Annotated in this window: 47 protein-coding genes and 4 tRNA genes (1 of these 51 running past the window's edge); 33 read left to right on the top strand and 18 right to left on the bottom strand. The window is 70.8% G+C overall.

Annotated features, from left to right (window positions below):
- Both D8M39_RS05170 and D8M39_RS05165 read right to left on the bottom strand, forming a co-directional pair.
- On the bottom strand, nt 1-476 hold the 5' portion of the coding sequence (locus D8M39_RS05170) for a PKD domain-containing protein (RefSeq protein WP_055084882.1). 304 nt of this gene lie to the left of the window's left edge; the window shows 476 of its 780 coding nt (coding positions 1-476); its start codon is at nt 474-476; the stop codon falls past the left edge of the window.
- A 302-nt stretch (nt 477-778) separates the two neighbouring features.
- Nucleotides 779-1558: a DUF6318 family protein gene (locus D8M39_RS05165; RefSeq protein ID WP_094394220.1), complete on the bottom strand. Its 780-nt coding sequence runs from the start codon at nt 1556-1558 to the stop codon at nt 779-781.
- A 300-nt stretch (nt 1559-1858) separates the two neighbouring features.
- Here D8M39_RS05165 and D8M39_RS05160 point away from each other — a divergent pair, with 300 nt between their 5' ends.
- Genes D8M39_RS05160 through D8M39_RS05150 form a run of 3 tightly spaced genes read left to right on the top strand, consistent with a single transcriptional unit; the run spans nt 1859 to nt 7611 of the window.
- Nucleotides 1859-3100 (top strand): exonuclease SbcCD subunit D, encoded by a 1242-nt coding sequence (locus tag D8M39_RS05160; RefSeq protein ID WP_055083357.1) that lies wholly within the window; start codon nt 1859-1861, stop codon nt 3098-3100.
- Nucleotides 3097-6312, top strand: coding sequence for an AAA family ATPase (locus tag D8M39_RS05155; RefSeq protein ID WP_238693963.1), 3216 nt, complete (start codon nt 3097-3099; stop codon nt 6310-6312). Before D8M39_RS05160 ends, D8M39_RS05155 begins: the two co-directional genes overlap by 4 nt.
- Before the next feature lie 9 nt (nt 6313-6321).
- Nucleotides 6322-7611: a hypothetical protein gene (locus D8M39_RS05150; protein ID WP_055083361.1), complete on the top strand. Its 1290-nt coding sequence runs from the start codon at nt 6322-6324 to the stop codon at nt 7609-7611.
- 104 nt (nt 7612-7715) lie between these two features.
- Here D8M39_RS05150 and D8M39_RS05145 read toward each other — a convergent pair whose 3' ends face one another.
- From D8M39_RS05145 to bcp, 8 genes are all read right to left on the bottom strand, one after another.
- A complete protein-coding gene (locus D8M39_RS05145; RefSeq protein WP_094394218.1) occupies nt 7716-8399 on the bottom strand; it encodes an MBL fold metallo-hydrolase in 684 nt (227 codons plus the stop codon).
- On the bottom strand, nt 8396-9493 hold the full coding sequence (locus D8M39_RS05140) for an S-(hydroxymethyl)mycothiol dehydrogenase (RefSeq protein ID WP_126874565.1): 1098 nt from the start codon (nt 9491-9493) through the stop codon (nt 8396-8398). The genes D8M39_RS05145 and D8M39_RS05140 overlap by 4 nt, the downstream gene beginning before the upstream one ends.
- Nucleotides 9494-9716: 223 nt before the next feature.
- A complete protein-coding gene (locus D8M39_RS05135) occupies nt 9717-10796 on the bottom strand; it encodes a YihY/virulence factor BrkB family protein (RefSeq protein WP_126874564.1) in 1080 nt (359 codons plus the stop codon).
- A gap of 299 nt (nt 10797-11095) precedes the next feature.
- A complete protein-coding gene (locus D8M39_RS05130) occupies nt 11096-11506 on the bottom strand; it encodes a MarR family winged helix-turn-helix transcriptional regulator (protein WP_232300230.1) in 411 nt (136 codons plus the stop codon).
- 236 nt (nt 11507-11742) lie between these two features.
- A complete protein-coding gene (locus tag D8M39_RS05125) occupies nt 11743-13227 on the bottom strand; it encodes a malate:quinone oxidoreductase (protein WP_094394212.1) in 1485 nt (494 codons plus the stop codon).
- A gap of 101 nt (nt 13228-13328) precedes the next feature.
- Nucleotides 13329-14936 carry an ABC transporter substrate-binding protein gene (locus D8M39_RS05120; protein ID WP_055083372.1) on the bottom strand — a complete coding sequence of 536 codons (1608 nt, stop codon included), beginning with the start codon at nt 14934-14936 and terminating at the stop codon, nt 13329-13331.
- Between the two features lie 50 nt (nt 14937-14986).
- A tRNA-Leu gene (locus D8M39_RS05115) sits at nt 14987-15071 on the bottom strand.
- Between the two features lie 297 nt (nt 15072-15368).
- Nucleotides 15369-15842, bottom strand: a complete 474-nt coding sequence (gene bcp / locus D8M39_RS05110; RefSeq protein ID WP_126874563.1) for a thioredoxin-dependent thiol peroxidase — start codon at nt 15840-15842, stop codon at nt 15369-15371.
- Between the two features lie 281 nt (nt 15843-16123).
- Between bcp and D8M39_RS05105 the strand changes: the two genes are divergently transcribed.
- On the top strand, nt 16124-16675 hold the full coding sequence (locus D8M39_RS05105; protein WP_055083376.1) for a MarR family winged helix-turn-helix transcriptional regulator: 552 nt from the start codon (nt 16124-16126) through the stop codon (nt 16673-16675).
- Between the two features lie 106 nt (nt 16676-16781).
- On the opposite strand, the gene D8M39_RS05100 is transcribed toward D8M39_RS05105, so the two are convergent.
- Nucleotides 16782-17210 carry an MmcQ/YjbR family DNA-binding protein gene (locus D8M39_RS05100; protein ID WP_055083378.1) on the bottom strand — a complete coding sequence of 143 codons (429 nt, stop codon included), beginning with the start codon at nt 17208-17210 and terminating at the stop codon, nt 16782-16784.
- An 83-nt stretch (nt 17211-17293) separates the two neighbouring features.
- Nucleotides 17294-17369 (bottom strand) — tRNA-Lys (locus D8M39_RS05095).
- Between the two features lie 163 nt (nt 17370-17532).
- Between D8M39_RS05095 and D8M39_RS05090 the strand changes: the two genes are divergently transcribed.
- The 13 genes from D8M39_RS05090 (at nt 17533) to D8M39_RS05030 (ending at nt 33038) form a co-directional block, all read left to right on the top strand.
- A complete protein-coding gene (locus D8M39_RS05090; RefSeq protein WP_094394208.1) occupies nt 17533-18567 on the top strand; it encodes an NAD(P)-dependent oxidoreductase in 1035 nt (344 codons plus the stop codon).
- 313 nt (nt 18568-18880) lie between these two features.
- Nucleotides 18881-20758, top strand: a complete 1878-nt coding sequence (locus D8M39_RS05085; RefSeq protein WP_094394206.1) for an acetolactate synthase large subunit — start codon at nt 18881-18883, stop codon at nt 20756-20758.
- Nucleotides 20759-20761: 3 nt separating this feature from the next.
- The gene (gene ilvN / locus D8M39_RS05080; RefSeq protein ID WP_055083383.1) at nt 20762-21271 is read left to right on the top strand and encodes an acetolactate synthase small subunit; all 510 of its coding nucleotides are present in this window, start codon (nt 20762-20764) and stop codon (nt 21269-21271) included.
- A gap of 109 nt (nt 21272-21380) precedes the next feature.
- Complete coding sequence (gene ilvC / locus D8M39_RS05075; protein WP_055083385.1) at nt 21381-22406, top strand: ketol-acid reductoisomerase; 1026 nt, start codon at nt 21381-21383, stop codon at nt 22404-22406.
- A gap of 123 nt (nt 22407-22529) precedes the next feature.
- The gene (gene metG, locus D8M39_RS05070) at nt 22530-24083 is read left to right on the top strand and encodes a methionine--tRNA ligase (protein WP_126874562.1); all 1554 of its coding nucleotides are present in this window, start codon (nt 22530-22532) and stop codon (nt 24081-24083) included.
- 132 nt (nt 24084-24215) lie between these two features.
- The gene (locus D8M39_RS05065) at nt 24216-25304 is read left to right on the top strand and encodes a 3-isopropylmalate dehydrogenase (protein WP_055083390.1); all 1089 of its coding nucleotides are present in this window, start codon (nt 24216-24218) and stop codon (nt 25302-25304) included.
- Nucleotides 25305-25443: 139 nt separating this feature from the next.
- On the top strand, nt 25444-26541 hold the full coding sequence (locus tag D8M39_RS05060; RefSeq protein ID WP_055083392.1) for a branched-chain amino acid aminotransferase: 1098 nt from the start codon (nt 25444-25446) through the stop codon (nt 26539-26541).
- Nucleotides 26542-26625: 84 nt separating this feature from the next.
- A complete protein-coding gene (locus tag D8M39_RS05055) occupies nt 26626-27399 on the top strand; it encodes a fumarylacetoacetate hydrolase family protein (protein ID WP_055083431.1) in 774 nt (257 codons plus the stop codon).
- A 112-nt stretch (nt 27400-27511) separates the two neighbouring features.
- Nucleotides 27512-29029 carry a glutamate--tRNA ligase gene (gltX, locus tag D8M39_RS05050; RefSeq protein WP_126874561.1) on the top strand — a complete coding sequence of 506 codons (1518 nt, stop codon included), beginning with the start codon at nt 27512-27514 and terminating at the stop codon, nt 29027-29029.
- A 200-nt stretch (nt 29030-29229) separates the two neighbouring features.
- A tRNA-Gln gene (locus D8M39_RS05045) sits at nt 29230-29301 on the top strand.
- A gap of 149 nt (nt 29302-29450) precedes the next feature.
- Nucleotides 29451-29523: transfer RNA gene (locus tag D8M39_RS05040), tRNA-Glu, on the top strand.
- Between the two features lie 120 nt (nt 29524-29643).
- On the top strand, nt 29644-31374 hold the full coding sequence (locus D8M39_RS05035; protein ID WP_055083433.1) for a dynamin family protein: 1731 nt from the start codon (nt 29644-29646) through the stop codon (nt 31372-31374).
- The gene (locus D8M39_RS05030) at nt 31371-33038 is read left to right on the top strand and encodes a GTPase (RefSeq protein WP_055083395.1); all 1668 of its coding nucleotides are present in this window, start codon (nt 31371-31373) and stop codon (nt 33036-33038) included. Before D8M39_RS05035 ends, D8M39_RS05030 begins: the two co-directional genes overlap by 4 nt.
- Here the strand turns inward: D8M39_RS05030 and D8M39_RS05025 are convergent.
- On the bottom strand, nt 33025-33837 hold the full coding sequence (locus tag D8M39_RS05025) for an IclR family transcriptional regulator (RefSeq protein WP_126874560.1): 813 nt from the start codon (nt 33835-33837) through the stop codon (nt 33025-33027). The two genes, D8M39_RS05030 and D8M39_RS05025, sit on opposite strands and share 14 nt — an antisense overlap.
- A 159-nt stretch (nt 33838-33996) precedes the next feature.
- Here D8M39_RS05025 and leuC point away from each other — a divergent pair, with 159 nt between their 5' ends.
- The 6 genes from leuC to D8M39_RS04995 all read left to right on the top strand — a co-directional run bounded on the left by leuC (nt 33997) and on the right by D8M39_RS04995 (nt 40822).
- Complete coding sequence (gene leuC / locus D8M39_RS05020) at nt 33997-35472, top strand: 3-isopropylmalate dehydratase large subunit (protein WP_055083397.1); 1476 nt, start codon at nt 33997-33999, stop codon at nt 35470-35472.
- Nucleotides 35473-35516: 44 nt separating this feature from the next.
- The gene (leuD, locus tag D8M39_RS05015) at nt 35517-36116 is read left to right on the top strand and encodes a 3-isopropylmalate dehydratase small subunit (RefSeq protein ID WP_055083399.1); all 600 of its coding nucleotides are present in this window, start codon (nt 35517-35519) and stop codon (nt 36114-36116) included.
- A 96-nt stretch (nt 36117-36212) separates the two neighbouring features.
- Nucleotides 36213-37532: a UDP-N-acetylglucosamine 1-carboxyvinyltransferase gene (gene murA / locus D8M39_RS05010; protein WP_055083402.1), complete on the top strand. Its 1320-nt coding sequence runs from the start codon at nt 36213-36215 to the stop codon at nt 37530-37532.
- A gap of 121 nt (nt 37533-37653) precedes the next feature.
- Nucleotides 37654-38562, top strand: coding sequence for a 1-acyl-sn-glycerol-3-phosphate acyltransferase (locus tag D8M39_RS05005; RefSeq protein ID WP_055083404.1), 909 nt, complete (start codon nt 37654-37656; stop codon nt 38560-38562).
- Between the two features lie 41 nt (nt 38563-38603).
- Nucleotides 38604-39674, top strand: coding sequence for an NAD(P)H-dependent glycerol-3-phosphate dehydrogenase (locus D8M39_RS05000; RefSeq protein WP_094394826.1), 1071 nt, complete (start codon nt 38604-38606; stop codon nt 39672-39674).
- Nucleotides 39671-40822 (top strand): D-alanine--D-alanine ligase family protein, encoded by a 1152-nt coding sequence (locus tag D8M39_RS04995; RefSeq protein WP_126874559.1) that lies wholly within the window; start codon nt 39671-39673, stop codon nt 40820-40822. Before D8M39_RS05000 ends, D8M39_RS04995 begins: the two co-directional genes overlap by 4 nt.
- A 117-nt stretch (nt 40823-40939) precedes the next feature.
- Here the strand turns inward: D8M39_RS04995 and D8M39_RS04990 are convergent, their stop codons facing one another.
- Nucleotides 40940-41638: a DUF3515 domain-containing protein gene (locus tag D8M39_RS04990; RefSeq protein WP_083482367.1), complete on the bottom strand. Its 699-nt coding sequence runs from the start codon at nt 41636-41638 to the stop codon at nt 40940-40942.
- Between the two features lie 67 nt (nt 41639-41705).
- Between D8M39_RS04990 and thiL the strand changes: the two genes are divergently transcribed.
- From thiL to rsmD, 4 genes are read left to right on the top strand one after another with little or no spacing between them, the layout of a single operon-like run.
- Nucleotides 41706-42821 carry a thiamine-phosphate kinase gene (thiL, locus tag D8M39_RS04985; protein WP_126874558.1) on the top strand — a complete coding sequence of 372 codons (1116 nt, stop codon included), beginning with the start codon at nt 41706-41708 and terminating at the stop codon, nt 42819-42821.
- A complete protein-coding gene (locus tag D8M39_RS04980) occupies nt 42811-43758 on the top strand; it encodes a DAK2 domain-containing protein (RefSeq protein ID WP_232300231.1) in 948 nt (315 codons plus the stop codon). Before thiL ends, D8M39_RS04980 begins: the two co-directional genes overlap by 11 nt.
- Nucleotides 43755-46028, top strand: a complete 2274-nt coding sequence (locus tag D8M39_RS04975; RefSeq protein ID WP_232300232.1) for an ATP-dependent DNA helicase RecG — start codon at nt 43755-43757, stop codon at nt 46026-46028. The genes D8M39_RS04980 and D8M39_RS04975 overlap by 4 nt, the downstream gene beginning before the upstream one ends.
- Nucleotides 46025-46624, top strand: a complete 600-nt coding sequence (gene rsmD / locus D8M39_RS04970) for a 16S rRNA (guanine(966)-N(2))-methyltransferase RsmD (protein WP_055083414.1) — start codon at nt 46025-46027, stop codon at nt 46622-46624. Before D8M39_RS04975 ends, rsmD begins: the two co-directional genes overlap by 4 nt.
- An 8-nt stretch (nt 46625-46632) precedes the next feature.
- Here rsmD and D8M39_RS04965 read toward each other — a convergent pair whose 3' ends face one another.
- Nucleotides 46633-47811, bottom strand: coding sequence for an aminotransferase class I/II-fold pyridoxal phosphate-dependent enzyme (locus D8M39_RS04965; protein ID WP_055083441.1), 1179 nt, complete (start codon nt 47809-47811; stop codon nt 46633-46635).
- Nucleotides 47812-48105: 294 nt separating this feature from the next.
- Between D8M39_RS04965 and coaD the strand changes: the two genes are divergently transcribed.
- From coaD to mutM, 5 genes are all read left to right on the top strand, one after another.
- A complete protein-coding gene (coaD, locus tag D8M39_RS04960) occupies nt 48106-48576 on the top strand; it encodes a pantetheine-phosphate adenylyltransferase (RefSeq protein WP_055083416.1) in 471 nt (156 codons plus the stop codon).
- 208 nt (nt 48577-48784) lie between these two features.
- Entirely contained in the window at nt 48785-49378 is a 594-nt protein-coding gene (locus D8M39_RS04955; protein ID WP_094394194.1) for a DUF177 domain-containing protein, read from the top strand.
- Between the two features lie 2 nt (nt 49379-49380).
- On the top strand, nt 49381-49584 hold the full coding sequence (gene rpmF / locus D8M39_RS04950) for a 50S ribosomal protein L32 (protein ID WP_094394193.1): 204 nt from the start codon (nt 49381-49383) through the stop codon (nt 49582-49584).
- A 1-nt stretch (nt 49585) separates the two neighbouring features.
- Nucleotides 49586-50290, top strand: a complete 705-nt coding sequence (gene rnc, locus D8M39_RS04945) for a ribonuclease III (protein WP_094394192.1) — start codon at nt 49586-49588, stop codon at nt 50288-50290.
- A 7-nt stretch (nt 50291-50297) separates the two neighbouring features.
- Nucleotides 50298-51227, top strand: a complete 930-nt coding sequence (gene mutM / locus D8M39_RS04940; RefSeq protein WP_126874557.1) for a bifunctional DNA-formamidopyrimidine glycosylase/DNA-(apurinic or apyrimidinic site) lyase — start codon at nt 50298-50300, stop codon at nt 51225-51227.
- 119 nt (nt 51228-51346) lie between these two features.
- Here the strand turns inward: mutM and D8M39_RS04935 are convergent, their stop codons facing one another.
- The 3 genes from D8M39_RS04935 to D8M39_RS04925 form a co-directional block, all read right to left on the bottom strand.
- Complete coding sequence (locus D8M39_RS04935; protein WP_256385977.1) at nt 51347-52510, bottom strand: NAD(P)-dependent oxidoreductase; 1164 nt, start codon at nt 52508-52510, stop codon at nt 51347-51349.
- Nucleotides 52511-52671: 161 nt separating this feature from the next.
- Nucleotides 52672-55413 carry an alpha/beta fold hydrolase gene (locus tag D8M39_RS04930; RefSeq protein ID WP_126874556.1) on the bottom strand — a complete coding sequence of 914 codons (2742 nt, stop codon included), beginning with the start codon at nt 55411-55413 and terminating at the stop codon, nt 52672-52674.
- A 26-nt stretch (nt 55414-55439) separates the two neighbouring features.
- On the bottom strand, nt 55440-56465 hold the full coding sequence (locus tag D8M39_RS04925) for a 3-oxoacyl-ACP synthase III (protein ID WP_126874555.1): 1026 nt from the start codon (nt 56463-56465) through the stop codon (nt 55440-55442).
- 398 nt (nt 56466-56863) lie between these two features.
- Between D8M39_RS04925 and D8M39_RS04920 the strand changes: the two genes are divergently transcribed.
- Nucleotides 56864-57671, top strand: an 808-nt coding sequence (locus tag D8M39_RS04920) for a chromosome segregation SMC family protein (RefSeq protein WP_148111756.1), incomplete at its 3' end; no start/stop codon positions are given.

The following is a 57671-nucleotide window of genomic DNA, read 5'->3' as shown; positions in this document are numbered from 1 at the left end:
TAGTTCCAGGTGTACTGCACGGGATAGGCGCGGACCGACACGGGATAGCCGCCCAGGGTGGTCTCAAAAGTTTGGGGCTGCGCCACCGCGTAGACGTTCGTGTTCATGTTCTTCAAGGTGTCCGGGGCTGGTTGGGCGTGGTTCTCCGCCGGTGCCACCGCGAGCTGCTGGAAATCCTGGAGCGTGAAGACGGGCAGGGGGACGTAGCCTTCATCGTCTGCACCCTCAGCCTGTCCCTGGGCCACGCACATCTGTGTCCCGCGAGCAGAACGCTGGCCGTCCCCAGTGCCACCCACCACGACGTCCATGTTCACACCCTTGGCTCCCGAGTCATCGGTGCACTCCTGCGACGTCCGGCAGCGAGTGAGCGCAGAGCCCTTGTCGTCGATGCAGGGATCCTGCAGACCGTAGGTCGTCCGGTTCTTGGCCGTGTCCATGAGCTGCGAGTTGAAGAAGATGGAGTCGTCGTTCGACATCAAGGCGTTGCGCAGAGCTTTCTGAAATGCGGCATCCTTGTCGGGATCCCAGGGTGCACCGTTGGCCGTTACCCCTAAGCCACCCGAAGATACCCCAGAAGTGGCGTTTGCGCCTGGAGCGTGATTTGCATCTAATTTGATAGTGATGGAACTGCCATTAGCACTCGCGGATGTATTGACGGAGCCATCTTCGCGCCCGTTGCCAAATCCCCCATAATTACTGCCATCGTCGCCCCTTGCTGGCGTCATAGTTAATGATAAACATATAACGGCAAGGATAGCCCACGTGCTAAAGGTTCGCATCACATCGATCCTCGCGGAGATGCGGTAACGTACAGCCAGGACCCCTCTTTGTACAATATGTAGACATCAAAGCGGTCTTTTAGGTCAAAGGGAATCTGTCGCTCTATAACCTTACCACCCCTGAAGGTAACCAGCCCGTAATTTACCGTTTCGACAGGTAGGTTGTACCCGCCGTCAGCACGCTTAATAAATGAATCAGGGATAATTTTTTGAATTTCCATTCCGCCACCGGACCAGTTTCCGTCGGAGTACACGCGATCGAACGAGTCGTATTGCTCAACACAATTCGCGCAGTCTGTAGAGGTGACTTGGCGTATTAACGAGGTATCGCCGGTTTGAATGGAGTACCACTGTGCATCGGCTCGGTAGTTGAGAAAAGCCTGCGCGCCGGCCTCCGTCTCCTGCTTGGCCTCCTCGGGCATGACGGGTTTCGGCACGTTCCTCGCGGGGTGCTCGAGGGTGGCGGGTTCGTAGTCGTCGGGAACCTTCTGGCCCGTGGCGAGCACGGTGGGTTCCTGGGGGCGCCAGTCGTCGGGCAGGGGGCTCTCCGAGCCGGAAGGTGCGGGCGTCGTCGTGCTGGTGTCCCCGGCCCCGGCGCTGGCGGTGGACTCAGCCGATGCGCTGGCGCGGGAGGATGACGAGGAGTCGGTCGACGCCGTGGCCGTCTCCTCGGGGGCGCCGCCACCACCCGTGCACCCCGTGAGCAGCACCGCCGCCAGGACCGCGGCGGAGACCCCCGCTGCACGTCGGCTCCTCGCGACGACATCGTGGATGCTCATGAATTCCCCCTGTCTCGCCACACCAGGTGTGACGTGTCCAACATCTCCCAGAGCATAGGGGTGCTTCCCGCCGGGAGCCACACCCGGTCGCGCACTGTGGAGAGCGTGGAATATGCGCATGCATGACCGCATGTCAGAGCCGTGTGAGGAGGCACAAAGCGGCGCAACAATCCCGCGATTTCGAGACATCGGGTCGGCCAGAGGGACGGCACGGCGTTCCGGCAGTCGACCTCGACCGGGGTCTCTCCTCACCGACGACCGTCGCTTATGCGTGTCTGTGCTCCGTCTTACAGTGGGCTCATGCTGATCCTGCACACCTCCGACTGGCACCTGGGGCGGACCTTCCACGGCGTCGACATCCTGGATGTCCAGGCGCGCGCCATGGGCGAGATCGTCGACTGGGTCCGCCGGTACGGGGTGGACGTGGTTCTGGTGTCCGGCGACGTCTACGACCGCGCTCAACCCCGCACCGAGGTGGTGGAGCTGCTGAACACGACCCTGGCCCAGATCCGGGAGGCGGGGGCCTACGTGGTGCTGACGAGTGGCAACCACGACTCCCCGGCGCGCCTGGGCTTCGGTTCCCGCATCATGGCCCATGGCGGAGTGTTCCTCCTGACCACTCTGGAGGGTTCCGCCCGGCCGGTTCTGTTTTCGGAGTCGTCCGTCGGAGGGGTCACAGCCACCCGGGTCGAGGTGGCCGGTGAAGAGACCGGCGGGCGAACGGCCCCGCAGCTTCCGTCCACGGGTGATGACGCCGCAGCCCTCGCGGTCTACGGCATTCCCTACCTGGATCCGCGGGCCACCGCGCCTCTGCTCGACTGCGCACTCACCCACCAGGCGGTGCTGGGCGCGGTCATACACCGTGTGAACGAGGACCGGGCCTCCCGAGGTTCACCCGCATCCGTGGTCATGGCGCACGCCTTCGTCACGGGGGCCGAGGCCACCGATTCCGAGCGCGTGGTGGACTCCGGAGGACTGGGGACGGTCTCGGCGCAGGTCTTCGCGGCGCACGACTACGCGGCCCTGGGCCACATCCACCGACGTCAGCGCATCACGGAGACGGCTCGCTACAGCGGATCACCCGTGGCCTACTCCTTTTCGGAGGCCACCCACGCCAAGGGCGCGTGGTTGGTGACGGTCGGTGAGAAGGGCGTGGACGACGTCGTCCCCCTGGACCACCGGGCCGGCCTGCGGCTGGCCCGGCTGCGGGGCCCGCTCGAGTCGCTGCTCTCCGACCCCGCGCTCGGCACGGAGGAGGAGGCCTGGTGCCAAGTGGTCCTCACGGACGAGGAACGCCCGGCCTCCGCGATGGAGCGGGTGCGCGCTCGCTTTCCCAAGACGGTGGAGCTGAGGTGGGAGCCCGACGGCGGTCGGGCCAGTACCGAGCGTGCCTACAGCGCACGCCTGGCGGAGGCCACGACCACAGAGGAACTGTGCGCCCAGTTCTACCAGCACGTCCGCTCGCGCGGACTCACGGCGGAGGAGTCGGCGGAGATCGCGGACGTCGTCTCCACCGTGCAGAGCAGGGGAGTGGAACAGTGAAACTGCACCGTCTGGAGATCACCGCCTTCGGGCCGTTCCCGCAGCACGAGACCGTGGACTTCGATGCGCTCAACGAAGCCGGGGTCTTCCTGCTCAACGGCGAGACCGGTGCCGGCAAGACGAGCGTGCTGGACGCCGTCTGCTTCGCCCTCTACGGCTCCGGACCCACCACCGTGGGCAAGGGCGGCCGCAAGGTCCAGCACAGCGACCACGCGGACCCCCACACCGGGCCGTGCGTGGAGGTGGAGTTCACGGCGTCCGGCCGACGGTGGTGCGTCACCCGGACCCCGGCGTGGCGGGAGCCCTCCACGCGGGCGGCCTCCGGATGGAGCGACCGCCACGCCACAGTGCTGCTGCGCGAGTACACGGAGGGGCAGTGGGTTGACCGGGGGTACCGCCCGGACGACGTGGGCCAGGCCATCCACCACGCGGTGGGCCTGGACCGGGAGCAGTTCACCCAGGTGATGATGCTGCCCCAGGGCAAGTTCGCCCAGTTCCTCCAGGCCGGATCCCGGGAGCGGGAGGAACTCCTGGAGACGCTGTTCGGCACGGACGTCTACGCGGACGTCCAGGAGGAGCTGAAGGCCCGGGCAGATGCCGCCAGGGCCGACACGGCGTCGGCTCAGCTCGAGTGGGAACGCTCCGAGGAACTCTTTCACCGCCTGGGGGAGCGCCTGTCGCAACTCAACGAGCAGGATCCGCGGAGCGGTCTGCCCGGAAGGGGACCCGTCCTGTCGCCGGCTGACGCAGCGGACGGAGTGCGCACGGCGAGCGAGGATAATTCCCCGGACGACGACGGCGGCGATGACGAGGACAGCGGCGGCGAAACCCCTCCTCAGGAGAAACCGGCTGGCCTCTCCGAGCGGTGGAGCGCCCTCGTGTCCGACTGCGAATTGGCGCTTGCTGGTGCCGGGGCCGCCCGCGATGAAGCTGCCGATCGCCATGCGGCCTCTCAGCAGCGGATCACGGAACTCGAGGCGCTGAGCGGGCTCCTCGCCCGTTTCGACCGGCTCGCGGCGCGTCGAGCCGAGCTGCGGGCGCAGTCGCAGCGCCTCGAGGACGCGGGACGTCGGCTCGAGGAGCACACGGCTGCAGAGACCCTCACGGAGCCCGTGACCACGGCGGTCAGGGCTCGACAGCGCGTGGCGGACTCTGCCTCCGCGGTCGAGGCCCTGCGGGCGGCACTCACGCAGGACACCGCAGGGGCACGGTCACTCCGGGACGTCCTGCGCGACCAACCTGATCTGGTCCGCGAGCTGGAGAGCACCCCCGAGATGCCCCGGCAGCTGCGGGACGCGGCGGTGACCGCGCGTGAGGCCGCACGGGCTGCAGCGGAACGTGCCCGGACCCTGGCCGAGGACGAGACCGCCCTGGCGCGGGACGAGGAGAGTCTGCATGCACTTGAGCTGCGAGCCGAGGAGATCGCGGCGGAGCTGACCGCACGGCGCGCGGACCTCGTGCGGTGGGAGGACTCCCGCCAGGAGCTCGAACTGCACGTCAAGGACGAGGGCCTCGTGAGGGAGCGTGCCCGGGCGGCGCGCGAGGCGGTCGAGGCCAGCCGTGACTACGCCCGGGCCCGTGAGACGGAAAACGCGCGGGCCGCAGAGTTCGAGTCCGCCGAGACTGCCCGGCGTGAAGCGGCCCGCCGGGTGGAGTCCCTGGAGGCCCGCCGCTATGCCGGTGCCGCCGCCAGCCTCGCCCGCGAACTCTCCGAGGGGGATCCGTGCCCGGTGTGCGGTTCCACGGAGCACCCGTGCCCGGCCACGGGAGATGCGGAGCAGGACGTCAGCCCCGGGATGCTCCAAGGCGCCCGGGAGGATCGGGAGACGGCGCAGAACACCGCCGATGCGGCCCACCAGCGCTGGCAGCAGGCGCAGCGCACGAGCGCGGAACACCTGGCGCGCGGTGCGACTGAGGACCTCGCAGACGTCGCGGAACGCGCACGGCGGGCAGCTCTCGCCGAGGAGGCCCTCGAATCCGCCCTCGCGGAACTGGAGCGCGGCACGGAGGAAGTGGCCACCGTGCACGAAGCCGTGACCCGTCTCGAGACGGAGGAACGTGACGTGGCCACGCAGATGGCGGGTGTGCGCACGGGTGTGGAGGCGGCACGTGCCCGCTGCGCGTCGGAGCGGGAGCGTGTGACCCGTGCCCTCGGGCCCTTCGCGTCCGTCCAGGACTGGGTCCGGGCCGCCGAGGAACTCGTGCAGCTCACCACCCGCTGGTCCGACGCGCAGGACGAACGGGACGCGGCCCGGCACGAGGAACGGACGGCGGAGGAAGCCCTCGAGCGCACACTCGCGCGGTCCCCCTTCAGCACGGAGGCGGAGGTCCACGAGGCCCTCATGGACGAGGAGGAGGCCACTGACCTGACCGGCTGGGTCACGCGTGTCACCAGCGAGGTCGCGGCGCTGGACGCGGAACTCGCGACCCAGGACATGCAGCGCGCCGCTCGGCTCACCGAGCAGCAACGCCAGGATGCGTCGGCGGAGGCACGTCACCGGGCCCAGTCCGAGTGCGACGAGGCGGCGCGGCACAGGGATGCGCTCAACCGGCTGCTCGGGGGCCTCGAAGGCCTCACCGCCGAGGCGCGGTCCCATGCCCACGAGGCACCCGCCCGAGAAGCCGCACTGCGAGCTGCCCGGGACCGTGCGGAACGCCTGAGCGGGCTCGCCGGCGTGGCCACCGCGACTTCCTCGGAGAACTCCCTCCGCATGACCCTGACCTCCTTCGTCCTGGCCGCGAAACTGGAACATGTGGCGGCCGTCGCCTCCGAGCACCTCGCCACGATGTCGTCCGGGCGGTTCACTCTCGTGCACACCGACCAGACCCGGGGCAGTGGCAAGTCCGGCCTGGGGCTGGAGATCGAGGACGCCTGGACCGGAGCACGCCGCGGCACCGAGACCCTCTCCGGGGGCGAGTCGTTCTTCACCTCACTGGCGCTGGCACTGGCGCTCGCGGACGTCGTGCGGGCAGATGCCGGGGGCACGGAGATCGACACGCTGTTCGTGGACGAGGGCTTCGGCTCCCTGGACGAGCAGACGCTGGAACAGGTCCTGGAGACCCTGGACGGGCTGCGCCGCGGTGGGCGGGTGATCGGGGTGGTCTCCCACGTGAGCGAGATGAAGCAGCGGATCGAGACCCAGCTGGTGGTCACCAAGACCCCCCGGGGTTCGCACCTGCGCGTCGAGACCGGTTCTGCGGTGCTCACGTAGGCTGAGACGGTGAGTACCGCGACCCGCACCCCGGTGCCCGTTTCCGCGCCGCCCGATCCCGCCGCACGGGAACGGCTCGTCCGCAGCGACCGCCAGCTCAGCACGATCACCCTGCTGCTGAGGCTGCCCCAGGTCATGGCTCCGCTCGGGGTGCTCACGTGGGTTGCGGTGTCCGCGTCCTCGGCGTGGGCCGCGGCCCTGAGCTCCGCCGCGCTCTGTCTCGGCATGGCCGTGTGCGCCGTGGGGATGGCCCTGTTCTCTAACGTCCGCTGGCGGCAGTGGGCGCTGGCCGGGATCGCCCTGATCCAGGGCGGGGTGATGTGGCAGCTCTCCCGGGTGGACGTCTCCACGGTGCCCGTCTCGTGGGGTGCGGTCTCCGCCTTCGTTCCCTTCTTCATCGCAGGCCTTTCCCTGGCGCCCATGGGCCTCGCGGCCCGTCTGCGCTGGGCCTCCGTCCTGGAGGGACAGGGTCGGCTCGAAGCCTTCTCGTCGGCCATGCGGCGGGAGTCCGTCAACGAGGCCCTCGCCACCGTTCTGGGCGCGGCCCTCACCGGGCTGCTCGCGGTGGTCATTGGCCCCTCCTCCGTTCTGAAGGTCTCTGCCACACTGTCCCTCGTCACCATCGCGCTCTTCGTGGCGCACCGTTCGTCCCGCTATCCGCAGGCCAACGTGCCGGTCCACCTGCTGCGGGTGGACCGTTCCGTGCCGCCCGCACCCCGCACCACCACGTTCCGGCTGCGCCACGGTCTGCTCTACGGCATCGGCGCGCTCAATGCGCTGCTCGGGGCTGTGCAGGGCTGCCTGGCGGTCTACTCCGTGTCTCTCGACAGCGTGGAGACGATGGGTGCGATCTACGCGCTCCTGGGATTCGGCGCGGCCGTGGGTTCGAGCCTGGCGGTGCGGTTCCGGCACCGCATCACGGCGTCCAACATGATGGTGCTCTCGGGCACCGGGGCCCTGGTGACGTCCATGCTGCTCTCGGCACCCTCCGGGTCTCTGGGGTACTCGGTGGTGCTGCTGCTCGTGGGTCTCTTCTCCGGCCCCAGCCTGCTGTGCCTGCACAGTTCCGCCGGTCAGGTGGGCGTCACCACGGGGTTCCTGGGCCTGGTCGCCCAGATGTCCGTGGTCTCCAGCGCATCCACGGCCGTGGGGCTGATCGTCTGCGCCTACCTCGGCGTGCACCGCGACTACATGTCCGCGGCCATGGGGCCGGTCGCGGCGGCAATGCTCCTGCTGGGCACTGCGCTCTTCTTCAGCTACACGCTGCGCCGCTCGCCGGTCCACGATCCCAGGATCTGACCTCCCCACGGCTGGGGGGGGGGGGAGAGAAACTACGACGCCGCCCCGGCGCCTTCACCGTGGAAGGCACCGGGGCGGCGTCGTCGGCCGGTGGCGGGAACAGGTCAGTGCCCCCGGGCGATCCACTCGCCCAGGTGGGGCTTCTCCTCGCCGATCGTGGTGGCGTCTCCGTGCCCGGGGAGCACGAGCGTGTCCTCCGGCAGCGTCAGCAGGCGCTTGTCGATCGAGTCGATGATCGTCGGGAAGTCCGAGTAGGAGCGTCCCGTGGCTCCCGGGCCGCCCTGGAAGAGGGTGTCGCCGGTGAAGACCACTCCGTGCTCACCGAGATCGGGGGCGTGGAAGACCACCGAGCCGGGGGAGTGGCCGGGCGTGGCGAGCACCGTGAAGGTCACGGTGCCGGCGGTGAGCTCCTGGCCGTCGTGCAGCGGCTCCGGCTCGGTGCCCTCGGGGTGGACGGCGTGCCAGAGCATGAGGTCCTCGTGGCTCATCAGCACGGGAGGGTTGCCGTCGAGCTGCTCGACGACGTCCCGCACGGCCTTGATGTGGTCGTCGTGGCCGTGCGTGAGCAGCACGTGGGTGACGGTGCGGCCGTCCACCGCCGCGAGCACGGCCTCGGGGTCGTGGGCGGGATCGATCACCACGCACTCGGCCTGGTTCCCGACGACCCACACGTTGTTCTCGACGTCCCACGTCTGTCCGTCCAGGCTGAAGGTGCCTTCGGTGACGCAGTTGGTCACGCTCACACCGTCACGGGGATCGGTGACGACGGTCTCGGGTGTCTGCGTCATCGGGCCACCTCCACCACGGAGCGGAGGACCTTGCCGGACTTCATGGTCTCGAACGCCTCGTCCACCTGGTCAAGGCCGATGCGCTCAGAGACGAACGCGTCCAGGTCCAGGCGGCCCAGCACGTACTGGTCCACGAGCATGGGGAAGTCGCGGGAGGGCAGGGTGTCCCCGTACCACGCGGACTTGATGGACCCGCCGTGCGAGAACACCTCGTCCAGGGGGATCTCGGCAACCGTTCCGGGGTTGGGCACGCCCACGAGCACCATGCGCCCGGCGAGGTCTCGCGCCTGGAAGGCCTGCATGAAGGTGTCCGGCACGCCGACGGCGTCAATGACGAGGTCCGCGCCGTTGCCGTCGGTGAGCTCCCGGATGCCCTCCACGGCGTCTGCGGTGCGGGAGTTGACCACGTGGGTGGCCCCGAGACGCTGCGCGGTCGCGAGCTTCTCGTCGTCCACGTCCACCGCGATGATGGTGGTCGCGCCGGCGAGAGCGGCACCGGCGACGGCCGCGGTGCCCACACCGCCGCAGCCGATGACGGCCACGGACTCGCCGCGCTTGACCGCACCGGTGTTCAGCGCCGCGCCGATCCCCGCCGTCACCCCGCAGCCGAGCAGGCCCACGGCCGCGTACTGCTCGTCCTGCAGCGGGGTTTCGATCTTCGTGCACTGGCCGGCGGCCACGAGGGTCTTCTCCACGAACGCCCCGATGCCGAGGGCGGGCTCCAGCTCGGTGCCGTCCTCCAGGGTCATCTTCTGCGTGGCGTTGTGGGTGTTGAAGCAGTACCAGGGCTCGCCCCGCCGGCACGCGCGGCACTCGCCGCACACCGCGCGCCAGTTGAGGATCACGTGGTCACCCACCTCCACCTCGGTGACGCCTTCACCCACCGCGCTGACCACGCCGGCGGCCTCGTGGCCCAGAAGGTAGGGGAAGTCGTCCCCCACGCCGCCCACCTTGTAGTGCAGGTCCGTCTGGCACACCCCGCACGTGAGCACGTCCACGAGTGCTTCGCCCGGCCCGGGATCCGGGACCAGGACGGTCTCGAGGGTTGCCGGCTCGTTCTTGGCGCGTACGACGACGCCCTTGACCTTGTGCATGCGGTTGCCTCCGTCGACTCGGATTCTGTGTCCACCCCAGTATGCGCGTTACCCCGTGCGCGGGACACCGGCCGTGCGCCGTCGTTCGCCCGCCGAGGAAATGCGCCCGCCGAGGAGCGCGCCCCGGCGGAGGGGCGGAGGGGGAGATCGGGAGTGCACGAGGGGCCCGCACGGTGGTCACAGTGCGGGCCCCTCACGAGGAACAGGCTGTGCCGGAACCGGCTCAGGAGCCCTGGGAGTAGTCGATGTGCTCGGTGTGCAGCCGGATCTTGCGGCCCTGCGCCTCGAGCTTCTCCTCCTTCTTCTGCAGCTTCTTGGCCTGCGCCGTGTCGCGCGGGGGAAGCTGGATGGTGCGCTCGGCGCGGATGCCGCCCTGCAGCTGGCGGCCGCGCTCGATCTCCGCGTCCACCTCGGCGCCCAGCAGCAGCACGTTGTTCATGATCCACAGTCCCAGCAGCAGGATGATCACGGAGCCGATCACGCCGTAGGTGGCGTTGTACTTGGCGAAGTTCGCCACGTAGAACGCGAACGCCAGGCCGGCCACTGCCATGGTCACCAGCGCAATCGCGGCACCGGGGCTGAGCCACTTGAACTTGGGCTGCTTCACGTTGGGCGTCGCGTAGTAGAGGATCGCGATGAGCAGCACGAGCAGGAGGATGATCACGGGGATCTTTGCCCAGTTCCAGACGGTCACGGCTGTGCTGCCCAGGCCCACGAGGTCCCCGAGGGTCTGTGCGATGTCGCCCGAGATCAGCACCATCATCATCACCAGCGCGACGATCAGGACCATCACGAGGGTCACGAGCAGCATGACCGGCTTCAGCTTCCAGAAGGGGCGCCCCTCCGTGACCTCGTAGATGCGGTTCATGGCGCGCGCGAAGGCCCCGGTGTAGCCGGAGGCGGTCCACAGCGCACCGACGATGCCGACGACCAGGGCCAGCCCCGCCCCCGACTGCGTGGTGAGCTGGGAGATGGGGCCGGAGAGCAGCTCCACCAGTGACGACGGGGCGTACTGGTCCAGGAAGTCCAGGATCGCGGTGGTGGTGGCCTCGCCCTGTCCGAAGACGCCCAGCAGGGACACGAGCGCGAGCAGCGCCGGGAAGATGGACAGCACGGCGAAGTACGTCAAGGAAGCCGCCAGGTCGGTGCACCCGTCCTTCGAGAACTCGGCCAGGCCGCGTTTGAAGATGTACCCCCAGGACCGGCCCTGGAGCTGGTGGGGGGAGTCGGGCTTCGAGTCGTGGTCAGGGTGCGGAGCGGCGTCCTTCCGGCGCGCGGTGGACTCCGGGTTCTGATCGGTCATGGGGGTCCTCTCGGGGAGCGGAAGGCACGGATGCGGAGCGGGAATACTCCCAGAAGTGTACTGACTTCCCGGCCCGCAGCCCAGTACTCGCGGTCCCGGCGCTCGCACGGGCCGACGACGTCGCCCGCCGCCCTGCCGTCCGTCGGGCAACCCCTGGGCAGCCTTCGCGGAACACCCGGTTCGAGGCTGCGAATCCCGCGGTCAGCCGCCGCAGGAACCTGCCGCGCGCCGTCGCGCCCCCGGACGACGACACCGCGCCCGTGAGAACTCACGGGCGCGGTGCGGGTGTGAGGCGCGTGTCAGCGCGACAGCGAGAGCGCGTACTGGTGGATCCGCTCGCTGAGCCGCGTGAGGACCCTGATCTCCTGGGCGTCGAGCGCAGTGCTCATCACGTCCGCGACCTTCTGGTCATTGTCCTGCGAGATCTCGTCGTGGAGCCGGTTCCCGGCCTCGGTCAGGGCCACGCGCACTCCGCGCAGGTCCTGGGAGTCCTGACGGCGAGTCACGAGTCCCTTGTTCTCGAGACGTTCGAGCATGCGGGACAGGCTCGACTGCGTCAGCAGCACGTGGCTGTTGAGGTCTCGCAGCCTCAGGCCCCCACGGTCGGCGCTGTGCAGCGTTGTCAGCACCTCGAACTCACGACGGGACAGACCGCGAAGATCGACTTCGCGCTGCAGCTCCCGCGTGACGGAGACATGGCAGCGACTCAAGGCATCCCACGCCTCGATACTCCCCCTTGACGTCATACTTCCCCCTTTAATAACGCCCACCCCCCGATGGGCGTTATCTACATGCTACGAGAGGGTACTGACAGTTCTCTTATGACCTGTGTCCACACTTCTGGCCGAAGCCACGGGGCCTGTCCACGAAAAGGGGGCACGGGGAAAAGAGAACGGGGGCCTCCGCACGCTGTGCACGAAAGCCCCCTCGAAAGAGCGCGTGAGATCTACTTGATGCCGAGCACCGAGGCGGTGTGGCCCATGATCTCGTCCGCGAGCCCCGGGTTGTCGTTGAGCTTCACACCGTAGGCGGGGATGAGTTCCTTGATGCGGGGCTCCCACTCGGACATCTTGGCCGGGAAGCACTTGGTCAGGAGGTTCAGCATGATCGGCACCGCGGTCGAGGCGCCGGGGGAGGCGCCGAGCAGGGCCCCAATGGAGCCGTCCGCGCTGGTCACGAGCTCCGTGCCGAACTGCAGCACGCCACCCTTGGCCTTGTCGGCCTTCATGACCTGCACGCGCTGACCGGCCTCGATGAGCTCCCACTGGGACTCCTCGGCGCTGGGGTAGTACTCGTGCAGCGCCTCGATGCGCTGGGAGCGGGTCTTGGTGAGCTCGCCCAGGAGATATTTGACCAGGTCCAGGTTCGCCATGCCCGCCCGGGTCATGGGGTAGAGGTTGTGCGCGCGCACGCTCTTGGGCAGGTCCAGCAGCGAGCCCTGCTTCAGGAAGTTCGGGCGGAACCCGCCGTAGGGACCGAACATTAGGGCGCGCTCGCCGTCCACGTAGCGCGTGTCCAGGTGGGGCACGGACATGGGCGGGGCACCCACGGACGCCTGGCCGTAGACCTTGGCATTGTGCTGGGCCGTGATGGTCGGGTCCACGTTGCGCAGGAACAGCCCCGAGACGGGGAATCCGCCGAAGCCCTTGGCCTCCTTGATCCCGGACTTCTGCAGCAGCGGCAGCGCGCCGCCGCCGGCACCCAGGAACACGAAGCGTGCCCGGATCACGCGGTTGTTGTCGCGGTTGAGGCGGTCCTTCACAGACACGAGCCAGGAGCCGTCGCTCTGGCGCTCCAGCGTGGTGACCTGCTGGCCGTACTGGATGCTCACGCCGCGGCCTCCCAGGTGGCGCAGCAGCTGGTTGGTCAGAGAGCCGAAGTCCACGTCCGTGCCCTCGGGAGCGAACGTTGCCGCTACGCGCCCGGCACCGCGGCCGTGCATGGTCAGGGGAGCCCACTGCGCGATCTGCTCGCGGTCCTCGGTGAACTCCATGCGCTCGAAGAGCTTGTGGGGCTTGAAGGCGTCGTAGCGGGCGCGTAGGTAGTTCGCGTGGTCGTCGCCGAAGACCATGGAGATGTGGGGCACGGAGTTGATGAATGTGCTGGGCGCGCCCAGCGTGCCGTTCTCCACGAGCGAGCTCCACAGCTGGCGCGTGATCTGGAACTGCTCGTTGATGTTCAGTGCCTTGGTGGCGCTGACTGTGCCGTCCGAGGCCTGGGGGGCGTAGTTGAGCTCGCACAGGGCGGAGTGGCCGGTGCCCGCGTTGTTCCAGGCGTTGGAGCTTTCGAGGCCGGCCGCGTCCAGACGCTCCAGCACCGTCAGCTTCCACTCCGGCTGGAGGTCGTTGAGCAGTGTGGCCAGGGTGGCGCTCATGATGCCGGCACCCACAAGGACGACGTCGGCGGTTTCGGTGTGCTGAGGTGAAGTCACGTTTTCTCCCGTGCGTTCGTGATGGGCGCGGCATCGCACCCTGGCGTTCGTCGTCCAGGGTATCGCCCGCCCGGGGCAAGTCCCAACGGGTGGGGCCGAGGTCAGGCGAGCTGGAGCTCGTTGAAGCGCTCGAAACCCGTTGAGGTGAGGGGGAAAGAGGTCACGCGGGAGTTCACGGCCACTGCGGAGACGGGGTGGCACAGGGGGACGGCCGGCACGATGTCGGACACGCGGTTGTTGAGGGCCTTGTACGCGGCGCTGCGGGAATCGCCGTCCGGCATCATCGCGGCACGGTTGACGGCCGTCATGATCCCGTTGTCCGAGTAGCCCATCTGGGAGTCCGGGTTCCCGAGCAGCGGCGCCATGAAGCTGTCCGGGTCCCGGAAGCTGCCGCTCCAGCCGAGCAGGCTGAACGCGTGGTCCTTCTCCGGGTCCGTGACCACGTCCGCGTAGCCGTCCGCCCAGTTCACGGGAACGGGCTTGATGGAGAAGCCGGCCCGCGTGAGCTGTGCCGAGATCTGCGCGTACACGCGCTCGGGCTCCTGAAGGTACATGCGGGAGGTGTGGCGCGGGTAGTAGAAGGGTAGCCGCTGCCCGTTGTACGCGCTGGCCTTGAGGAGGTCCTTGGCGTGCTGCGGGTCGTAGCCGGGGATCTGGAGGTCGTCGCCGTCCACGTTGAACCGGGCCGGGACGAACTGGTTGGCCACGTTCGTGCCGTTGGGGAACAGGGACTTGGCGATCGCACCGCGGTCGATGGCGGCGGCGACGGCGCGGCGCACGTTCACGTCTTGCAGGATCGTGGCGCTCGGGTTCAGGCCGAGGTAGCTCACGGAGTACGGGTCTCGGTAGAGCACCTGCACGCCCTGCCGGGCCAGGGGACCGAAGGCGTCGAGCTCCACGAGATCGTACGCGTCGACGTCGCCGGAGAGCAGCAGCGCGCAGCGCACGTCGGCGTCCGGGACCACGCGCATCTCGAGCGTGCCCACGTCTCCGAGCTGTCCCCAGTAGCGGTCGTGGGCCACCAGGGTCACGGAGCTGTCCGAGGCGGAGTCGAAGCGGAAGGGTCCGGTGCCGACGGGGTGCTCCTCCCCGGAGCCGTCCGCGATGCTGGCCGGGGAGGCGATCCCGAACGCCGGCTGGGTGAGCGCGGAGAGCAGGGCCGTGTAGGGGCGGGTCAGGTGCAGGACCACCGTGTGCTCGTCAGTGGCCTCCACCCCGGAGTACGCGGTGCTGATCTGCGGGTTCGCGTGGCCGTGGCGGAAAGTCGTGGCGAACGCGCAGCGCGGTGCCCAGGACTCGTCCGACTCCGCCTGCGCCTGCCACTTGTCGAAGTTGGCCTTGACAGCCTCGGCGTCCAGCGGGGAGCCGTCGTGGAAGACGACGTCGCGGCGCAGCGTGAACGTCACGGAACGGCGGTCGTCCGAGACGGTCCACGACTCGGCGAGACCGGGTGCCGGCTCTCCCGTGGAGCGGTCGGCGGAGACCAGCCCCTCCAGGATCTGGGCAGAGATCCGGGAGGTCTCCTGCGAGTTCCGGCGCGACGGATCCAGACCGGCGGGCGCGGCCGCGTGGGCCAGGACGAAGTGCCCACTGGGCACGGATGCGCCGGCGGACGGGCGGGCCGTGGCGTTCGAGCAGCCCGACAGTGCCAGCCCGAGACCGGCGGCGGCCAGGAAGCTGCGCCGGCCGAAACGGTTCTCAGCGGCCATCGGGACCTTTCTGGCGTCGTCGGAAAGTCCTGCGCTCGGCAGGCTGGGCATGGTGCGCAAGACGGGACTCGAACCCGCACGCCGTGAGGCACAGGAACCTAAATCCTGCGTGTCTGCCAGTTCCACCACTCGCGCAGTCGCCGGCCGCGGGGATGCTCCGCGCGCCGTCGAGATCGTGCTCCATCCTAACCAGTCACCGTCGCCGCCCGGGGCGGATCCGGGCCGCGGTGGGTTCAGCCCGCGCAGGGGCCTGGCCCGGGTGGGCGCGGATCGAGGCCGGGCCAGGCCGCGATGGGTGAGTGCCGCGAGGAGTGGGTGCGCCGATGGGCCAGTGCTGCGGTGGGTGAGTGCCGCAGTGGGGCCGTGCCGTGTGGGGCCGGGCCGCGGCGGGGCCGTGCGGCACCGGCCGCCGCGCCGTCGACGCCGCGGGGCTCAGGCGTCGAGGCCCAGGTCCCTACGGAGCTTGGCCATGTGGCCCGTGGCGCGCACGTTGTACTGCGCGAGGGTCACCGTGCCCTGCTCATCCACCACGATGGTGGAGCGGATGAGCCCCTCGTAGACCTTCCCGTAGTTCTTCTTCTCGCCCCACGCGCCGTAGGCCTCGGCCACGCGGTGGTCAGGGTCCGAGAGCAACGGGAATCCCAGCTCCTGGTCGGTGGTGAAGCGTTCCAGCGCGGCGGGGGCGTCCGGGGAGATCCCGATCACCCGGTAGCCCTCGGCGGAGAAGGAGGCCATGCTGTCGCGGAAGTCGCAGGCCTCCGTGGTGCACCCGGGGGTCGCGGCCTTCGGGTAGAAGTACAGGATCACGCGCTCACCGCGCAGCTGCTGCGAGGAGACGGTCTCGCCGTGCGCGTCCGGCAGGCTGAATTCGGGGGCGGGATCGCCGGGGGACAGGCGTGCGGACACGGTGGATTCCTTCCGTCGTGGGGTGACAGGTGTTCCCCAAGTATGCAACCTCACGTACAGTGCACTCCTGGGGCAGGGGCGGTCCGGTCACTCGTCGCAGTGCTCGGAGTGTCTCGGTCCCCCTCGGGCGAGTCGTTCCCGCGGGCCGCGCGGATCTCCGCGGAGGAGATCTCGGCAGGCCGCTCCGACAGGGGCGGATGCTGCGCACGTCCCCCGGGAATTGACCGCTCAGTGAGCTTACTGTAATGTTCTGGAAATTTTTGAGCGGATAAGATCAGCACATGCCATACAGGAACCAGTGGCCCACGAACCGACTGCTCTCCACGGCAGCGCGACTCGTGGAGCACGCGTGGAACGAGAACCTCGCGTCGCTCGGCATCACCCACGCGGGTGTCATGGCACTGGACGTCCTGCACTCCGAGGGCAGCATGACGCAGGCGCAGCTCGCGCACCAGGTGCGGGTGCAGGCGCAGACCATGGGCAAGACGCTGCACCGCCTGGAGGTCCATGGCCACATCACCCGGTCGAAGAACGAGCAGGACCGGCGCTCGCACGTGGTGAGCATCTCCCCGGCGGGCGAGCGGGTGCTGGAGGACGCGGCCAGGCTCGAGCACGGGCTCCTGGGAGCGGGTGACGAGTCGGACGAGCAGTTCCGGCGCCGGCTCGCGGAGATCATCTCCTCGCTCGGGGGCGCCCGGTGGCGCCAGGAGGTCCAGGAGGACCTCGACGCGGGTTCCGACAATGGTTCCGGCGCCACTCCGGCCGCCGTTCAGGGTGCGCACGCCTCGGTGGAGGGTTCCTCGACCACGGGAGCCCCGGGCACTTCCTCGTAGGTCTCCGGTTCCTCGGTCGACGACGCAGGGTGCCTCACGCGCCGTCGATCGCGCGGTCCCCGGGCCCGCACGGAGCGGTGCTGCTGAGCTCGACCCGGTGCTCGCCTCAGCTCGGGGTGTTCCCGAACGTGGCGGGGTCCACGGGGCGTCTGTACCGGGGGAGCCCCTCCAGGACCAGCAGGTAGGACTCCGTGACGAGCTCCTCGACGAGCTCGCGGTCCAGCTCGGCGCTTGGGCGCAGCGTGATCCAGTGCTTCTTGTTCATGTGGTAGCCCGGTGTGATGGCCGCGTACTGCTCGCGCAGCGCGCGGGCATCCTCCGGGCGGGCCTTGAGGGTGACCAGCGGTTCTTCGCCGAGCTCCGTGAGCAGCATGAAGACTTTGCCGCACACCTTGAAGACGTCCCACTCGGGGCCGAAAGGGTGCTCGAGACCCGTGCCGGGCAGTACGTCGGCGCGCTCGCGGGCCCACTGCTGCACCGTGTCCTCGGGCGCCGCCACGTGACCCGTGTCCTCCGGTGCGTGGACGGGAACCATGCGGGTGCCACCTCTCTGCTGAACAGGGGTCGGAGACGACGAAGGCCGGGTCACCTCGGTGACCCGGCCTTCGTCGTTCGTGCTGGTGCGCCCCCAGGGACTTGAACCCTGAACCCATTGATTAAGAGTCAATTGCTCTGCCAATTGAGCTAGAGGCGCGTGATGCTCTGGAAGATGCTGTCCGGCTCTCGCCGTTGCCTTTTCCCTCGCAACGAGAAATAACTTTAGCACCACCGCGGAGGGAGTCAAATCGGGTGCGGGCCAGGGGCGATGCGCCCCTCGGGGCGGGCTGGCGAGAGGGGTGCCTGAGTAGACTCCGAGCATGGATTCCACGCCCCGGGACATCGCCCTGACCGACCTGCACGTGATCTCCCTCCCCGAGCCGCGCCTGTTCGAGGAGATCAGCGCGGCCACCTCGGACTTCCGCTGCGTGCTGTGGGACCTCGTGGGGGAGCCGGAGGGGTGCTCCCGCGAGGACGTGGACATCGCCGTGGCCCCCTACTACTCGAACCGCTGGCGCAAGGACACCTCGGTGCTGCGCGGCGTCGCCCTGCTGCAGCTGCAGTCCACGGGCTACGACGGCGTGCCGGAGCAGATCGGCCCGGACGTCGCCCTCGCGGCAGGCGGGTGGGTCCACGCCGCGGGCACGGCGGAGGTGGCGCTCGGCCTGATGATCGCCGCCCAGCGCGAGTTCGACCGGGCGATCGTGAACCAGCGCGCCGGCCGCTACGAGCGGTACTTCTCCCGCTCCCTCGCGGACTCCCGCGTGACGGTGGTGGGCACGGGGGAGATCGGGCGGGCCGTCATCGCGCGCCTGGAGCCCTTCGAGGTGGAGGTCACCCGGGTGGCCTCCCACGCCCGGGAGGACGCCTCCGGGCGCGTGCACGGCGTGGCGGAGCTGGAGGAGATCCTGCCGCGCACCGACATCCTCGTCCTCGCGCTTCCCCTCACCGACACCACCGAGCACCTCGTGGGGGAGCGGCTGCTCTGCCAGCTGCCCGACGGCGCGCTCGTGGTCAACGTGGGCCGCGGCGCCGTGGTGGACACGGCGGCCCTCACGGCGGAGGTGACGGCCGGGCGCCTTCGGTGCGCGCTCGACGTCGTGGACCCCGAGCCGCTGCCCGGTGACCACCCGCTGATGGCGGCGGAGGGCTCCATCGTGCTGCCCCACATCGGCGGCTCGAACGAGTCCTTCCGCCCCCGCATCCGCAAGCTCGTGCTCGAGCAGCTGGAGGCAGTGCGGCAGGGGCGCAGCCCGCAGTTCCTGGTCCAGCCCGGCCGACTCGACCTGCCGGGGGACCGAGTCGACACGGGCGCCGTCACGGGCGCCCGCGCGGGCCGCGGGAGCGGAGTGTGACGCCGTGTCTCGCGCCCGTCTCATTCCGCGGTCCACATTCTGAGACGGGGTGTCCGCAGATTGACACGGGGGTTTCCCACGTCACACCATGAGGACATGAATCCGGCACTGCGCACTCTCATCGACCTCGTACCGGTCGTCCTCATTGGACACCGGGCCTGAGGCGTACCGAGCGCGCACCCTCCAGGCCCTCAGCCCACGGAACCCGTGGCAAGGGCCTTTTTCATGTACCACGACGTCCCACCCGCTCGTTCCCGCCCCGCACCACCCCGCTCGGCGCCACGCACACCACAGCACGTAAGGACACAGCACTATGAGCAAGGACCAGCCGATCTCACCGGCGGTGATGGCACAGCGGCGTGCGCCGTCCGCCACGGTCGCCCAGGCCGCGGAGACGGACCCGGCACGGCTGACGGGTGCCGCGGCGGAGGTCGTGGGCCCCGAGGAGATGACCGGCTCCCAGGCGATCATCCGCTCCCTCGAGCAGCTGGGCGTGACGGACGTCTTCGGCCTTCCGGGCGGAGCGATCCTGCCGACCTACGACCCCCTGCTCGACGCCGAGAAGATCAACCACATCCTGGTGCGCCACGAGCAGGGTGCCGGCCACGCGGCGGAGGGGTACGCGCTGGCCTCGGGCCGCGTGGGCGTGTGCATCGCGACGTCCGGCCCGGGTGCCACGAACCTCGTCACCCCGCTGGCCGACGCGAACATGGACTCGATCCCCATGCTTGCGATCACCGGCCAGGTGGCCAGCTCGTCCATCGGCTCGGACGCCTTCCAGGAGGCCGACATCGTGGGCATGACCATGCCCGTGACCAAGCACTCCTACCTGGTCACCAACGCGCAGGACATCCCCCGCGTGCTGGCCGAGGCCTACCACCTGGCCTCGACCGGGCGTCCCGGGCCGGCCCTCGTGGACGTGGCGAAGGACGCGCAGCAGGCGATGATGACCTTCAGCTGGCCCCCGGCCATGGAGCTGCCCGGGTACCGCCCCGTGACCCGCGGGCACTCCAAGCAGATCAAGGAGGCCGCGCGCATGATCGCGGCCGCCGAGCGTCCCGTGCTCTACACCGGCGGCGGCGCCATGCGCGCGGATGTGGCGGACGAGCTCAAGGAGCTCGCGGAGCTCACGGGCGCCCCCGTGGTGACCACGCTGACCGCCCGCGGCATCTTCCCGGACTCGCACCCCCAGAACATGGGGATGCCCGGGATGCACGGCACGGTGCCGGCCGTCTACGCGATGCAGCAGTCCGACCTGCTGGTCACGCTCGGCGCCCGTTTCGACGACCGCGTGACCGGTCAGCTGGACACCTTCGCCCCCGGGGCCAAGGTGGTCCACGCGGACATCGACCCCGCTGAGATCTCCAAGAACCGGATCGCGGACGTGCCGATCGTGGGGGACCTCAAGCACGTGATCCCGGACCTCACCCAGGCCGTGCGGGAGGTGTACGAGGACTCCGGCACACCGGACCTCGAGGCGTGGTGGTCCGCGCTGAACACCCTCAGGCAGACGTACCCGCTGGGCTACACCAGCACGGACGACGGCCACGGCAGCCCCCAGCACGTGATCGAGCGGATCTCGGCGCTCACGGGGCCGGAGGCCGTGTACGCGGCGGGCGTGGGCCAGCACCAGATGTGGTCCGCGCAGTTCGTGGACTACGAGCGCCCCCGCCAGTGGCTGAACTCCGCGGGGCTCGGCACCATGGGCTTCGCGGTCCCCGCGGCCATGGGTGCCAAGGTGTCCCAGCCGGACCGGGTGGTGTGGGCGATCGACGGCGACGGCTGCTTCCAGATGACGAACCAGGAACTGGCCACGTGCGTGATCAACGACATCCCCATCAAGGTGGCGGTGATCAACAACTCGTCCCTGGGCATGGTGCGGCAGTGGCAGACCCTGTTCTACGACGGGCGCTACTCCAACACCGAGCTGAACACGGGGCACAACTCCCGCCGGGTTCCGGACTTCGTGAAGCTCGCCGAGGCCTACGGCTGCGCGGCGCTGCGGTGCGAGCGGGACGAGGACGTGGACGCCACCATCAAGAAGGCACTGGAGATCAACGACCGGCCAGTGGTGATCGACTTCGTGGTCTCGGCGGACGCGATGGTGTGGCCGATGGTCCCCTCCGGCGTGTCCAACGACCAGATCCAGATCGCCCGCAACATGACGCCCGAGTGGAACACGGAGGACTGATCGATGAGCCGACACACTCTTTCCGTTCTGGTGGAGGACAAGCCGGGCGTGCTGACCCGCGTGGCGGGGCTGTTCGCCCGACGCGCGTTCAACATCCACTCGCTGGCTGTGGGCCCCACGGAACTGTCCGGGATCTCGCGCATCACGGTGGTGGTGGACGCGGACGGTGAGCTGCTGGAGCAGGTCACCAAGCAGCTGAACAAGCTGATCAACGTGATCAAGATCGTGGAGCTCACGGCCGAGTCCTCGGTGCAGCGAGAACACATCATGGTCAAGGTCCGCGCGGACGCGAGCACGCGCCTGCAGGTCACGCAGGCGGCGGACCTGTTCCGCGCAACCATCGTGGACGTCTCCACGGAGTCCGTGGTGATCGAGTCCACGGGTTCGCGCGAGAAGATCCACGCCCTGCTGGACGTCCTGGAGCCCTTCGGGGTCCGGGAGATCGTCCGGGCCGGCACCGTGGCCCTGGGCCGCGGTCCCAAGTCCATGTCGGACAGGGCCCTGCGGCACTGACCGGCCTCCGGGCCGCCACACCGCCCACAGACCCGATCCGGCTCCACCACACGGTGGTGAACGGATCACGCACGACCCCACCCGCTATCCAAGGAGACAGAGCAAGCTCATGGCCAAGATCTACTACAACGACGACGCCGACCTCTCGATCATCCAGAACCGCTCCGTGGCCGTCATCGGCTACGGCTCGCAGGGCCACGCCCACGCGCTGAACCTGCGCGACTCGGGTGTGGACGTCCGCATCGGCCTGAACGAGGGCTCTACATCCCGCGCCAAGGCCGAGGCCCAGGGCCTGCGCGTGCTGTCCATCGCGGACGCCGCGAAGGAAGCCGACGTCATCATGATCCTGACCCCGGACCAGGTCCAGGCCCAGGTGTTCAACGAGTCCATCAAGGACAACCTCGAAGAGGGCGACGCGATCTTCTTCGCGCACGGCTTCAACATCCGCTTCGGCTACATCGAGGCGCCCGAGGGCGTGGACGTCGCCATGGTTGCCCCCAAGGGCCCGGGCCACACCGTGCGCCGCGAGTTCGAGGCCGGGCGCGGCGTGCCGGACCTCGTGGCCGTGGAGGTCGACGCCTCCGGCCAGGCCCTGCAGCTCGCGCTGTCCTACGCGAAGGGCATCGGCGGCACCCGCGCCGGCGTCATCGAGACGACCTTCACCGAGGAGACCGAGTCGGACCTCTTCGGTGAGCAGGCCGTGCTGTGCGGCGGCATGTCCCACCTGGTCCAGTACGGCTTCGAGGTCCTGACCGAGGCCGGTTACCAGCCCGAGATCGCGTACTTCGAGGTGCTCCACGAACTGAAGCTGATCGTCGACCTGATGGTCGAGGGCGGCATTGCCAAGCAGCGCTGGTCCATCTCGGACACCGCCGAATACGGCGACTACGTCTCCGGCCCCCGCGTGATCGACCCCTCCGTGAAGGAGCGCATGCAGGACGTCCTGAAGGACATCCAGGATGGCGTCTTCGCGGACCGCTTCATGAAGGACCAGGCCTCCGGCGGCAAGGAGTTCGCCGAGCTGCGCGCCAAGGAGGAGAAGCACCCCATCGAGACCACGGGCCGCAAGCTGCGCTCGCTGTTCGCGTGGGAGCAGACGGACGAGGACTACACCGAGGGCACGGCCGCGCGCTGATCCGCGCTGGTTCCGTGGCCCCCGCGAGGGCTGCGGCCTGAGACCCGACGACCTCGCCGCGGCACCCCTCCCGACGGAGGGCGCCGCGGCGACGTCGTGCCCGGGGGTCGATAGAGTGGAGGGGTGACTGAGCAGACTCCCTTCTACGTGACCACCGCCATCTCCTACCCGAACGGTGCCCCGCACATCGGCCACGCCTACGAGGCGATCGCCGCGGACGCCCTGGCGCGCTTCAAGCGCCTGGACGGCTTCGAGACCCGGTTCCAGACCGGCACGGACGAGCACGGCCAGAAGATGCAGCAGACGGCGGAGAAGCTCGGCACCACCCCGCGGGAGCTCGCGGACACCAACTCGGCCCGCTTCCGGGCCATGGACGACGAGCTGGGGATCAGCTACGACCGCTTCATCCGCACCACGGACGAGGACCACCGCGCGGCCTCGCAGGAGCTGTGGAAGCGGATGGAGGCCAACGGGGACATCTACCTGGACAAGTACGCCGGGTGGTACTCCGTGCGGGACGAGGCCTACTACGCCGAGGACGAGACCGAGGTGCGCGCGGACGGCCAGCGCTACTCGATTGGAACCGGCACCGAGCTCACGTGGACGGAGGAGGAGAGCTACTTCTTCCGGCTCTCCCGCTACCAGGACCGGCTGCTCGAGCTCTACCGCACCGGGTTCGTGCAGCCCGAGGTGCGCTCGCACGAGGTCGCGTCCTTCGTGGGCGGGGGGCTGCAGGACCTGTCCATCTCGCGCACCACGTTCGACTGGGGCGCTCCCGTGCCGGGCAACCCGGACCACGTCATGTACGTGTGGGTGGACGCCCTGACCAACTACCTCACGGGGCTCGGCTACCCGGACACCGATGACGCGCTGTTCCGCCGGTTCTGGCCGGCGGACGTGCACCTGATCGGCAAGGACATCGCGCGCTTCCACGCCGTGTACTGGCCGGCGTTCCTGATGTCCGCGGGCCTGGAGCTGCCGCGCAAGGTCTTCGCGCACGGGTTCCTCTTCAACCAGGGCGAGAAGATGTCCAAGTCCGTGGGCAACGTGATCGACCCGCACGCCATGGTCTCCGAGTACGGCCTGGACCAGCTGCGCTTCTTCCTGCTGCGCGAGGTGCCGTTCGGCCAGGACGGCAACTACTCGCACGACGCGATCGCCGGGCGCATCAACTCGGACCTTGCCAACGACCTCGGCAACCTCGCCCAGCGCAGCCTCTCCATGGTCGCGAAGAACCTCGAGGGTACGGTTCCGGAGCCGGGGGAGTTCACGGCCGAGGACCGGGAGATGCTCGCCCAGGCCGACGCCGTGGTGGCGGACTACCGGGCCGCGTTCGACTCCCTGGCGTTCCACCGCGGGCTGGAGTCCGTGTGGCGGGTCATCGCCTCCGCCAACCGGTACTTCACCGCCCAGCAGCCCTGGGTGCTGCGCAAGACCGACCCCGCGCGCATGGCCACGGTGCTGTACGTGACGGCCGAGGTGCTGCGGATCGTGGCCGTGCTGGTGCAGCCGGTCATGCCGGGCTCCATGTCCCGCCTGCTGGAGCAGCTCGGCCAGCCCGAGGGGCAGGCCCGCAGCTTCGAGGCCCTGGGCACGCGCATCGCGCCGGGCACCGTGCTTCCCAAGCCCTCCGGGGTCTTCCCCCGGTACGAGGAGCCGGAGGCGCTGCAGGGCTGAGCTTGGCTCAACCGTGGAGTGGCGGTGGGCACCAGGGACAGGTCACGGGTGCCCACCGCCGTCTCGTCTCATTATCTGATACAGCGGTTCAGCATGTGGATGGAGGGCGCACGGCGTGCCTAGGGTGGGCCCATGAGCGAAACGACAGCCTCCGCACCCGCCCGCAGCCACTCGATCGCCGTCCTGCCCGGTGACGGCATCGGACCCGAGGTCGTCGCGGAGGCCGTCAAGGTGCTCGACGCCGTGACCGGTCCCGCCGGGGTCACGCTCGAGAAGACCACCTACCCCCTCGGCGCCGAGCACTGGCTCGAGACGGGGGAGGTGCTCAACGAGGACACCATGGAGCGGCTGCGCGGCCACGACGCGATCCTCTTCGGCGCCGTGGGGGCCGCTCCCAACGACAAGCGCGTGCCCTCGGGGATCCTCGAGCGGGACCTGCTGCTGAAGCTGCGCTTCGGCTTCGACCACTTCGTCAACCTGCGCCCGGCCACCCTCTACCCCGGGACCACGAGCCCGCTGGCCGAGCCGGGGGACATCGACTTCGTGGTGGTCCGAGAGGGCACCGAGGGGCTCTACGCCGGCAACGGCGGCACCATGCGCACCGGCACGGAGCACGAGATCGCCACCGAGGTCTCCGTGAACACCGCCCACGGCGTGCGCCGGCTGGTGCGCTACGCGTTCGAGCTCGCCGCGAGCCGCGAGCGCAGGAAGCTGACCCTGGTGCACAAGCACAACGTGCTGGTCAACGCCGGTCGCCTGTACCAGCGCACCGTGGACGAGTTCGCGGAGCAGTTCCCCGAGGTCGCGGTGGACTACATGCACATCGACGCCGCCACGATCTTCATGACCACGGACCCCGCGCGCTTCGATGTGATCGTCACGGACAACCTCTTCGGGGACATCCTCACGGACCAGGCAGGGGCAGTGACGGGTGGCATCGGGCTCGCGCCGAGTGGCAACATCAACGCCGAGCGCACCGCGCCGTCCATGTTCGAGCCCGTGCACGGTTCCGCGCCGGACATTGCGGGGACCGGCACCGCCCAGCCCACCGCCGCGATCCTGGCCGGCGCGATGATGCTCGAGCACCTGGGCCACGCGGACCTGGCCGAGCGGGTCGAGCGGGCGGTGCGCCGGGACCTGGAGCTGCGCGGCACGAGCGCGCGCAGCACGTCCCAGGTGGGGGATGACGTCGTCGCCCTCCTCGGCGAGCCCGCCGTCTAGATCCGCCCCCGCCGAGACCGGCTGCGGCCCAGATCCTGGGCGGGGCGCGCCCGACCCGGCATACTGCACGAAGAAGACTGCGTTCCTGCCCTCTCCGCCGGACGGGTGACGTGGACACGTTGGCAAGAGGAGAACACCCGTGAGCACAGAATTCGTGAAACAGCTCAACCCCCACCCGGCCACCGACGAGGTGCGCGAGGCCGTCCTGGCGAACCCGGGATTCGGTCAGCACTTCACCGACCACATGGTGTGCATCGACTGGCAGGGGGACGTGCAGGAGAACGTGGGGCGGTGGGACAACGCCCGGCTGCAGCCCTACGGCCCGCTGAGCCTGGACCCGTCCACGGCGGTGCTGCACTACGGCCAGGAGATCTTCGAGGGGCTGAAGGCCTACCGGCACGCGGACGGCTCGGTGTGGACCTTCCGCCCGGAGGCCAACGCAGCGCGCCTGAACCGCTCCGCCCAGCGCCTGGCGCTGCCCACGCTGCCCGAGGAGGTCTTCGTGGACGCCATCCGGGAGCTCGTGGTCCAGGACCAGCAGTGGGTGCCGTCCGGGGAGGGGGAGTCCCTGTACCTGCGCCCGTTCATGATCGGCACCGAGCCGTTCCTGGGGGTGCGTCCCTCCCGGCAGGCGCTGTTCTCCGTGATCGCCTCACCGGCCGGGAACTACTTCGGCTCCGTGGAGCCCGTGGACATCTGGCTCTCGCGCACCTACGCCCGCGCCGGCACGGGTGGAACGGGGGCCGCGAAGTGCGGCGGCAACTACGCGGCGTCGCTGGTTGCCCAGATGGAGGGGGACGCGCACGGCTGCAGCCAGGTGGTGTTCCTGGACCCCGAGCGCGACGACGCCATCGAGGAGCTCGGCGGGATGAACGTGTTCTTCGTCTTCGACGACAACCGGCTGGTCACCCCGGAGCTGACCGGGACCATCCTCGAGGGCATCACCCGCGACTCCGTGATCCAGCTGGCCCGGGAGCGCGGCATGACGGTGGAGGAGCGCGCCTTCACCTTGGACGAGTGGCGCGAGGGGGTGCGCTCGGGCCACCTCACGGAGGTCTTCGCGTGCGGCACCGCGGCCGTGATCGCCCCCGTGCGACGGCTCGTGGGCAACGACGAGACGATCGGCCCGGACGACGCCCAGCCCGGCGAGGTGACCATGTCCATCCGCCAGCAGCTGCTCGACATCCAGACGGGGAGGGCCGAGGACACCCACGGCTGGCTGACCCGCCTGGTCTGAGCGCCTTCGCCGCACCGCCTCGCGGTACCTCGCAGCCGCCCCGTTCCGTGTCGTCGGAGCGGGGCGGCTGTGTAGCCTGTGAGCATGCGTATCGCCCGTTTCACACACGAGAACGAAATCCACTACGGCACGGTCCACGGTGAGCCCGGGGACGAGACCCTGCAGTACCTCACGGGGGACCCGCTCTACGTGGGCGTCCAGGAGCTGGACCGCACGGTGGACGTCTCGGAGGTCCGTCTGCTCGCCCCGGTGATTCCGCGCTCCAAGATCGTGTGCGTGGGGCGCAACTACGCGGACCACGCCCGGGAGATGGGCAACGACGTCCCCACCCGCCCGCTGCTGTTCTTCAAGCCCAACACCGCGGTCTCCGGCCCCGGCGACCCCGTCACGCTGCCGTCCTGGACCGAGGAGGTCTCCTACGAGGCGGAGCTCGCCGTGGTAATCGGGCGCATGTGCAAGGACGTCCCGGTGGAGCGCGTCCCCGAGGTGGTGTTCGGGTACACGGCGGCCAACGACCTCACCGCGCGCGACGCCCAGCGCACGGACGGGCAGTGGGCCCGGGCCAAGGGCTTCGACGGTGCGTGCCCGCTCGGCCCGTGGATCGAGACGGAGCTGGACACCGCCGCACTGACCGTGCGCTCCAGCGTCAACGGCGAGCTGAAGCAGGACGGGAACACCGAGGACATGATCTTCGACGTCCCCACCCTCGTCTCCTACGTCTCCGAGGCCTTCACCCTGCTTCCCGGGGACGTGATCCTCACGGGCACCCCCGCCGGCGTGGGCACCGTGGACGACGGCGACCGGCTGAGCGTGGATGTCGAGGGGATCGGCGAGCTCACCACCGTGCTGCGCCGGTAGCGCCAGGGTTCCCGCAGGCGAACGCACGACGACGACGCCGCGGGGCCGCGGCGTCGTCGTCGTGCCACACCCCGGGAGGTGACGTGGTTCGGCGTCGTAGAATGGGCGCATCATGACTGACGACGCAGCGACCTTGCACCCCAACGTTCCCGGAGGCACCCCCGTGCGCGTGCGCTTCTGCCCCTCTCCCACGGGCACCCCGCACGTGGGCCTGATCCGCACCGCCCTGTTCAACTGGGCGTGGGCGCGCCACACCGGCGGCACCCTGGTGTTCCGGATCGAGGACACGGACGCCGCCCGCGACTCCGAGGAGAGCTTCCAGCAGATCCTGGACGCGCTCGGCTGGCTGGGCATCACGTGGGACGAGGGCGTGAACGTGGGCGGGCCCCACGAGCCCTACCGGCAGTCCCAGCGCGGGGAGATCTACCAGGACGTGCTCGCGCGCCTGGTGGACGCGGGCTACGTCTACGAGGACTTCTCGACCCCCGCAGAGGTCGAGCAGCGCCACCGCGACAGGGGCGAGGACCCGAAGCGCGGCTACGACAACTACGACCGCGACCTCACCGAGGAGCAGAAGGCTGCGTTCCGTGCCGAGGGCCGTCAGCCGGTGCTGCGGCTGCGCATGCCGGACGAGGACATCTCCTTCACGGACCTCGTGCGCGGGGAGATCACCTTCAAGGCCGGCTCCGTCCCGGACTTCGTGGTGGCCCGCGCCAACGGCAAGCCGCTCTACACACTCGTGAACCCGGTGGACGACGCCCTGATGGGTATCACCCAGGTGCTGCGCGGCGAGGACCTGCTCTCCTCCACCCCGCGCCAGATCGCCCTCTACCGGGCGCTGATGGGCATCGGCGTTGCCGAGTTCATTCCCGAGTTCGGCCATCTGCCCTACGTCATGGGCGAGGGCAACAAGAAGCTGTCCAAGCGGGATCCGGAGTCCAATCTTTTCCTGCACCGGGACAACGGGTTCATCCCCGAGGGCCTGCTGAACTACCTGGCCCTGCTCGGCTGGTCCCTGTCCGCGGACGAGGATATCTTCACGGTCGAGCAGCTCGTGGCCAACTTCGACATCCACGACGTCCTGGCCAACCCCGCGCGCTTCGACGTCAAGAAGGCCACGGCCATCAACGGCACGCACGTGCGCATGCTGGACCCGCAGGACTTCCGGGACCGTCTGGTCCCGTACCTGCGCGCGGCGGACCTGGTCGGGGAGACCCTCACCCCGCGGCAGAACGAGATCCTGGACCTCGCCGCGCCGCTGGTCCAGGAGCGCATGAACCTTCTCGGGGAGACCGAGGGTCTGCTCGGGTTCCTGTTCCGCGCGGACGACGAGATCGTGGTGGCGGAGGACGCCGCCAAGCAGCTCAAGGACAGCGCTCCCCAGGTGCTCGACGCCGCGGTGGCCGCGCTCGAGCCCCTCACGGAGTTCACCGCGACCAGCATCGAGGAGGCCCTGCGCGAGGCAATCGTGGACGGCCTCGGCATCAAGCCGCGCCTGGCGTTCGGTCCCGTGCGCACCGCGGTCTCCGGTCGGCGGATCTCGCCGCCGCTCTTCGAGTCCCTCGAGATCCTCGGCAAGGACTCCTCGCTGGCGCGGATCAAGGCCCTGCGCTCCACGCTCGAGGGCTGAGCCGGCCGCACGACGGCACGGTCCCGTTCTGAGAGGGTGAGTCCTCACGGAACGGGGCCGTTCCCGTGGTGCGGGGGTCGTCTCCCGGACCACGAGGGCGGGTCGATGCCCCGTGGGGCGGGGTTTGGCAGGTCGCTCTACACGATGTATAGTTATTGCTCGTTGCGCGGCACGGAGCAGTCGAGCCGGGTGACAGCCATTGGGATATGGTGTAATTGGCAACACAGCGGTTTCTGGTACCGTCGTTCTAGGTTCGAGTCCTGGTATCCCAGCGATTCTCCCTCGTGAATGCGATTCATGAGAATGAGAACACCGTTCCTTTCCGTCGGACATGACGAATTGGAAAACAGAACGGTTGATGTTACTGTTTGGTGCGTCAATCGTGCCGCAGAAGAAATTCAGCGGTCCAGGAAAAGTACACGGCCCCATCGTATAGCGGCCTAGTACGCCGCCCTCTCACGGCGGTAACGCGGGTTCGAATCCCGCTGGGGTCACGCGAGAAAAGTCCCGGCTTCCACGGAAGCCGGGACTTTTGCATGTCCGGAACCCGCCACACCGCCGGCACCTCACGCTGCTGGCACAATGACCGTGTGAACACCCACGAGACCCCGGCCATGCCGCTCATCGAGGCCCTGGAGGGCACGCGCGAGCTGCTGCGTTCCACCACCCTGCCCCTGGCCACCGCGAGCGCGCCCCAGCAGCGGGAGGGCGCCGCGCGCGCCGTCGCCCAGCTGGACGACTACGTGCTGCCCCGGGTGCGCTCCCTGGACGCGCCGCTGCTCGCCGTGGTCGGAGGCTCCACGGGGGCGGGGAAGTCCACGCTCGTCAACGCCCTGGTGGGCCACCCCGTGACCCGCTCCGGGGCGATCCGCCCCACCACGCGCCGGCCACTGCTGATCCACCACCCGGGCGATGCCGGTGCCTTCACCACCCAGCGCGTGCTGCCCCGTCTGGCCAGGGTGCACGGGACCGTGGTGGCGCCGGGGCAGACGCCGCCCGCGGGGGAGCCGGGGGACGGGCCCGTGGAGGACACCGGGTCCCTCGTGCTGCTCGCGGACACGAACATCCCCGAGGGGCTCGCGATCCTCGACGCCCCGGACGTGGACTCGATCTCCGACGACAACCGCGCGCTCGCCGCGCAGCTGCTCTCCGCGGCGGACCTGTGGCTGTTCGTCACCACCGCCAACCGCTACGCGGACGCCGTGCCGTGGCAGCTGCTGCGCAACGCCGCGGGCCGGGACATCACCGTGGCCGTGGTGCTCGACCGGGTGCAGGCCTCCTCCGCCGGAGAGATCGAGGAGGACCTGCGGCGGATGCTGGACGAGGAGGGGCTCGGGGCCGCACCGATCTTCGTGGTGGCCGAGTCCCCGCTGAACGAGACCGGGATGCTTCCGCCGGCCGCGGTCGAGCCGCTGCGTGAGTGGCTCGAACGCCTCGGCGCGGACGCCCAGGCGCGCTCCGAGATCGCCGCGCGCACCCTCGGCGGAGCGGTGCGCGAGCTGGCGGACACCACCGAGCGCACCGCGGAGGCCGTCGCCGCGCAGCAGCGCACCGAGGAGCACCTGCGCCGTGAGGTGGCCACCTCCTTCGACGAGGCGCTGCGGGCGATCGTGGACTCCACGCGGGACGGCACCCTGCTGCGCGGGGAGGTGCTCTCCCGCTGGCAGGACTTCGTGGGGACCGGCGAGTTCTTCCGCAGCCTGGAGGCCGGGATCGGCCGAGTGCGGGACCGGATGACCGCGTTCTTCAAGGGCCAGCCGGCGCCCGAGGTGCGGGTGGAGGAGGCCATCGAGACCGGGCTGCAGGCGGTGATCGTGGAGAACACGGCGCGTGCCGCGGAGTCCGCGGAGCGGCGCTGGCGGGACGAGCCGTCCGGGCAGGTGCTGCTCGCGGGACGGGACGCCGCCGCCCTGCCACCGGACTACCCCGAGCAGGTCGCGGAGAGCATCCGCGCCTGGCAGTCGGACGTGATGCTCATGATCCAGCAGGAGGGTGCGGGCAAGCGGACGCGTGCGCGGGCCATGTCCCTGGGTGTGAACGCCCTGGCCGTGATCCTGATGATCGCCGTGTTCTCGACCACCGGCGGACTCACGGGCCTGGAGGTCGGGATCGCCGGCGGCTCCGGCGTGGTGGGCATGAAGCTGCTCGAGGCGGTCTTCGGCGAGGACGCTGTGCGCCGCATGAGCGACCAGGCGCGCAGCAACCTCGAGTCCCGCATCCACGGCCTGCTGGACCAGCGCGCCAAGGTGTTCCTGGACTCCATCGACGAGCTGGGGGAGCACCCCACCGCTGAGCAGCTGCACGCCGCCGCCGAGCTCGTGCGCCGGGAGAGTGAGGCCCTGTGAGCCCCCGTTCCCGGAACGAGACGGTGAGCCTGTCCGAGCGGATCGAGGGGCTGGCACGGGCCACCGAGATCGCGGAGGGCCGCCTGGACGCGGACGCGGTGCAGCGGGCCCGGCACACGCTCGACACGGCCGGGCAGCGGCGTGCGCTGTCCGCGGACCACACGGTGGTGGGGTTCTTCGGCGCCACGGGCTCCGGGAAGTCCACGCTGTTCAACGCCGTGGCGGGCCAGGAGCTGGCCCGCGCCGCGGCACGCAGGCCCACGACGTCGTCGCCCCTGGCCGCCATCTGGGGCGAGGAGGGCAGCCAGCCGCTGCTGGACTGGCTCGACGTGGCCGACCGCCGGGTGGTGGGCCCCGCACTCAGCGTCTCCACCGGCAGCGGGCGCCGCGCGAGCACCGCACAGGGCGGGCTCGTGCTGCTGGACCTGCCGGACTTCGACTCGGTGACCCGCGAGCACCGCCAGATCGTGCAGCGCATGGTGGGCATGGTGGACGTGGTCGTGTGGGTCGTTGACCCGCAGAAGTACGCGGACGCCGTGCTGCACCAGGACTTCGTGCAGCCGCTCGCGCGGCACGGGGCGGTGACCATGGTGGTGCTCAACCAGGCGGACCGGCTCGCGGAACGGGACGTGCCGGGCGTGCTCGCCTCGCTCACGGACCTCGTGCGCCAGGACGGGCTGCCCGCCACGGGGCAGAGCGCACCGGTGGCGGTCTCGGCCGTCACGGGACAGGGCATCGACGTGCTGCGCGACCGCATCCACGCGGTGGCGGCGGGGCGTGCGGCGGCGGGGCAGCGGCTCGAGACGGACGTGCAGCACGCCGCCCGGGAGCTCGCGGACGCCGCGGGACAGGGCGACCCGCACGGCATCGACAAGGCAGCGAGCGAACGGCTCACCGAGGGGCTCGCGCGCGCCGGGGGGATCGAGATGGTCGCCGACGCCGCGGCCCGCTCCTACCGGCTGAGGGCGGGCAGGCACACCGGGTGGATCGCCACCCGCTGGCTCTCCCGGTTCCGCAAGGACCCGCTCAAGCGCCTGCACATCGAGAGCCACGAGAAGACCTCCGATCCCGGGGTGCACCGCACCTCCGTGCCGGCGATGGATGCCTCCCGGAAGGCGGCGGCGGACTCCGCGGTGCGCGGCTTCGCGGACGAGGTCTCCGCCGGGGCCGGCGAGCCGTGGCGGCGCAGCATCAGAGCCGCCGCACGCACCAACGAGCAGCGCCTGCCAGACACGCTTGACCAGGCCGTGGCCCGCACGAAGTTCTCGGCCCACCGCTCGTCGTGGTGGTGGCTCGCCTTCGACGTCCTGCAGTGGCTCGCAATGCTCGTCACGGTGCTGGGCCTGCTGTGGCTGCTCGGACTGTTCCTGGCGCAGTACTTCCAGATCCAGCTGCCGCCCCCGCCCACGGTCCAGGACTTCCCGCTGCCGGTGCCCACGCTGATGGTCGTGACCGGCGTGGTGCTCGCCCTGTTCCTCGCGCTCACGGGTGCGCTGCTCGCGTCCCTGGCCTCCCGTGTCCACGCGTCCGGGGTACGACGCCGCCTGCTGCGCTCCGTGCGCGAGGCCGCCGTAGAGTCCGTGGAGAGACCGGTGCGCCGCGAGCTCGAGGCGCACCACGAGTTCGCGGCCGCCGTGGCGCGGGCGGGGCTCACGTCCCGCTGACGCGCACCGCCTCGCTGAGCTGACGGGCCGCCTGGACCACGACGTCCGCGTGCTTCTGCCCGGGCTGCTTGGACAGCCGCTCGATGGGGCCGCTGATGGACACGGCCGCGATCACTCGACCGGAGGGGCCCCGCACGGGGGCCGAGACCGAGGCGATGCCCGGCTCGCGCTCGCCGATCGACTGCGCCCAGCCGCGGCGTCGCACCCCGGCGAGCGTGGTCGCGGAGAACCGGGCGTGCTGCAGGCCCTCGATGAGCCGGGCGTGGTCCTCCCACGCCACGAGCACCTGGGCGGCGGAACCGGCCTTCATGGACAGCTGGGTGCCCACGGGAATCGTGTCCCGCAGCCCGATGGGCCGTTCCGCGGAGGCCACGCACACGCGCCACTCGCCCTGGCGGCGGAAGACCTGCGAGGACTCCCCGGTGCTGTCCCGCAGCTGCAGCAGCACCGGGGAGGCCGCGGAGATCAGCCGGTCCTCCCGTGCCGCGGAGGCGAGCTCCACGAGCCGCGAGCCGAGGACGAAACGGCCCTGCACGTCCCTGCCCACGAGCCGGTGGTGGGCCAGGGCGACGGCTAGGCGGTGCGCCGTCGGGCGCGCGAGACTCGTGGCGTCCACGAGGTCGGCGAGGGACGCCGGGCCCGCCTCGAGCGCGTCGAGGATCAGGGAGGCTTTGTCGATCACGCCCACGCCCGAGGGGGAGAAGGATGAGTCCTCCTGCATGGCCGTTCCGGTGCCCCGGCCGCCCAGGGGGGAGCCGAGGGGAGCGCCGGACGGGTCGATCGCGTGCGTCGTGTCCATGTTCTGATACTGCCGTCTCAGCATTCGAGAAGCAAGTCCGCGGAGTGGAACTGGCGCCCGGCAGCGGTGACGATGGTGCGAAAGGACGCCTCCGGCCCCCGGAGCGCCACGGGCAGCCGCCCGCCACCGGGGCGCCGCAGCACGAACAGGAGAGACGAGATGACGACGACCGCCGTGACCACCCCGCCGCGGACCCTCGCCGAGAAGGTCTGGAACGACCACCTGGTGCGCCAGGGCGAGGCGGGCCGCCCGGACCTCATCTACATCGACCTCCACCTGCTCCACGAGGTTACGAGCCCGCAGGCCTTCGAGGGCCTCCGGCTGGCCGGGCGCGGCCTGCGGCGGACCGACCTCACGATCGCCACCGAGGACCACAACACCCCCACCGAGAACATCTTCTCGACCATCGCGGACGAGACCTCCCGCAAGCAGATCGAGACGCTGCGACGCAACTGCGAGGAGTTCGGGGTGCGCCTGCACTCCCTGGGCGACTCCGAGCAGGGCATCGTGCACGTGGTGGGTCCCCAGCTGGGACTGACGCAGCCGGGGATGACCGTGGTGTGCGGGGACTCCCACACCTCCACGCACGGCGCATTCGGGGCGCTGGCCTTCGGCATCGGCACGTCCGAGGTGGAGCACGTGATGGCCACGCAGACGCTCTCGCTCGCCCCGTTCAAGACCATGGCCATCAACGTGGAGGGCACCCTGAAGCCGGGTGTCAGCTCCAAGGACATCATCCTGGCCGTGATCGCCAAGATCGGCACGGGCGGCGGCCAGGGCCACGTGCTCGAGTACCGCGGCTCGGCGATCCGCTCGCTGTCCATGGAAGCGCGCATGACCATCTGCAACATGTCCATCGAGGCCGGCGCCCGCGCGGGGATGATCGCCCCGGACGAGACCACCATGGACTACGTCAAGGGCCGCCCGCACGCCCCGCAGGGCGAGGACTGGGACGCCGCCGTCGAGTACTGGCGCACGCTGCACACGGACGAGGGCGCGCAGTTCGACCGCGAGGTGTTCATCGACGCGGACGAGCTGGAGCCGTTCGTCACGTGGGGCACCAACCCCGGCCAGGGCGTGCCGCTGTCCCAGCCCGTCCCGGAGCCGGAGGAGGCCGGGGACGACAACGCCAAGGACGCCGCGCGCCGCGCCCTGGACTACATGGGCCTCGAGGCGGGCACCCCCATGAAGGAGATCCCGGTGGACACCGTGTTCCTGGGCTCGTGCACCAACTCCAGGATCGAGGACCTGCGCGCCGCCGCGGAGATCGTCAAGGGCCGCCGCAAGGCCGAGAACGTGCGGATGATGGTGGTCCCGGGCTCTGCCAAGGTGCGGCTGCAGGCCGAGGCGGAGGGTCTCGACCAGGTCTTCCGCGAGTTCGGTGCGGACTGGCGCTTCGCGGGGTGCTCCATGTGCCTCGGCATGAACCCGGACCAGCTGGCCCCGGGGGAGCGGTGCGCCTCCACGTCCAACCGCAACTTCGAGGGCCGACAGGGCAAGGGTGGGCGCACCCACCTGGTCTCGCCCGTGGTCGCCGCGGCCACGGCCGTGCGCGGCACGCTGAGCGCGCCGTCGGACCTCGAGCCCGCCGACGCCGCGGCCCCCGTGCCGTCCGGGCTCCAGCCCGTGGCCTGAGCTCCGCAGCCCGCCCACCGCACCAGCTACAGAAGGACACCGCCATGGAGAAGTTCTCCACCCACACCGGCGTGGCCGCGCCGTTGAAGCAGTCCAACGTGGACACGGACCAGATCATCCCCGCCGTCTACCTCAAGCGCATCACCAAGACGGGCTTCGAGGACGCACTGTTCGCCGGGTGGCGCAAGAACCCGGACTTCGTGCTCAACCGCCCCGAGTACACGAACGCCTCCGTGCTGGTGGCGGGCTCGGACTTCGGCACGGGGTCCTCGCGGGAGCACGCCGTCTGGGCGCTGCGGGACTACGGCTTCAAGGTCGTCATCTCCTCGCGCTTCGCGGACATCTTCCGCGGCAACTCCGGCAAGCAGGGGCTGCTCGCGGCGCAGGTGGAGCAGTCGGACGTGGAGCTGCTGTGGAAGCTCATGGACGAGCAGCCGGGCATCGAGATCCGGGTGGACCTGGCTTCCCGCACCGTTACCTGCGGGCCGGTGACCGTCCCGTTCCAGATCGACGACTACACCCGCTGGCGGCTCATGGAGGGCCTGGACGACATCGGGCTGACCCTGCAGCACGAGGACGACATCGAGGCCTACGAGCGCACCCGCCCGGCGTTCAAGCCCACCACGCTGCCCGCCCGAACCTGAGCGGTGACTGGACCGGGGACCGCCGCGAGTCGGTAGAATGTCGAGGTCTCGTGCGCGTTCCGCGTGCGGGCGACGCTTCCCCCAGATCGGTAGGTCATGACTTCTCTGCGCATCACCGGCGGCGTGCCGCTGTCGGGTCAGGTGACCGTACGCGGCGCCAAGAACCTCGTGCCGAAGGCCATGGTGGCCGCACTCCTCGGGTCCACGCCGTCCACGCTCGGCAACGTGCCCGAGATCAAGGACGTCGAGGTCGTCACGGACCTGCTCTCGCTGCACGGCGTGGAGGTCACGCGCGACGACGCCCTCGGGCAGCTCACTCTCGATCCGACCAACGTCACGCGCGCCCGCCACTCGGACATCGACGCCCACGCGGGGGACTCCCGGATCCCGATCCTGCTGTGCGGACCCCTGCTGCACGCGCTCGGGGAGGCCTTCATCCCGGACCTCGGCGGCTGCCGGATCGGCGACCGGCCCATCAACTACCACCTCGAGGTGCTGCGCAACTTCGGCGCCAAGGTGGACAAGCTCGACTCCGGCATCCGGATGAGCGCCCCGCACGGGCTGCAGGGTGCCAAGATCGACCTGCCCTACCCGTCCGTGGGCGCCACGGAGCAGGTGCTGCTGACCGCGACGCGCGCGGAGGGCCACACCGAGCTGCGCGGCGCGGCCACCGAGCCCGAGATCATGGACCTGATCGCCATCCTGCAGAAGATGGGTGCGCTCATCACGGTCCAGACGGACCGCGTGATCCGCATCGAGGGCGTCCCCGAGCTCACGGGCTACGTGCACAGCGCCCTGCCGGACCGCATGGAAGCGGCGTCGTGGGGCTCCGCCGCGCTCGCGACGGGCGGCGACATCTTCGTGGCCGGTGCCAAGCAGGCGGACATGATGACGTTCCTGAACACCTTCCGGAAGGTGGGCGGCGGGCTGGACATCCGTGAGGACGGCATCCGCTTCTACCACCCCGGCGGGGACCTCAACCCGCTGATCGTGGAGACGGACGTGCACCCCGGCTTCATGACCGACTGGCAGCAGCCGCTCGTGGTGGTGCTGACCCAGGCCAAGGGCGTGTCGATCGTCCACGAGACGGTCTACGAGAACCGCTTCGGCTTCACCCGCGCGCTCAACCGCATGGGCTCCGTCATCCAGCTGCACCGCGAGTGCCTGGGCTCCGTGCCGTGCCGCTTCGGGCAGCGCAACTTCCTGCACTCGGCCGTGATCTCCGGACCTACGCCGCTGCACGCCACAGACATCCACATCCCCGACCTGCGCGGCGGCTTCTCGCACCTGATCGCCGCCCTGACCGCCGAGGGCGTGTCCCAGGTGACCGGTGTGGAGCTGATCAAGCGCGGCTACGAGCACTTCACCGACAAGCTCGGCGGGCTCGGCGCGAACTTCGTCGTCGACGAGCCGTGAGCCTGCGACGTCCTCGGCGCCCCGCGCCAGGGCCGCGAGCCGCGTTCCGAGAAGCATCCCGCAGCGACCACCGCCTCCGCCGGGGACGGTGCGTGCTGCCCACCGAGGAGTGGATGGCCCCATGAGCAGGACCTCTCAGCGTTCCGTGTTCCGCCTGCTGGCCGCGGTGGTGATTCCCGTCTACCGCTCGCTCGCCGTGCCGCGCTGGAGTGGGCAGGAGAACTTCCCCGCGGAGGGCGGCTTCGTGGTGGTCTCCAACCACGTCACGGAGATCGACCCCATCACGGTTGCCTATTCCGTCTACAAGGCCGGGATCATGCCGCGGTTCCTGGCGAAGGAGTCCCTCTTCAGGGTCCCGGTGGTGGGGACCGTTCTGAAGAGGACCGGGCAGGTTCCCGTGTACCGGGGATCCACCCGCGCCAAGGACTCGCTCGTCGCCGCGCGCGCCGAGCTGGACAGCGGCGGGGCGATCATCGTGTACCCGGAGGGCACCATCACCCGGGACCCGCACATGTGGCCCATGCGCGGTCGCACCGGCGCCGCGCGCCTGGCACTCGAGACGGGCGTTCCCGTGGTGCCGATGGCGCACTGGGGGGACCAGGAGATCCTGTACCGGGACCCGCAGGGGCACCGCACCTTCAGCGCGTGGCCCCCCAAGAGGGTCACGGGCACCATCGGCGCGCCGCTGCACCCGGAGGACCTCGTGCCCGGCGGGCTCGCACGCCCCGGCCACCCGTCCCCCGAGGAGCTCGCGCACGCCACCGAGGTGCTCATGGCCGCCGTCACCCGGCTCACGGGCGAGCTGCGCGGCGAGACCCCGCCCTCGGAGCCCTTCGACCCCCGCCGTGACGCGGCGCAGGGGCCGGGAGCAACGACCGCCGACGCGGCGTCGGCGGAGGCTGCTGACACGGCCGACGACGGCGCGTCGCCCGCAGAGGCCCGCCGCGCCTCGGACGCGGCACCCGGCAGCGCACCCGTTGCAGACCCGGGTGCCCCGCTCGGGAACGCGGGCGGGAGCGTGGCACCGTGACACGTACCGACGGGACACCACCCACCATCACCTCCGCCCCCGTGCCACGCTCCGCGGCGGGCCCCGCGAAGATCACCGTGCTGGGCGCGGGGTCGTGGGGCACCACCTTCGCCAAGGTCCTCGCCGACGCCGCCGCGGACGCCGGTGCCGAGCGCACCGTGTGCCTGTGGGGCCGCTCCCCTGAGGCGATGGCCATCCTCTCCCGTGAGCACCGCAACGAGCGCTACGTGCCCGGCGTGGACCTGCCGGAGGGGCTCGAGTACTCGAGCGACCTGCCCGCCGCGCTGGACGGCGCGGGCCTCGTGGTGGCCGCGATCCCCGCCCAGTCGCTGCGCGCGCAGCTGACGGTGGCCGCCCCGCACCTGGACCCGGACGCCGTCGTGCTGTCCCTCGCCAAGGGGCTGGAGTCCAGCACCGGCCTGCGCATGACCGAGGTGATCGCGCAGTTGCTCGGCGAGCACGCGGCCGGTTCGCAGGAGGAGTGGGCGGGGCGCACGTGCGTGCTCTCCGGACCGAACCTCGCCATGGAGATCGCCCGGGAGGAGCCCACGGCGTCGGTCGTGGCCGCCCCGGAGCACGAGACCGCGGCGTGGGTCGCCCGCTGCTGCGCCGCCCCGTACTTCCGCCCGTACACCAACACGGACGTGGTGGGCACGGAGATCGGCGGACTCGTGAAGAACGTGATCGCGCTGTGCGTGGGGATCTGCGACGGGCGCGGCTACGGGGACAACTCCAAGGCATCCGTGATGACCCGCGGCCTCGCCGAGACCACCCGGCTGGCGCTCGCGCTGGGCGGAGACCTCACGACGCTGTCCGGGCTCTCCGGCATGGGTGACCTCGTGGCCACGTGCTCCTCGTCCCTGTCCCGGAACCGCACCGCCGGCAGGCTGCTGGGGGCGGGCCTCACGCTCGCCCAGGTGCAGGACGCCATGACCCAGACCGCCGAGGGCATCACCTCGGCCCCCGCTGTCCTCGCCCTCGCGCGGCGCCACGGCGTGGACATGCCCATCACGGACGCCGTGGTGAGCGTGCTGCGCGACGGCGCCCCGGTGGACGAACTGGCCCCCAAGCTGCTGGGCCGAGACCTGAAATCCGAAGGGAACACCGCATGAGCACCAGCCACGAGACCGCCGAGGCCACCGCGGAGGGCGAGAAGCCGTGCGTGGCGGTCGTCTTCGGCGGCCGCTCCTCCGAGCACTCCGTGTCCCTCATCACCGCCCGGTCCGTGCTGCGCGCGATCGACCGCGACAAGTGGGACGTCGTGAGCGTGGGGATCTCCCGGGACAGCGCGTGGTTCCTGTACTCCCAGGAGGAGCTGGAGGCGCTGCTGGAGGAGACGCCCCTAGCGCAGCTGCCGGTCGGGGAGCGCCGTGTGAGCCTTCCCCTGCAGGCCGGTGACAGCCGACTGCTGATCCACGACTCCGGCGAGTTCGGGGCACCGCTCACGCGGGGTCGCCACGTGGACGCCGTCTTCCCCCTGCTGCACGGGCCGTTCGGCGAGGACGGCACCCTGCAGGGGATGCTCGAGCTCGCGGACCTGCCCTACGTGGGCTGCGGGGTCGCCGCCTCCGCGATCGGCATGGACAAGCACTTCATGAAGATCGCGTTCGAGGCGGCCGGGCTCGAGGTGGGCCCCTACACCGTGGTCCCGGACCGGATGTGGCGCACGGACCGCGAGGGTGCTCGCGAGCGAATCGAGGCCCTCGGGTTCCCCGTGTTCGTGAAGCCCGCGCGCGCCGGCTCGTCCTTCGGGATCACCCGGGTGGACGAGGCATCGCAGCTGGACGCCGCCATGGAGACGGCGCGGGAGCACGACCTGAAGGTCGTGGTCGAGGCCGGTCTCGAGGGCCGGGAGATCGAGTGCGCCGTCCTCGGCGGTCACGGGACGCAGCCCGCCCGCGCGTCCCTGCCCGGGGAGATCGAGGTCCAGGGCCACGACTTCTACGACTTCGACGCCAAGTACGTGGAGGACGACGGCGCCATGCTCTCCTGCCCGGCACGCCTGCCGGACGAGGTGATCGACACCCTGCGTCGCGACGCCGTGCGCGCCTTCAACGCCGTGGACGGCGAGGGGCTCGCGCGCTGCGACTTCTTCGTCACCCCGGGCAACCGCGTGGTGATCAACGAGATCAACACCATGCCCGGTTTCACGCCCATCTCCATGTACCCCCGCATGTGGGCCGCGAGTGGCCTGGAGTACAGCGAGCTGATCGACGAGCTCATCACGCTCGCGCTCGAACGGCCCGTGGGGCTGCGCTGAGCGGGTGACCCCCCGCGCGGCGGGGGTCGCGTCCGAGCGCGGACGCGTTCCCCTGTTCCTGCGCTCAGGAAGTCCCTGCCACCACGAATGTCCTGACCCGGTGCCGTGAGTGCCGGGTCAGGACTGTCCCTGCTGCTCCAGGGTGTCCTTGACCGAGAGGCACTGGCGGGTCTGGGGGACGGACTGCGCGGCGGAGCCGGTGTCCACGAGCGCCGTCGAGGACGGCACGCGGCTGCCGTCGAAGAGCACTTCCGTGGCGGGGGAGCGCCCATAGGTCACGGCGCGCCACTGGTTCTCCTGGTCCTTCACCTCGGAGATCAGCCAGTCCACTCCGTTGACGTTGGTGCACGGGTCCGTGGTGGGGCCCGGCTCGTCCACGCCGCAGCGCACGATCATCGCGGAGGGGTCCCCGTACGCGGTGGTGCCCTGGCTGGAGGTCTCGCGGCGGTCGAGGTCGCTGACCGCGTCCGGCATCGCGAGCATCACCGAGGCGCACTGCGGGTCCGTGGCGTGCGGTGCGCTCTCCACCGTCACGCTGGAGCCGCAGCCCGTGAGTGCGAGCGTCCCGGCGACGAGCACGCCGAGCCCCGCCGAGCGACGTCGTGCCCGGGACGACGACGCCGCACCGCGAGCAGGGTGCCCGGTCGTCCGGGCCGCGCCCGCGAGCCTCTCCCTGCGAGATCCCGTGCCGAGGAAGGGCCGCGAGGCCGGGAACCCCGTGTCCTGCGCCTGAACCTGCTCGTTGTCCTGAACTTGGGACCGAACCTCGGCCGGGTTTCGGAACGACGGGCGGCGGCGTGGGGAGGGGAGAACCATGGCACCCAGGATAGGCGGTGGAGCGGGCGCGCTCTGCGCGTCGGAGGGGGTGGTTAGGGTGAGACGCATGACGCACGAGTCCGTGACACCGCCGGGGGCCACCGTGTCCCAGGTGAGCGAGTCGCAGCTGCTGCGGGCGTTCCTGCCCGTGGCCACCACGCACGGCCCGCACGTGCTCACCGGGCCGGGGGACGACTGCGCCGTGGTGGCCGCACCCGGTGGCAGGGTGGTCGTCACCACGGACACGCTGACCGCGGGGCAGGACTTCCTGGCGGCGTGGCCCAGCGGGGACCGCAGCACGGGCGGGGACCTCGGCCGCAAGTGCGCCGCCCAGAACCTCGCGGACGTCGCGGCCATGGGTGCCACGCCCACTGCGGTCGTCGTCTCCCTCACCCTGCCCGGGGACACCCCGGTGCAGTGGGTCACCGACTTCGCCGAGGGCCTCTCCCGCGCGTTCGAGGAGCTCGGCGCCACGGAGTGCGCCCTCGTGGGAGGCGATCTCGGGCGCGGACGGGAGCTGTCGATCACCGCCACCGTGCTGGGACGCTGCGAGCTACCCCCGGTGCTGCGCGACGGCGCCCGGGGCGGTGGGACGCTCGTGCACACCGGTGTGCTCGGCCACGCCGCCGCGGGGCTCGACGCGCTGCTGACCCCCGTGCCCGGTCGCTGGGACGAGGTGCCCGGGGAGCTCCGGGAGTCCCTGAGCGCGGCCCAGCTGCGGCCGCGGCCCCCCGTGGCGAGCGGGCCTGCCCTGGCGCGTGCCGGGGCCACCGCCATGCTGGACGTCTCGGACGGTCTTCTGCGGGACGCCCGGCGGATCGCGGAGGCCAGCGGGGTGCGCATCGACCTCGATCCCACCGCACTGGAACCCGCCGTGGCGCAGCTGGAACCGGCCGCGCGGGCCACGGGGGCGGACCCCTGGCAGTGGGCGCTCACCGGGGGGGAGGACCACGGTCTGCTGGCCGTGCTCCCTGTGGATTCCCCGCTCCCGCCGGGGGCTCGTGCGATAGGCTCGTGTGCGCCCGCGGCCCCCGTGCGGGCCCGGCCCGGCAGCGCAGCACCGACGGGTTGCGACGCGCGCGGGCAGCATCGCGAGGGCCCGGCCGTCACGATCGCGGGACAGTCCCCGAGGCAGTGGTTCGGGCGCGACGTCGTCGAAGGATGGGATCATTTTGAGCCGTAAGCCCGGATCGTCCACCGAAGAGGTGCGCAGCTGGCTCGACGCCGCCCACCGCGGTCTGTGCGACCACGCGGACGTCCTGGACAACCTCAACGTCTTCCCCGTCGCTGACGCGGACACCGGGGCCAATCTCAGCGTCACCCTGGGCCACGCCGCACAGGCCGCCCACCTGATCGAGGGCAGGGACGTCGGGGAGCTGCTGCTCTACGCCGGCCAGGCCGCCCTGGAGGAGGCCCGGGGCAACTCCGGGATGCTCGCGGCACTCACGCTCACCGCCATGGGCCACGCCGTGGAGGGCAGCGCGCGACTGACCGCGGAACAGCTCAAGGATGCCTTCATGGCAGCCAGGGTCCGCTGCTCCTCCGCCCTCACAGACCCCGTGCCGGGCACGATGCTCTCCGTCCTGCAGGCCGCCGGGGAGGTTCCCGTGCCGGACACGAGCGCCGAGGGATCGAACCAGCAGCTCGTCGAGTGGCTGGACCTCATGCTCGCCGCGTGCACCCAGGCGGTCGTGGACACCGTGGAGCAGATCCCCGTGCTCACCGAGCGCGGCACCGTGGACTCCGGTGCCCTTGGCATGCTGGTGATCCTCACGGCCCTGCGCGCGGAGCTCGGCGGGGACGAGGATTTCGAGGACCCCGTGACCGCGATCGTGCGCCACCACGCGCTGCCGCTGACGAGCGAGCCGCAGGAGCAGCTGGAGGGCTGGGAGGTCATGGGCACCATGGACCTGCCCGCACTGGACGCCGCGGAGCTGCGCCACGAGCTGGACGACGCCGGGGACAGCGTGATCGTCAGCGCCGTGAGCGAGCAGGAGGACGGCTACACGTGGCGCGTCCACGTGCACGTCACGGACCCGGAGACCGCCCTGGAGCTGATGCGACACCGCGGCAAGGCCCGCAACGTCACCGTCACCTCCCTCGCGGCGGAGCCGCGGTGACGGAGCAAGGCGGCGGAGCCCTGGTGACCGCCCCTGGGGATGCCGGCGTCAGCGCGTTCGCCGGGGTCCTCGACCAGCCGCTGACCCGCTACGTCCCCGGCTCCTCGCCGCGCTCCACCGTGGCGCTGCTCGAGAAGGAGCTGAGCATCACCACGGTGGGCCAGCTGCTGGACCACGCCCCGCGGCGCTACATCAGGCGCGGGAGGATCCAGGCGCTCACGGAGCTCGTAGCGGGGGAGCGGACCTCGTTCGTCGCCCGCGTGGAGAGTTCGAGCACCCGACGGATGCGCAGCGATCCGCGCCGCAGCCTCACGGACGTGGTCGTCTCGGACGACACGGGCGCGAGCCTGAAGATCACGTTCTTCAACGCCTACTCCGCCCAGAAGGACCTCCCCGTGGGCTCGCTCGCCCTGTTTACGGGCAAGCCCGAGTTCTACCGGGGCACGCTGTCGATGGCGGGGGCGGACTACGCCCCCGTGGACACGCCCGAGTCCCTCGACCGCTCCCCGGACGGCGAGCTGCTGCCCATTCCCGTCTACCCGGAGACGGCCAAGCTCACCACTCCGCGGATCGCCAAGGTGGTCCACCAGGTCCTGCTCACCGCGGACCTCGACTCCCTGGCGGACCCGCTGCCGCCGGAGGTGGTGGCCGCGGAGAAGCTGCCGCCCCCGGGCGAGGCCTACCGGGACCTGCACCGGCCCGAGACCGTGGCGGCGTACGAGTCCGCCCAGCGCCGCTTCCGCTTCCAGGAGGCGTTCGTGCTGCAGGCCGAGCTGCGCCGTCGCCGCGCCGAGCACGCTTCACACCCGGTGGACCCGCGCCCCGTTCTGGCGGACGGCATCCTCGCGCGCTTCGACGCCGATCTGCCGTTCGAGCTCACCCCGGGGCAGCGCGAGGTGGGGGAGCAGATCGCGGCGGAGCTCTCTGGCACCGCACCCATGAACCGCCTGCTGCAGGGTGACGTGGGCTCCGGCAAGACGGTCGTGGCGCTGCGAGCCATGCTGCAGGTGGTGGACAGCGGCGGGCAGGCGGCCATGCTCGCGCCCACCGAGGTGCTCGCCACCCAGCACCACGAGAAGATCACCCGCGCCCTGGGACCGCTGGCCATGCCGGGCAGGCTGGGAGGGGACGAGAACGCCACCGAGGTCACCCTGCTCACCGGCAGCATGGGCGCCACCGCCCGGCGCAAGGCGCTGCTGGACATCGCGAGCGGGGCCGCGGGAATCGTCGTCGGCACCCACGCCCTGATCCAGGAGGCCGTCCAGTTCGCGGACCTCGGACTGGCCGTGGTGGACGAGCAGCACCGCTTCGGCGTGGAGCAGCGGGACGCCCTGCGGGACAAGGCTGGGCAGAGCCCCCACACCCTGGTCATGACGGCCACCCCCATCCCGCGCACCGTGGCCATGACCGTCTTCGGTGACCTGGACGTCAGCACGCTGCGGGAGCTGCCGGGCGGGCGGCGTCCCATTGCGACCCACGTGGTGGGGCTCGCGGAGCACGGCCCCGCGTGGGAGGACCGGGTGTGGGCACTGGCCGCGGAGCACGTGGCCGCGGGCCGTCAGGTCTACGTGGTGGCCCCGAAGATCGGCGACGACGCCGCGGTGCCGTCCTTCACGAGTCTGCGGGAGTCACTGGAGACCCAGGAGGACGAGCCGGAGGCCGCTACGGTCACGTGGCTCGCCGAGCTCGTCGCGGCCCGGCCGGAGCTGCGCGGTGCCCGCGTGCGGGTGCTGCACGGCCGCCAGGATGCTCAGGAGAAGGCCCGGACCATGGCGCAGTTCGCGGCGGGGGAGATCGACGTTCTCGTCTCGACAACCGTCATCGAGGTGGGGGTGGACGTCCCCAACGCCACCCTGATGGTCGTGGTGGACCCGGAGCGCTTCGGGATCTCCCAACTGCACCAGCTGCGCGGACGGATCGGGCGCGGGGAGCACGCGAGCACGTGCCTGCTCGTGACCCGCGCGGCCCCGGACCACCCCTCCCGCGCCCGCCTGGACGCCGTGGCCGCGACCACGGACGGCTTCGAGCTCGCGGAGGTGGACCTGCGGCTGCGCCGGGAGGGTGACATCCTCGGTGCCTCCCAGTCGGGCGGCCGCTCGGGGCTGCGCTGGGTGGGGGTGCTGCGCGACGAGGCCCTGGTGGCCCGTGCCCGCACCGCCGCCGAGGCCGTGGTCGCAGAGGACCCGCAGCTCACCGACCACCCGCACCTGCGCGAGGCGATCGCCCGCGTGCTGGACGAGGACCGACAAGCATTCCTGGAGCGAGGATGACACGCATCATTGCCGGCCGTGCCGGTGGCCAGCGCCTGAAGTCCGTGCCGGGCTCCGCGACCCGGCCCACCACCGACCGGGTCAAGGAGTCCCTGTTCGCGCGCCTGGACGCGTGGGGCATGTGCGACGGGGCCCGCGTCCTGGACCTCTTCGCGGGCTCGGGGGCCCTCGGGCTCGAGGCCGCGAGCCGCGGCGCGGCGACCGTGACGCTCGTGGAGCGCGCTGGACCCGCCGCGAGGGTGTGCCGCGAGAACGCGGCGACCCTGGCGACGTCGTGCCTGGACACCCACATCACCACGGTGCAGTCCTCCGTGGGCGGCTACCTGGGGCGAGCCCCGTTCCACCGCTGGGACCTCGTGCTCGCGGACCCGCCCTACCCCCTGGAGAACGACGAGCTGGCCCGCACCCTGTCCCTGCTCAGGGGCAGGCTCGGCCCGGGCGGCGTCGTGGTGGTGGAGCGCTCGGCGCGCACCGAGGAACCGGCGTGGCCGGCGGGACTGCGGCGCTTCGAGGTCAGCGACCACGGCGAGACCCGGTTGTGGTACCTCGAGGCGGACACCGAGGGCGATGCCGACGACGCCGCCGTGGCCGAGTAGGCCGCGCCTCAGACGGAGGCGACCAGTCCGGCCATCGCACCGCGCAGCACGTCCGTGCGCTTGCAGAAGGCCAGGCGCAGCCAGTCCGAGTAGAGACCGCGGTTGCCCGGACCCACGAACGCGGACACGGGAATGCCTACCACGCCCACCGTCTCGGCCCAGTGGTGCGCGAGGCCCTCGGCGTCCTGCACCCCGGCCAGCGGGTAGAGGTCGCTGACGTCCGCGACGGCGAAGAACGTGCTCTCCGGCATCGGCGGGTTCAGCCCGGCGCCGTGCAGCCCGGAGACCAGCACGTCCCGGCGCTCGCGGTAGTCCTCGAGCAGCCGCTCGTAGAACCCGGTGGGTGAGGTCAGCACGGAGGCGACGGCGTGCTGCAGGGGTGCGGCGGCACTGTGCGACAGGTAGGTCTTCACGGCTGTCACCCCGCGCACGAGGTCCCGCGGTCCGCTGACCCAGCCCACGCGCCAGCCCGTGGCGGAGAACGTCTTGCCCGCCGAGGAGACCGAGAGGGTGCGTCCCGCAGCTCCGGGGAGCTGGGCGATGGGCTCGTGTGGCCCGTCGTAGCGCAGGTGCTCGTAGACCTCGTCGGTCAGGATCACGGCATTGAACTCGGTGGCGAGCTCCACGAGCTGCTGCTTGAACTCCCGGGAGGCCACCGTGCCGGTGGGGTTGTGGGGGTCGTTGAGGATGACCGCGCGGGTGCGCGGGGAGAAGGCCGCGCGGACGTCGTCGGGGTCCGGCACGAAGGCCGGCGGCAGCAGCGGGACGGGGACCGTGGTGGCCCCGGCGAACTCGACCACGGCACCGTAGAGGTCGTAGTGCGGCTCGAAGACGACCACCTCGTCACCGGGCTGCAGCAGGGACAGCAGGGCGGCGGTCATCCCCTCGGTGGCGCCGGCGCACACGATCACCTGGCCGTCCGGGTCCACGTCGAGGCCGTAGTGCTCACGCTGGTGGGTGGCCACGGCCTCCCGCAGGGCGGGGACACCCACGATGGGCGCGTACTGGTGGTGGCCCGCGTGCAGGGCGTCCACCGCGGCGGCCACCATCTCGGCGGGTGGGTTGAAGTCCGGGAAGCCCTGGCCCAGGTTCACCGAGCCCGTGCGGCGGGCCAGCGCGGTCATCTCCTCGAAGACCGTGGAGCGCAGCTGCCCGGAGGGATCCAGCAGCCCGCCCCCGGCGGCCATGCGCTGCCACGGCGCGGGGCGGCGGGAGTCCTCACCCGAGGAGGCCGCTGCGTTCGGTCGGTTCTGTGCGGTGCCGGTCATGGACCCAGTGTAGGAACCGATTCGGCAGAGCCCGCACCGCCGTGGACCTCGGCCCCGCCCCCGAGGTCCACGGCCCGGCCGCCCGGGTATACGGAGGCCCGGGGGCCCGAGGGCCCAGAGGCACGGAAACCCCGGAGTGCGAACGCACAGACGCCCGGTCTGCCGGATGCCGGGCGACACCGCCGGAGCCGGGGGCGCCGTTAGGGTGGTGGCATGAAACGCGCCATCTGCCCGGGGTCCTTCGACCCGCTGCACCTGGGACACTGCTCGGTGATCCGCCGCGCCGCCCGCCTCTTCGACGAGGTGGTCGTGGCGGTGTCCACCAACCCGCACAAGACCCACCGCTTCACGGAGCAGGAGCGGATCGCCCTGGTCCGGGAGGTCTTCGCGGACGAGCCCGGTGTGGTGGTGGAGCCCCTGGAGTCCGGTCTGATCGCCGACTACGCGCAGCGGCGGGAGGCCGTGGCCCTCGTTAAAGGGCTGCGCAACGGGGCGGACTACGACTACGAGCTGCCCATGGCCACCATGAACCGCTCGCTCACCGGCGTGGAGACGGTCTTCCTGCCGGGGGAGCCCTCGCTGCTGCACGTGTCCTCCTCGCTCGTGATGGAGGTGGCGGCCCTCGGCGGGGACGTCTCCTCGTTTGTGCCACCCCAGGTCCTGCACGCTATCCACACCCGCTGAGTGCGCGCCGCCCGCCGGTCCCCGGATCGGTGGGCGACGACGCCGCGCGCCGCGGCGGCTCGTGGCGCCGGATCGCGGGGACCTGCGAAGGCGACGCTCGACGGGAACGCGGACGGCGGCGTCGTCGTCACCGAGAACGCGCGATGTGAAGCGGGGCGCGGCGCGTGCTAAGGTGGTCTGTCGGCCAGTGTCGTACGCCAGGAGTTTCGTGAATCACCGCAACAGTTCATCCCTCGCATTCGGTGTCAGGGAGCTCGAGCACCGCCCGGGGACCATGGAAACCCTGGACGTCGAGGTCCCCGCACCGAAGGATTTCGGGACGGCGCTCATCGGTTCCCCCGAGGGCACGCCCATGGATCTGCAGCTGCGGCTGGAATCCGTCCACGACGGTATTCTGGTCAGCGGAACCGTGATCGTCAGTGTTCACGGGGAGTGCAGCAGGTGCCTCGACCCCATTGACTACGAACTACCGGTCGACGTGCAAGAGCTTTTCGTCTTCGAACCGTCCCCCAAGGGTGACGAGAACGTCGAGGACGAGCAAGTGTATGAGGTGACGGACGAGGAGATCGACCTCGAACCGATGCTTCGGGACGCAGTGATCACTCAGCTGCCGTTCCAACCGGTGTGCCGGGCCGACTGCCCGGGCCTGTGCGCCCAGTGCGGCGCACGGCTCGAGAACGACCCGGACCACCACCACGACGTGACGGATCCCCGCTGGTCCGCCCTGCAGGGGCTGCTGACCGAGACGGATCAGGATCCCGACACGTCGGAGCCGACAACCGACACGAGAGAAGAGAGATAGCCGTGGCTGTTCCCAAGCGGAAAATGTCCCGTGCGAATACGCGGATGCGTCGTTCGCAGTGGAAGGCGCAAGCCCCCCAGCTGGTGAAGACCGTCGAGAACGGCAAGGTCAGCTACAGCCTGCCGCACCAGGCCAAGCTGGTCTCCGATTCCGCCGGCACCCCCTTGTTCTACGAGTACAAGGGTCGCAAGGTCGCTGACGCGTAACGTGGCAACGTTGCCGGATTCCGGCGAACTGCTGGAGCGTCTCGGTGTCGATATCGACACCGAGACGCTTCGCATTGCGCTGACGCACCGTTCCTACGCCTACGAGCACACCGGGGAGTTGCACAACGAGCGCCTGGAGTTCCTGGGCGACGCCGTCCTGCAGCTCGCCGTGACGGACGAGATCTACCACCGCTACCCGGACTGGGACGAGGGGCGGCTCGCCAAGCTGCGGGCCTCCGTGGTCTCCGCCCGGGCACTCGCGGGCGTGGCCCGCACCCTCGGGCTGGGCCCGCACATCCGCCTGGGCAAGGGAGAGATCCGCACCCACGGCAGCGAGAAGGCCTCGATCCTCGCGGACACCACGGAGGCCGTGATCGGCGCCGTGTACGAGTCCCAGGGGCCGGTTCCCGCGCGCGACCTCGTGCTGCGCATGATGGTTCCGCTGCTGGAGGACACCCGCGTGCTGCACGAGGGCAAGGACTGGAAGACCCAGATCGTCGAGCTGGTCGCCCAGCACGGTCTGGGCACCGTCCGCTACGACGTCGAGGGCACCGGCCCGGACCACGAGCGCCACTTCACGGCGGACGCCGTGGTGGCCGGCGAGGTGCTCGGCCACGGCGAGGGCACCTCGAAGAAGGCCGCGGAGCGCGCCGCCGCCGCTGCCGCGTGCGAGGCGATCGTCGCCCGCTTCCCCTCCCAGGGCTGAGGGTTCCGTGCCCGAGCTGCCCGAGGTCGAGGTGGTGCGCCGCGGTGTGGAGCGGTGGGTCGTGGGACGCACCGTCGAGTCCGTCCAGGTTTTCGACGCGCGATCCCTGCGCCGCCACACGGCCGGTGTCCTGGACTTCCAGGAGGGACTGACCGGGTTGGACGTGGACTCCGCGCAGCGGCGCGGGAAGTTCCTGTGGCTGCCCGTGCGTGCCCCTTCCGAGTCCGATCCCTCCCGTGCGCTGCTCGTGCACCTGGGGATGAGTGGACAGCTGCTCGTCGCCTCCGCCGACCAGCCCGCGCCACGTCACGAGCGGATCAGGCTGAGACTCTCCCCGGCTCGCGGCGACGACGGCGTTCCGCTGCCCGAACAGGCTCGTTTCGTGGACCAGCGGATCTTCGGCGGGATGCTCCTGGACCCGCTCGTGCCCAGTTCTGATGGCCGGGGCACGGTGCCGGAGCACGCCGCGCACATCGCCCGCGATCCCCTCGACCCGCTCTTCGACGTCGACGCGTTCCACGCCGCCCTGCGACGACGCCGCACGGGTCTCAAGCGTGCCCTGCTGGACCAGGGGCTCATCTCCGGGATCGGCAACATCTACGCGGACGAGGCCCTGTGGGCCGCCCGGCTGCACTGGGCTGCACCCACGGAGACCATGACCGCACCGCGCACGCGGGAACTCGTGGAAGCCTGCCAGGATGTCATGCGCCGTGCGCTGGACGCGGGCGGCACGAGCTTCGACTCGCTGTACGTCAACGTGAACGGGGAGTCGGGGTACTTCGCCCGGTCCCTGAACGCCTACGGCCGTGCGGGGGAGCCGTGCCACCGCTGCGAGGCGGCCGGGCTGGACGGGGTGATCGTGCGCGAGAATTTCGCGAACCGGTCCTCGTACCGGTGCTCGCGGTGTCAGAAGAAGCCGAGGCGGGCGCGGCCGTAGAAGCTGGTCAGCAGACGGCTCTCTTGGCGGTGACGCACGGGCCCGGACACGAGAACGGCGGGCGGCCCCCGGAAGGGGCCGCCCGTCGTCGTCGTCTCCGAAGGCAAGAGACGGGGAACCTACCGGTCCCGCACGCTCTGCAGGTCCGTGGTCACACCGTTGTCCTTCGCCTCCGACGCGATCGAGGAGTCCTCGGCGCGGGCGCGCTGGTCGTCAGCCACTTCCTCCACGCGGTCCAGGGACGTGGAGCCGGTGTCCCTGCTGGGGCGCGGGTGGTCCTTGTAGTACGCCGCGAGCCGCGCAAAGCCCTCGTCCAGGCTCACGGACGGCGTCCAGTCGAGCAGCTCGCGCGTCTCGCGCTGGTCGAACCAGTGCGCGGTCGACATCTGCTCGGCGAGGAACTCGGTCATGGGCGGCTCGTCGTCCCCGCCACGGAACCTCGCGGGGATGTGCGGCCAGACCTTCTCGATCATGCGGCCCGCGAAGCGCGCCACGCCGCCCGGGATCGACCGCGTGGGAGCGGGGACGTCCGCGGCGGCGCACATGCGGGCCACGAGCTCGCCCACGGGGCGCGGTTCGCCATTGGTGACCACGAGCGCGCGGCCGTGCACGGCGTCGATCCGCTCGAGCGCGCGCACGATGGCCTCGGACGCGTTGTCGATGTAGGTGGTGTCGATCATCGCGGCGCCGTGGTCCAGGTCCGGCATGCGCCCGGCGGCCGCGCGGTCCACCACGCGCTCCACGAGCTGCGTGTCCCCGGGACCCCACACGATGTGCGGGCGCACCGCGGCGACCTTCAGCTCGCGCTGGCCGTCCATGCTCAGGGCCAGCAGCTCGGCGGCGGCCTTGGAGCGGGCGTAGTTGCCGCGGGCCTTCTCCGGGTTGGCGGGCTCCGCACCGGCGCCTTCAATGGAGACGCCCTCGTGCGCCACGGACGGGGAGGACACGAACACCACGTTGTGCACGCCGGCATTCTGCGCCTGGCACAGCAGCACGCGCGTGCCGGTCACGTTCACGCGCACGAACTCGGACCACTCGCCGGTGAAGGACACCTTGGCCGCCAGGTGGATGACGTCGTCCACGCCGTCGAGCGCGCGGGCCACGTCCTCGGGTTCGGTCACCGAGCCCAGCACCTCGTCCACGCCCTCGCGTTCCGCCACGGCTGCGTGGCCACGCTGGAACACTCGCACCTTCCAGCCGCGCGCGAGCAGGACGCGGGCGACGTCGCCGCCGAGCATCCCGGACGCGCCCGTCACCAGGGCGGTGCGGCCGGTGCCGTCCAGGGTGCCCTGCGTGGCGGTGGCGCCGTCGCGCTCGGGGTCCGCGATCTGGACGGAACCCGCCACGCGGTCTGCGCTGGCCGGGGTGGAGTCCGTGCGGGGCGGCTCCGGGTCGGCGGGACGGGGGTCAGCGGCGCGGTGGCGGCCGCGGGTCTGGTCGTCGCTCACAGGTCACTCAGCTTTCCGGTGGACAGGGCGCGCTCGGCCCAGCCACTCAACGCGGTCCGGTCGATCTTGGAGTTGTGGCGGATGTCGGTGGGCTGCTCGGGGACGACCAGCACCGCGCTCACGGGCAGCCCGGTGGCGAAGTCCACGGTGGCCCGCACGCGCTCGCTCAGCTCAGCGGGGGCGAGGTGCGGCTTCTCGGCGCGGGGCTCCGTTTCGATCACGGCCACGGCGGACTGCGAGCCCACGGGCCCGACGCCGACCACGGCGACGCGGCCCACGCCGGGCACGGTCTGCGCGGCGTGCTCGGCGGCCACCGAGGAGACGGGGCCCTGCGCCATGGTGATCACGTGCGCGAGCCGGCCCTCGTACCAGAGCCGCTCCCGGGCGTCGAAGTGCCCGACGTCCCCGGTGCGGTGCCAGCCGGGGGTCAGGTCCGACTCCCGCTCGGTGATCCACAGCCGGTCGTAGTGGTCCTTGGCGTGCGGCGCACGGGCCACGATCTCGCCGGTCACACCGGGCGTGGTGACGATCTCGTCCGACACGGAGCCGTCCGCCGTCAGCGGCAGGACGCCGAGCTCGGCACCCTCGACCGGGGTGCCGACGCACACGCCGCGGCCCGCGCCGTCGACGCCGCGCTGCGCGTCCTCGCGGGCCGCCCGGATCACGTCCAGGCTGACGTCCGTGAGCGGCAGGGCCTCGGTCATCCCGTACGGGGTGTGCAGCTCGGCGGCGGGCATGAGCTCCTGCAGCCGCGCGAGCAGCTGCTCGGGGATCGGGGCTCCCGCGGAGAGCATGAGGTCCACCCGGGCCAGGGCGTCCCGCTCGGCGGGGGAGAGCGCGTCAGCGGTGGCCAGCACGTTCTCGATGGCCGCGGGGGACGCGAACACCGCGGTCGCCCGGATGGCCATGGTGGCCTCCGCCAGCGCCTGTGCCGTGAGGGTCTTGGGGCTCGTGACGTCCATGTCCGGGGTCACGGACGCCGCACCCAGCGCGGGGCCGAGCAGAGCGAACGGCGCGAAGCCGGCCACCAGGCCGGTTCCGGCGCGCAGGCCGTAGGTGTCCCGGATGGTGTCCCGCATCCCCGCCATCTGGCGGTGGGTGTAGACCACGCCCTTGGCCGGGCCGGTGGAGCCGGAGGTGAAGAGCACGGCGGCCTCGGCGTCCGGGTCCACGGCGGGGATCTCGGCGGGGTCCACGCTCGTCACTGAGTCCATGAGCTCCGCCACCGTGTGCTCCACACCGAGCAGCTTCTTGGAGACGGGGTCCAGGGAGTCCGCGGCGATCCGCCGTCCCGGCCACCCGAGGGCACGGGCACCCACGAGTGCCTTGCGGATGCCCACGAACCACTGCGGGGAGGAGCCCTTCAGCGCACGGGTGAGTCCCTTGCGCCCGAGCCCCTGGTCCGCGACCACGATCACGGCACCGATGCGCAGGCACGCGTAGATCAGCGTGGTGAGCATGGAGCCCGGGGGAACCATGAGGTTCACACGGTCACCCGGGCGCACGCCGGTGCGCAGCAGGGCCACGGCGAGCCGGTCCACGGAGGAGGACAGCTGCGCCCACGTGACGCTGCGCTCGATGTTCAGCTCGGGCGCGGAGCCGTCCACGGTCCCGGTCACCGGGCCCATGTCCACCACGGCGGGGGTGTCGTCGTGGCGGCGGGCGTCCAGCTCCGCGAAGAACGGGACGAACGCGGCCCGGCCACGGGCGCGGCGGTCACGGTGGGACTCGACCACGGGCTCGACGCCGCCGAAGCGCTCGTCCAGCCAGGTCAGAACCGCGGTGGAGATGTTCCGTGCCTCGGGCAGCAGGTGCTTGGCGCCCTCGTAGCGGTGGACGTCCGCGTGGGGCGCCCGGTGCATGAGGTCCTCGAGGTAGCGCTGCTGGAACACCGGGTCCCCGGTGCCCCACAGCAGCAGGGTGGGGACCTCGCGGGCGCTCATCCGACCCGCGATCCGCTCGTACGCCGCGTGGGACGGGTGCTCCGGTGGTGCGGGGATGTCGGCGACGAAGTGCGCGATGCCCTCGCGGCGCTCACGGGTCGTGTAGGGCGCCTTGTACGCCTTCCTGACGTCCTTGGACGGCGCGGGATCGCACAGGGCGAGCGTGGTGTCCAGGAACGCGGTGGAACCGGTGGTCACGGGCCCGTGCACGGCCTTGTTCAGGGCCAGTCGCAGCGCGGAGGGGATCGGCTCGGCGTCGTCGTGGTGCACGGCGGTGTTGGTCATGACGGTCGCGGCGTGGATCTCGGGGTGCTCCTGGGCCCAGCCCTGCGAGATCAGACCGCCCCAGTCGTGCGCGAGGGTGACCACGGGCAGCCCGGCGGTGTCGAGGCCGATCTCCCGGGTGAGGTCGCCGAGGTCCGTCACTCGGTCCTCGAGGCGGCGGAAGAGCCCGGTGCGCTCGGAGAAGCCCATGTCCAGCTGGTCCACGGCCACCACGCGCCAGGGCCGCTCGGTCTCGGTGGCGGCCCGGACGACGTCGCGCCACAGGTAGGACCACGTGGGGTTGCCGTGCACGGCGAGGACGATGCCCTGGGGTGGGCGACCGGCGGCGGAGAGGGCCTGCCCGTTGTCGAGCAGGTGCCAGCGGCGCTTGCGGCCGGGCACCGGCTCCACCGGGGCGGTGGAGGCCACGGTGACCACGCGGGACCACGCGGGGTCCACGCCGGGGAGGGGGGTCTCCGTGAACGGCAGCCGGGCGGCGTCGTCGGGGGAGACGGAAGGGGAGGAGGTCATGCGTGCGGCTCCGTTCTCTGGGGCGCTCACCAGGCGATTTCCATGAGGGTCGTGTTCAGGCCCGAGCCCACGCCTAGGCACAGCACCCGGGCACCGGGCTCCAGCCGCTCGGCCTCGAGGGCGAGCGTCATGGGCAGGGCGGCGGCGGCCACGTTGCCCCAGTAGGGGAAGGTCAGGGGCACCCGCTCGGGGTCCAGACCCATGTCGGCGATGAGCTTGTTCGTGTGGGAGTTGGAGACCTGGTGGGTGACGTAGGAGTCCATGTCCCGCCAGTCCCAGCCGTCCTTCTCGGCGTCCAGCCAGGCCTCCACGACGAGGCCCACGCCGTGGTTGAGCAACCCGGTGGCGTCCGTGAACATGCCGTCCCCGCCTCCGATGCACAGCCGGCTGAACTCGGTACCGGCCCGGGTGACGGAGCCGACGATCCGGTGCCCGTCCGGGTGGCGGTCCGCGGGGCCCACCACGGCCGCGGCCGCACCGCAGCCGAGGGTGAGGGTCGCGAACTCCTGGACCACCTGGTCGCGGGTGATGCCGTCCTGGCTCAGCCGGGCGAGTGCCGCCTCGTGCCATGGGGAGGGATCCTCTCCGGCGACCACCAGGGCGTATTCGATCGCACCGGCGTCGATCATGGACGAGGCCACGGTGAGGGCGTTGACGAAGCCCAGGCACGCGTTGGTCATGTCGAAGTTCAGGGCAGAGCTGGGCAGTCCCAGTCGCTCGTGGATGCCCACGGCCACCGCGGGCTCGTAGTTGTCGCGCGTGACCGACGCGTTGATGAACAGCCCGATCTGCTCCGGTCGGATCCCGGCCTGCTGCAGCGCGGCCTCCCCGGCCTCCGTGGCGCCGTCCGTGAAGTGGCGTCCGGGGGCCCACCCGCGGCGCTCCTTGATGCCCGCGAGCCGCTCCAGCAGCCCCTTGGGCATCCGCAGCCGCTTGAAAGTGTGCGCCAACTCCTCATCGAACCGGGTGGACGGGATGACCACGTCCGCCTCCGTCTTGGTCACGGACAGGATGGCGGCGTTGCGGTTTGTGATGGTGGAGTTGCCGGTCAATGTGGCGCTTTCGATCAGACGCCACCCGTACGGTCAAGGAATCGGTCGCGAAGAGCCTCGGCGCTCGGGTGAAGAAGCGGGTTGGACCGGCCCAGTCTAACGGCCGATTCTGACAGGTTTCTCCGCCCGCGCGAGGCATTGGCCCGGGTGCGGGTGAAAGCCCAGGCCACGCGGGCCGTGGCCGCCCAGGGTGCCCGCTGGTGCGCGCGGGCGTGGACGACGTCGCAGGGCAGGAACGGGCGACGACGCCGGGTGGGCGCGGGCGACGTCGCCGGGCCCGGGTCCGCGGGCGGCGCCGGGTAGACTCGGGCCCACCCCGCAGCGCGCGCTCCGCGTGGGCCCGGCATCCCCGTGCGGCCCCCTGCGCGTCCACCAGCTCGACACAGGAGACCCCCGGCGTGCACTTGAAGACCCTCACCGTGCGTGGTTTCAAGTCCTTCGCCTCCGCGACCACCTTCGACTTCGAACCCGGGGTCACCGCCGTGGTGGGGCCCAACGGCTCCGGCAAGTCCAACGTGGTGGACGCCCTCGCCTGGGTGATGGGCGAGCAGGGCGCCAAGTCCCTGCGCGGCGGGAAGATGGAGGACGTCATCTTCGCGGGCACCTCCGGCCGTGCCGCACTGGGACGCGCGCACGTCTCGCTGACCATCGACAACGCGGACGGTGCGCTGCCGATCGAGTACTCGGAGGTCACGATCTCCCGCACGCTGTTCCGCTCGGGCGGCTCCGAGTACGCGATCAACGGCCGCTCGTGCCGCCTGCTGGACATCCAGGAGCTGCTCTCGGACTCCGGACTGGGCCGGGAGATGCACGTGATCGTGGGACAGGGGCAGCTGGACCGGATCCTGCAGGCCACGCCCGAGGACCGCCGCGGCTTCATCGAGGAGGCTTCGGGGATCCTCAAGCACCGCCGCCGCAAGGAGAAGACCCTGCGCAAGCTCGAGTCCGTGCAGGCGAACCTGGACCGGCTCGAGGACCTCACCGGGGAGATCCAGCGCCAGCTGACCCCGCTCGGCCGGCAGGCCCGCACCGCGCGCAAGGCGCAGCGGATCCAGTACGACGTGCGGGACGCCCGCGCCCGCCTGCTCGCCGACGACCTCGTGGCCGCCCGCGCCGGCATGGACACGGACCAGGGGGCGAGCGCCCAGGCCCGGCAGCGCAGGGACGAGCTGGAGAAGTCCGCCGCCGCCCTCGCGGAGCGGCTGA

Source organism: Kocuria sp. HSID17590 (assembly GCF_003989485.1).
In the GTDB taxonomy this organism is placed as follows: Bacteria; Actinomycetota; Actinomycetes; order Actinomycetales; family Micrococcaceae; genus Kocuria; species Kocuria salsicia.
The sequence above is the reverse complement of the archived record's forward strand: the minus strand, read 5'-3'. Positions and strand labels throughout refer to the sequence as shown.

What these genes read in the sequence shown, in the direction of transcription:
- D8M39_RS05165 (WP_094394220.1), bottom strand. Translation starts at nt 1,558, where the DNA reads ATGAGCATCCACGATGTCGTCGCGAGGAGCCGACGTGCAGCGGGGGTC.
- D8M39_RS05160 (WP_055083357.1), top strand. Translation starts at nt 1,859, where the DNA reads ATGCTGATCCTGCACACCTCCGACTGGCACCTGGGGCGGACCTTCCAC.
- D8M39_RS05145 (WP_094394218.1), bottom strand. Translation starts at nt 8,399, where the DNA reads ATGACGCAGACACCCGAGACCGTCGTCACCGATCCCCGTGACGGTGTG.
- D8M39_RS05140 (WP_126874565.1), bottom strand. Translation starts at nt 9,493, where the DNA reads ATGCACAAGGTCAAGGGCGTCGTCGTACGCGCCAAGAACGAGCCGGCA.
- D8M39_RS05135 (WP_126874564.1), bottom strand. Translation starts at nt 10,796, where the DNA reads ATGACCGATCAGAACCCGGAGTCCACCGCGCGCCGGAAGGACGCCGCT.
- D8M39_RS05120 (WP_055083372.1), bottom strand. Translation starts at nt 14,936, where the DNA reads ATGGCCGCTGAGAACCGTTTCGGCCGGCGCAGCTTCCTGGCCGCCGCC.
- D8M39_RS05105 (WP_055083376.1), top strand. Translation starts at nt 16,124, where the DNA reads ATGCCATACAGGAACCAGTGGCCCACGAACCGACTGCTCTCCACGGCA.
- D8M39_RS05100 (WP_055083378.1), bottom strand. Translation starts at nt 17,210, where the DNA reads ATGGTTCCCGTCCACGCACCGGAGGACACGGGTCACGTGGCGGCGCCC.
- D8M39_RS05090 (WP_094394208.1), top strand. Translation starts at nt 17,533, where the DNA reads ATGGATTCCACGCCCCGGGACATCGCCCTGACCGACCTGCACGTGATC.
- D8M39_RS05085 (WP_094394206.1), top strand. Translation starts at nt 18,881, where the DNA reads ATGAGCAAGGACCAGCCGATCTCACCGGCGGTGATGGCACAGCGGCGT.
- ilvN (WP_055083383.1), top strand. Translation starts at nt 20,762, where the DNA reads ATGAGCCGACACACTCTTTCCGTTCTGGTGGAGGACAAGCCGGGCGTG.
- ilvC (WP_055083385.1), top strand. Translation starts at nt 21,381, where the DNA reads ATGGCCAAGATCTACTACAACGACGACGCCGACCTCTCGATCATCCAG.
- D8M39_RS05065 (WP_055083390.1), top strand. Translation starts at nt 24,216, where the DNA reads ATGAGCGAAACGACAGCCTCCGCACCCGCCCGCAGCCACTCGATCGCC.
- D8M39_RS05055 (WP_055083431.1), top strand. Translation starts at nt 26,626, where the DNA reads ATGCGTATCGCCCGTTTCACACACGAGAACGAAATCCACTACGGCACG.
- gltX (WP_126874561.1), top strand. Translation starts at nt 27,512, where the DNA reads ATGACTGACGACGCAGCGACCTTGCACCCCAACGTTCCCGGAGGCACC.
- D8M39_RS05035 (WP_055083433.1), top strand. Translation starts at nt 29,644, where the DNA reads ATGCCGCTCATCGAGGCCCTGGAGGGCACGCGCGAGCTGCTGCGTTCC.
- D8M39_RS05025 (WP_126874560.1), bottom strand. Translation starts at nt 33,837, where the DNA reads ATGGACACGACGCACGCGATCGACCCGTCCGGCGCTCCCCTCGGCTCC.
- leuC (WP_055083397.1), top strand. Translation starts at nt 33,997, where the DNA reads ATGACGACGACCGCCGTGACCACCCCGCCGCGGACCCTCGCCGAGAAG.
- leuD (WP_055083399.1), top strand. Translation starts at nt 35,517, where the DNA reads ATGGAGAAGTTCTCCACCCACACCGGCGTGGCCGCGCCGTTGAAGCAG.
- murA (WP_055083402.1), top strand. Translation starts at nt 36,213, where the DNA reads ATGACTTCTCTGCGCATCACCGGCGGCGTGCCGCTGTCGGGTCAGGTG.
- D8M39_RS05005 (WP_055083404.1), top strand. Translation starts at nt 37,654, where the DNA reads ATGAGCAGGACCTCTCAGCGTTCCGTGTTCCGCCTGCTGGCCGCGGTG.
- D8M39_RS04995 (WP_126874559.1), top strand. Translation starts at nt 39,671, where the DNA reads ATGAGCACCAGCCACGAGACCGCCGAGGCCACCGCGGAGGGCGAGAAG.
- D8M39_RS04990 (WP_083482367.1), bottom strand. Translation starts at nt 41,638, where the DNA reads ATGGTTCTCCCCTCCCCACGCCGCCGCCCGTCGTTCCGAAACCCGGCC.
- thiL (WP_126874558.1), top strand. Translation starts at nt 41,706, where the DNA reads ATGACGCACGAGTCCGTGACACCGCCGGGGGCCACCGTGTCCCAGGTG.
- rsmD (WP_055083414.1), top strand. Translation starts at nt 46,025, where the DNA reads ATGACACGCATCATTGCCGGCCGTGCCGGTGGCCAGCGCCTGAAGTCC.
- D8M39_RS04965 (WP_055083441.1), bottom strand. Translation starts at nt 47,811, where the DNA reads ATGGCCGCCGGGGGCGGGCTGCTGGATCCCTCCGGGCAGCTGCGCTCC.
- coaD (WP_055083416.1), top strand. Translation starts at nt 48,106, where the DNA reads ATGAAACGCGCCATCTGCCCGGGGTCCTTCGACCCGCTGCACCTGGGA.
- D8M39_RS04930 (WP_126874556.1), bottom strand. Translation starts at nt 55,413, where the DNA reads ATGACCTCCTCCCCTTCCGTCTCCCCCGACGACGCCGCCCGGCTGCCG.